Source organism: Micromonospora sp. NPDC003944 (assembly GCF_053605225.1).
This window is the reverse complement of sequence record NZ_JBSGIV010000058.1, coordinates 1-44,779: the sequence shown is the minus strand read 5'-3', so window position 1 is coordinate 44,779 and position 44,779 is coordinate 1. Positions and strand designations below refer to the sequence as shown.

39 protein-coding genes and 3 pseudogenes are annotated in these 44,779 nt (G+C 72.2%); 19 read left to right on the top strand and 23 right to left on the bottom strand.

Annotated elements, in window-relative coordinates; all coding sequences use genetic code 11:
• Nucleotides 1-77 precede the first annotated feature (77 nt).
• From ACWER9_RS24930 to ACWER9_RS24910, 5 genes are all read left to right on the top strand, one after another.
• The gene (locus ACWER9_RS24930; RefSeq protein WP_452304100.1) at nucleotides 78-896 is read left to right on the top strand and encodes an ATP-binding cassette domain-containing protein; all 819 of its coding nucleotides are present in this window, start codon (nucleotides 78-80) and stop codon (nucleotides 894-896) included.
• Nucleotides 893-2,155, top strand: coding sequence for a sugar ABC transporter permease (locus ACWER9_RS24925; RefSeq protein ID WP_452304099.1), 1,263 nt, complete (start codon nucleotides 893-895; stop codon nucleotides 2,153-2,155). The genes ACWER9_RS24930 and ACWER9_RS24925 overlap by 4 nt, the downstream gene beginning before the upstream one ends.
• A gap of 22 nt (nucleotides 2,156-2,177) precedes the next feature.
• Nucleotides 2,178-3,359 (top strand): ROK family protein, encoded by a 1,182-nt coding sequence (locus tag ACWER9_RS24920; RefSeq protein WP_452304098.1) that lies wholly within the window; start codon nucleotides 2,178-2,180, stop codon nucleotides 3,357-3,359.
• 19 nt (nucleotides 3,360-3,378) lie between these two features.
• Nucleotides 3,379-3,675 (top strand): DUF1707 SHOCT-like domain-containing protein, encoded by a 297-nt coding sequence (locus ACWER9_RS24915; RefSeq protein ID WP_452304097.1) that lies wholly within the window; start codon nucleotides 3,379-3,381, stop codon nucleotides 3,673-3,675.
• Nucleotides 3,676-3,802: 127 nt separating this feature from the next.
• Nucleotides 3,803-4,543: a DUF4142 domain-containing protein gene (locus tag ACWER9_RS24910; RefSeq protein ID WP_452304096.1), complete on the top strand. Its 741-nt coding sequence runs from the start codon at nucleotides 3,803-3,805 to the stop codon at nucleotides 4,541-4,543.
• Between the two features lie 33 nt (nucleotides 4,544-4,576).
• Here the strand turns inward: ACWER9_RS24910 and ACWER9_RS24905 are convergent, their stop codons facing one another.
• The 4 genes from ACWER9_RS24905 to tsaB are packed head-to-tail and all read right to left on the bottom strand — an operon-like array spanning nucleotide 4,577 to nucleotide 7,041.
• A complete protein-coding gene (locus ACWER9_RS24905) occupies nucleotides 4,577-4,831 on the bottom strand; it encodes a hypothetical protein (RefSeq protein ID WP_452304101.1) in 255 nt (84 codons plus the stop codon).
• A gap of 14 nt (nucleotides 4,832-4,845) precedes the next feature.
• Nucleotides 4,846-5,892 carry a tRNA (adenosine(37)-N6)-threonylcarbamoyltransferase complex transferase subunit TsaD gene (tsaD, locus tag ACWER9_RS24900; protein WP_091402289.1) on the bottom strand — a complete coding sequence of 349 codons (1,047 nt, stop codon included), beginning with the start codon at nucleotides 5,890-5,892 and terminating at the stop codon, nucleotides 4,846-4,848.
• On the bottom strand, nucleotides 5,885-6,367 hold the full coding sequence (gene rimI / locus ACWER9_RS24895; protein ID WP_452304095.1) for a ribosomal protein S18-alanine N-acetyltransferase: 483 nt from the start codon (nucleotides 6,365-6,367) through the stop codon (nucleotides 5,885-5,887). The genes tsaD and rimI overlap by 8 nt, the downstream gene beginning before the upstream one ends.
• On the bottom strand, nucleotides 6,364-7,041 hold the full coding sequence (tsaB, locus tag ACWER9_RS24890; RefSeq protein WP_452304094.1) for a tRNA (adenosine(37)-N6)-threonylcarbamoyltransferase complex dimerization subunit type 1 TsaB: 678 nt from the start codon (nucleotides 7,039-7,041) through the stop codon (nucleotides 6,364-6,366). The genes rimI and tsaB overlap by 4 nt, the downstream gene beginning before the upstream one ends.
• A gap of 345 nt (nucleotides 7,042-7,386) precedes the next feature.
• Between tsaB and ACWER9_RS24885 the strand changes: the two genes are divergently transcribed.
• Complete coding sequence (locus tag ACWER9_RS24885; protein ID WP_452304093.1) at nucleotides 7,387-8,091, top strand: helix-turn-helix domain-containing protein; 705 nt, start codon at nucleotides 7,387-7,389, stop codon at nucleotides 8,089-8,091.
• 24 nt (nucleotides 8,092-8,115) lie between these two features.
• On the opposite strand, the gene ung is transcribed toward ACWER9_RS24885, so the two are convergent.
• The 5 genes from ung to ACWER9_RS24860 all read right to left on the bottom strand — a co-directional run bounded on the left by ung (nucleotide 8,116) and on the right by ACWER9_RS24860 (nucleotide 13,140).
• The gene (gene ung / locus ACWER9_RS24880; RefSeq protein ID WP_452304092.1) at nucleotides 8,116-8,817 is read right to left on the bottom strand and encodes a uracil-DNA glycosylase; all 702 of its coding nucleotides are present in this window, start codon (nucleotides 8,815-8,817) and stop codon (nucleotides 8,116-8,118) included.
• 65 nt (nucleotides 8,818-8,882) lie between these two features.
• On the bottom strand, nucleotides 8,883-9,365 hold the full coding sequence (gene tsaE, locus ACWER9_RS24875; RefSeq protein ID WP_238659239.1) for a tRNA (adenosine(37)-N6)-threonylcarbamoyltransferase complex ATPase subunit type 1 TsaE: 483 nt from the start codon (nucleotides 9,363-9,365) through the stop codon (nucleotides 8,883-8,885).
• Nucleotides 9,362-10,465, bottom strand: coding sequence for an alpha/beta fold hydrolase (locus tag ACWER9_RS24870; protein ID WP_452304091.1), 1,104 nt, complete (start codon nucleotides 10,463-10,465; stop codon nucleotides 9,362-9,364). Before ACWER9_RS24870 ends, tsaE begins: the two co-directional genes overlap by 4 nt.
• The gene (alr, locus tag ACWER9_RS24865) at nucleotides 10,462-11,580 is read right to left on the bottom strand and encodes an alanine racemase (protein WP_452304090.1); all 1,119 of its coding nucleotides are present in this window, start codon (nucleotides 11,578-11,580) and stop codon (nucleotides 10,462-10,464) included. The genes ACWER9_RS24870 and alr overlap by 4 nt, the downstream gene beginning before the upstream one ends.
• A gap of 90 nt (nucleotides 11,581-11,670) precedes the next feature.
• On the bottom strand, nucleotides 11,671-13,140 hold the full coding sequence (locus ACWER9_RS24860) for an NAD(P)H-hydrate dehydratase (protein ID WP_452304089.1): 1,470 nt from the start codon (nucleotides 13,138-13,140) through the stop codon (nucleotides 11,671-11,673).
• Between the two features lie 284 nt (nucleotides 13,141-13,424).
• Here ACWER9_RS24860 and ACWER9_RS24855 point away from each other — a divergent pair, with 284 nt between their 5' ends.
• Nucleotides 13,425-13,721, top strand: a complete 297-nt coding sequence (locus tag ACWER9_RS24855; protein ID WP_452304088.1) for a hypothetical protein — start codon at nucleotides 13,425-13,427, stop codon at nucleotides 13,719-13,721.
• A complete protein-coding gene (locus tag ACWER9_RS24850; RefSeq protein WP_452304087.1) occupies nucleotides 13,718-15,325 on the top strand; it encodes an alpha/beta hydrolase in 1,608 nt (535 codons plus the stop codon). Before ACWER9_RS24855 ends, ACWER9_RS24850 begins: the two co-directional genes overlap by 4 nt.
• A gap of 58 nt (nucleotides 15,326-15,383) precedes the next feature.
• On the opposite strand, the gene glmS is transcribed toward ACWER9_RS24850, so the two are convergent.
• Nucleotides 15,384-17,297 carry a glutamine--fructose-6-phosphate transaminase (isomerizing) gene (gene glmS, locus ACWER9_RS24845; protein ID WP_452304086.1) on the bottom strand — a complete coding sequence of 638 codons (1,914 nt, stop codon included), beginning with the start codon at nucleotides 17,295-17,297 and terminating at the stop codon, nucleotides 15,384-15,386.
• A gap of 315 nt (nucleotides 17,298-17,612) precedes the next feature.
• On the opposite strand from glmS, the gene ACWER9_RS24840 reads away from it, so the two are divergent.
• Nucleotides 17,613-18,809, top strand: a complete 1,197-nt coding sequence (locus ACWER9_RS24840) for a pyridoxal phosphate-dependent aminotransferase (protein ID WP_452304085.1) — start codon at nucleotides 17,613-17,615, stop codon at nucleotides 18,807-18,809.
• Between the two features lie 102 nt (nucleotides 18,810-18,911).
• Here ACWER9_RS24840 and glmM read toward each other — a convergent pair whose 3' ends face one another.
• From glmM to ACWER9_RS24805, 7 genes are all read right to left on the bottom strand, one after another.
• Nucleotides 18,912-20,267 carry a phosphoglucosamine mutase gene (glmM, locus tag ACWER9_RS24835; protein WP_452304084.1) on the bottom strand — a complete coding sequence of 452 codons (1,356 nt, stop codon included), beginning with the start codon at nucleotides 20,265-20,267 and terminating at the stop codon, nucleotides 18,912-18,914.
• A 117-nt stretch (nucleotides 20,268-20,384) separates the two neighbouring features.
• Entirely contained in the window at nucleotides 20,385-20,858 is a 474-nt protein-coding gene (rpsI, locus tag ACWER9_RS24830; protein WP_112626216.1) for a 30S ribosomal protein S9, read from the bottom strand.
• A gap of 20 nt (nucleotides 20,859-20,878) precedes the next feature.
• The gene (gene rplM, locus ACWER9_RS24825) at nucleotides 20,879-21,322 is read right to left on the bottom strand and encodes a 50S ribosomal protein L13 (RefSeq protein WP_007465158.1); all 444 of its coding nucleotides are present in this window, start codon (nucleotides 21,320-21,322) and stop codon (nucleotides 20,879-20,881) included.
• 209 nt (nucleotides 21,323-21,531) lie between these two features.
• Nucleotides 21,532-22,914: a nitrate/nitrite transporter gene (locus tag ACWER9_RS24820; protein WP_452304083.1), complete on the bottom strand. Its 1,383-nt coding sequence runs from the start codon at nucleotides 22,912-22,914 to the stop codon at nucleotides 21,532-21,534.
• 160 nt (nucleotides 22,915-23,074) lie between these two features.
• The gene (locus tag ACWER9_RS24815) at nucleotides 23,075-23,368 is read right to left on the bottom strand and encodes a type II toxin-antitoxin system PemK/MazF family toxin (protein ID WP_357357058.1); all 294 of its coding nucleotides are present in this window, start codon (nucleotides 23,366-23,368) and stop codon (nucleotides 23,075-23,077) included.
• A complete protein-coding gene (locus ACWER9_RS24810; protein ID WP_452304082.1) occupies nucleotides 23,358-23,615 on the bottom strand; it encodes a DUF6364 family protein in 258 nt (85 codons plus the stop codon). Before ACWER9_RS24810 ends, ACWER9_RS24815 begins: the two co-directional genes overlap by 11 nt.
• A gap of 88 nt (nucleotides 23,616-23,703) precedes the next feature.
• Entirely contained in the window at nucleotides 23,704-24,402 is a 699-nt protein-coding gene (locus ACWER9_RS24805; RefSeq protein WP_452304081.1) for a class I SAM-dependent methyltransferase, read from the bottom strand.
• Between the two features lie 594 nt (nucleotides 24,403-24,996).
• Between ACWER9_RS24805 and ACWER9_RS24800 the strand changes: the two are divergent.
• From ACWER9_RS24800 to ACWER9_RS24780, 5 genes and pseudogenes are all read left to right on the top strand, one after another.
• Nucleotides 24,997-27,159: pseudogene (locus ACWER9_RS24800) on the top strand (molybdopterin oxidoreductase family protein).
• A complete protein-coding gene (locus ACWER9_RS24795) occupies nucleotides 27,156-28,595 on the top strand; it encodes an FAD-dependent oxidoreductase (RefSeq protein ID WP_452304080.1) in 1,440 nt (479 codons plus the stop codon). Before ACWER9_RS24800 ends, ACWER9_RS24795 begins: the two are co-directional and overlap by 4 nt.
• Entirely contained in the window at nucleotides 28,592-31,123 is a 2,532-nt protein-coding gene (gene nirB / locus ACWER9_RS24790) for a nitrite reductase large subunit NirB (protein WP_452304079.1), read from the top strand. Before ACWER9_RS24795 ends, nirB begins: the two co-directional genes overlap by 4 nt.
• On the top strand, nucleotides 31,120-31,467 hold the full coding sequence (gene nirD, locus ACWER9_RS24785) for a nitrite reductase small subunit NirD (protein ID WP_452304078.1): 348 nt from the start codon (nucleotides 31,120-31,122) through the stop codon (nucleotides 31,465-31,467). Before nirB ends, nirD begins: the two co-directional genes overlap by 4 nt.
• Nucleotides 31,467-32,555, top strand: coding sequence for a uroporphyrinogen-III synthase (locus ACWER9_RS24780; protein WP_452304077.1), 1,089 nt, complete (start codon nucleotides 31,467-31,469; stop codon nucleotides 32,553-32,555). The genes nirD and ACWER9_RS24780 overlap by 1 nt, the downstream gene beginning before the upstream one ends.
• A 42-nt stretch (nucleotides 32,556-32,597) precedes the next feature.
• On the opposite strand, the pseudogene ACWER9_RS24775 reads toward ACWER9_RS24780, so the two are convergent.
• From ACWER9_RS24775 to ACWER9_RS24760, 4 genes and pseudogenes are all read right to left on the bottom strand, one after another.
• Nucleotides 32,598-33,222, bottom strand: a pseudogene (locus tag ACWER9_RS24775) (GTP-binding protein).
• A complete protein-coding gene (locus ACWER9_RS24770) occupies nucleotides 33,203-33,568 on the bottom strand; it encodes a DUF742 domain-containing protein (RefSeq protein WP_124778091.1) in 366 nt (121 codons plus the stop codon). Before ACWER9_RS24770 ends, ACWER9_RS24775 begins: the two are co-directional and overlap by 20 nt.
• Before the next feature lie 89 nt (nucleotides 33,569-33,657).
• Complete coding sequence (locus ACWER9_RS24765) at nucleotides 33,658-34,065, bottom strand: roadblock/LC7 domain-containing protein (protein ID WP_007465177.1); 408 nt, start codon at nucleotides 34,063-34,065, stop codon at nucleotides 33,658-33,660.
• A complete protein-coding gene (locus ACWER9_RS24760; protein ID WP_452304076.1) occupies nucleotides 34,062-37,187 on the bottom strand; it encodes a sensor histidine kinase in 3,126 nt (1,041 codons plus the stop codon). The genes ACWER9_RS24765 and ACWER9_RS24760 overlap by 4 nt, the downstream gene beginning before the upstream one ends.
• A gap of 444 nt (nucleotides 37,188-37,631) precedes the next feature.
• On the opposite strand from ACWER9_RS24760, the gene ACWER9_RS24755 reads away from it, so the two are divergent.
• Entirely contained in the window at nucleotides 37,632-38,810 is a 1,179-nt protein-coding gene (locus tag ACWER9_RS24755) for an ABC transporter substrate-binding protein (RefSeq protein ID WP_452304075.1), read from the top strand.
• A gap of 69 nt (nucleotides 38,811-38,879) precedes the next feature.
• On the opposite strand, the gene ACWER9_RS24750 is transcribed toward ACWER9_RS24755, so the two are convergent.
• The gene (locus tag ACWER9_RS24750; protein ID WP_452304074.1) at nucleotides 38,880-39,740 is read right to left on the bottom strand and encodes an ABC transporter permease; all 861 of its coding nucleotides are present in this window, start codon (nucleotides 39,738-39,740) and stop codon (nucleotides 38,880-38,882) included.
• A gap of 103 nt (nucleotides 39,741-39,843) precedes the next feature.
• Nucleotides 39,844-40,875, bottom strand: a complete 1,032-nt coding sequence (locus ACWER9_RS24745) for an ABC transporter substrate-binding protein (protein ID WP_452304073.1) — start codon at nucleotides 40,873-40,875, stop codon at nucleotides 39,844-39,846.
• Between the two features lie 270 nt (nucleotides 40,876-41,145).
• Between ACWER9_RS24745 and ACWER9_RS24740 the strand changes: the two genes are divergently transcribed.
• The 4 genes and pseudogenes from ACWER9_RS24740 to ACWER9_RS24725 form a co-directional block, all read left to right on the top strand.
• The gene (locus ACWER9_RS24740; protein WP_452304072.1) at nucleotides 41,146-41,931 is read left to right on the top strand and encodes an ABC transporter ATP-binding protein; all 786 of its coding nucleotides are present in this window, start codon (nucleotides 41,146-41,148) and stop codon (nucleotides 41,929-41,931) included.
• A gap of 2 nt (nucleotides 41,932-41,933) precedes the next feature.
• Complete coding sequence (locus ACWER9_RS24735; protein ID WP_452304071.1) at nucleotides 41,934-42,884, top strand: LLM class F420-dependent oxidoreductase; 951 nt, start codon at nucleotides 41,934-41,936, stop codon at nucleotides 42,882-42,884.
• Nucleotides 42,881-43,189 (top strand): cupin domain-containing protein, encoded by a 309-nt coding sequence (locus ACWER9_RS24730; RefSeq protein ID WP_030329959.1) that lies wholly within the window; start codon nucleotides 42,881-42,883, stop codon nucleotides 43,187-43,189. The genes ACWER9_RS24735 and ACWER9_RS24730 overlap by 4 nt, the downstream gene beginning before the upstream one ends.
• 76 nt (nucleotides 43,190-43,265) lie before the next feature.
• Nucleotides 43,266-44,779 (top strand): annotated as a pseudogene (locus tag ACWER9_RS24725) (hypothetical protein); the annotation flags it as partial.

Here is a 44,779-nt window from a genome sequence, read left to right as displayed (position 1 = left end):
CGGCACGGGAGAACCCCTCCCGTGCCGGGCGGCGCCTGCCGGACGGGCCCCGACCCTCCCTTAAGAAGGAGACCCCCGTGTCCGCGACCCCCCTGCTGGAACTCCGCGGGATCGACAAGAGCTTCGGTCCCGTCCAGGTGCTCCGCGACGTCGCCCTGACCGTCCACCCAGGCGAAGTGACCGCCCTGGTCGGCGACAACGGCGCCGGCAAGTCGACCCTGGTGAAGTGCATCAGCGGCATCCACCCCACCGACGCCGGAGAGTTCCTGTTCAACGGTGAACCGGTCCACATCGGCAGCCCCCGCGACGCCGCCGGGCTCGGCATCGAGGTCGTCTACCAGGATCTCGCGCTCTGCGACAATCTGGACATCGTGCAGAACATGTTCCTCGGCCGGGAGAAGCGCAGCGGCATCGTCCTGGACGAACCCACCATGGAGCAGCTCGCCGCCGAGACCCTGGCGGGGCTCTCCATCCGCACCGTCACCTCGCTACGCCAGCACGTCTCGAGCCTCTCCGGCGGTCAGCGCCAGACCGTGGCCATCGCCAAGGCGGTGCTCTGGAACAGCAAGCTCGTCATCCTGGACGAGCCGACCGCGGCGCTGGGCGTGGCACAGACCGCCCAGGTGCTCGAACTGGTCCGCCGCCTCGCCGACAACGGCCTCGCCGTGGTGCTCATCTCGCACAACATGAACGACGTCTTCGCCGTCTCCGACCGGATCGCCGCGCTGTACCTCGGCCAGATGGTCGCCCAGGTGAAGACCACCGACATCACCCACGCCCAGGTGGTCGAGCTGATCACCGCCGGGCGCTCGGGCGGGCTCGGCCTCGCCACCGACCCGGGCAGCAACGGCGACGGCCCGCAGCCGGCCGACTCGATCTCAGGAGGCGCCCGATGACCACCACCGCCGTACGGAAGGACGGCCCCGCGGCCGTCACACCGGCGCCGACCGTCGGGAGCCACGCCCGCAACTACTGGAGTCGGGTACGCGGCGGCGACGTCGGCGCGCTACCGGCGGTGCTCGGCCTCATCGTGCTCTGCACCGTCTTCGCGATCATGCAGCCGTCGTCGTTCCTGTCGGCCGGCAACTTCGCCAACCTCTTCACCCAGGGCGCGGCGGTCACGTTGATCGCGATGGGCCTGGTCTTCGTGCTGCTGCTCGGCGAGATCGACCTCTCCGCCGGCTTCGCCAGCGGTGTCTGCGCCGCCGTGCTCGCCAATGTGGTCACCGTGCTCGGCTTCCCCTGGTGGGTCGCCGTGCTCGCCGCGGTCGCCACCGGTGTGGTCATCGGCACCACGCTCGGCATGCTCGTCGCGAAGATCGGTATTCCGTCCTTCGTGGTCACCCTCGCCGGGTTCCTCGCCTTCCAGGGCGTCGTGCTGCTGCTCGTCAAAGAGGGCACCAACATCTCCGTCCGCGACGACGTGCTGGTAGCCATCGCCAACCGCAACCTCGCCCCCACGCTGGGCTGGGCGCTGGCCATCCTCGCTGTCGTCGGCTACGCGGCGGTGCAACTGCTGCGCCACCGCAACCGGGTGGCCCGCGGCCTGATCACCGACCCGATCGCGGTGGTGGCGCTGCGGATCGGCGGGCTCGCCGTCATCCTCGGCACCGCGGTGTACGTCCTCAACCTCGAACGCAGCCGCAACGTCCTGATCAGCTCCCTCAAGGGCGTGCCGATCGTGGTGCCGATCATCGCGGTGCTCCTGATCGTGTGGACCTTCGTGCTCCAACGGACCAGCTACGGCCGGCACATCTACGCCGTCGGCGGCAACCGGGAGGCGGCCCGCCGGGCCGGCATCGAGGTCGACCGGATCCGCATCTCGGTCTTCATGATCTGCTCGTCGATGGCCGCCATCGGCGGCATCGTGGCGGCCAGCCGGGCCAACTCGGTCGACCCGAACACCGGGGGCAGTAACGTACTGCTCTACGCGGTCGGCGCAGCGGTGATCGGCGGCACCAGCCTCTTCGGTGGCAAGGGCCGCGTCCTCGACGCCGTGCTCGGCGGCGCGGTGGTCGCGGTCATCGAAAACGGAATGGGCCTGATGGGGTACAGCGCGGGAGTCAAGTACGTGGTCACCGGCGTCGTGCTGCTGCTCGCCGCGAGCGTCGACGCGCTCTCCCGCCGCCGCGCGGCAGCCACCGGCACCCGCTGACCGCGCGGGAGGTAGCACCAGCATGCGCCCAGGACCGAGCCAGGATGACGTCCGACGGCAGAACCTCGGGGCCCTGCTGCGGCACGTGCACGTCCACGGGGCGACCACGCGTGCCGAACTGACCACCACGCTGGGCCTCAACCGCAGCACCATCGGCGCGCTCACCGCCGACCTGTCCGCGGTGGGGCTGGTCAGCGAGGGAGCACCGAAGGAGACTGGCCGGGCCGGACGACCGTCACTCGTCGTCCGGCCCGAGTCGGCCCGGGTCTACGCGTACGCGTACTCGGTGGAGGTGGACCGGCTGCGTGCCGCACGGATCGGGCTTGGCGGCGCGGTCCTGGACCGCCGGGACCTGGACCGGCCGCGCGGCCTGCTGGCGGCGGAGGCCGCGCCGCTGCTGGCCGGCGCGGTCAAGGAGATGCAGCAGGTGGTGCCGGCGGACGCGATCTGCGTCGGTGCCGGCGTCGCGGTCTGCGGCATGGTCCGTCGGGACGACGGCCTGGTCCGGCTCGGTCCCACCACCGGTTGGGTGGACGAGCCGATCGGCGCGGCCCTCGCCGACGAGCTGGGCATCGACGTACCGATCACCGTGGGCAACGTGGCCGACGTCGCCGCGTTCGCCGAGCACGCACGCGGTGTGGCGGCGGGCTGCGACAACGTGCTCTACCTGTACGGCGACGTCGGCGTGGGCGCCGGCATCATCGCCGGTGGGCGTCGGCTGACCGGGCACGGAGGGTACGGCGGCGAGGTCGGCCACATGAAGGTGGTCCGCGACGGCAGGCCCTGTGAGTGCGGCTCCCGGGGCTGTTGGGAGACCGAGATCGGTGAGCACGGCCTCCTGCGCGCTGCCGGACGCTCCGACGCCAGGGGCCGTGACGCGCTGCTCGAGGTCTTCGACGCGGCCGACCGGGGGGATGCCCTGGCCCAGACGGCGGTCCGCCAGGCCGGCGACTGGCTCGGCTTCGGGGTGGCCAACCTCGTGAACGTCTTCAACCCGGAGATGGTCATCTTCGGCGGCACCATGCGCGACCTCTACCTCGCCGCGGCGGCCCAGATCCGCAGCCGGCTCAACTCGAACGCGCTCGGCGCGTGCCTGGAGCACGTGCGGCTGCGCACCCCGAAACTGGGTACGGACGCACCCCTGATCGGTGCCGCCGAGCTGGCCTTCGAACGGCTCCTCGCCGACCCCCTCGACGTGGGCTGACCCGCGTACGCTGTGCGGCGTGGATGTCGAGCTGCGCGCGTCCGACGACGACCGCAACCGGGTGGTCGCCGCGCTGCACCAGCACACCGCGGCCGGCCGACTGACGCTCGACGAGTTCTCCGATCGGGTCGGTGCGGTGTGGACGGCCCGCACCCTCGGTGACCTGGCCGCGCTGACCCGCGACCTACCGGCCCTGCCCGACCCGGTCGTCGACGCCGGCCCGGTGGGGCACGGGCGGCAGGAGTTGCTGATGGTCTTCGCCGCCGCGGCGCTCACCCTGCTGCTGCTCGGCGGCTTGCTCGCCGTCACCCGCTGACTTGGGTCGCCGAGCGATGAACTGATCGCGCGAGCAGTCCGTACCAGTGGGCGGACGGGCAACCGGCACAGGCAACGGATGCCCGGTCCAGACGCGATCCGGTCCGGACCGAGGAGGCACCACAGACATGGCACCGCTCAGATCCGCCCACCGCCGACTGGGCACCCGGACTCAGCGAGCGGCGATGCTGCTCATCGCGATCATCGCGGGGGTCGGTGTCCTACCCGGTGTGGCCGTCGCCGCCCCCGCCGGCGGGCGACAGCTCAACGCCGCCGACATGACACTGCTCAACGGGGTGCGGTTGGCCGGGCTGTGGGAGATGCCGGCCGGCCAGATGGCCGCCGAGAAGGGCCAGTCGGCGAAGGTACGGGAGATCGGCGCCGGCATCGCCGGCGAGCACCAGCGGCTCGACGAACTCGTCGTGGAGGCGGCCAACAAGCTGGGCGCGACCATCCCGAGCGAGCCTACGGCCCAACAGAAGGGCTGGCTGACGGAGATGAAGGACGCCTCCGGCGCCCGCTTCGACCAGATCTTCGTGACCCGCCTCCGGGTCGCTCATGGGAGCATTCTCCCGGTGATCAGCGCAGTACGGGCCAGCACCCGGGACGCCACCGTCCGCAAGCTCTGCGAGGACGCCACCGAGTTCGTCACGCATCACATGCAGATGCTGGAGTCCACCGGACTGGTTCGGTGGCCCGAACTGCCCCCGGCCGCGCTGCCCGCCCCCGGCCAGGACGGGCTGCTGGCCGCCGCCGGGGCGAACGCCGGCCCGCAGCCCGGAGTCAGCAGCACAGTCGTCTGGCTTGTCTTCCTCGCCGCGCTGGGCACCGGCGGAATCGCCACCTTCCGGATGCTGCGCCGCAGCTGACAGGTCGAGGTGGCCTGGTGTTGGTGGCTCGCGTCAGCGGTCGACCTGGGTGAAGTCCCAGGAGTGCGGGGCGCGGGCCACCAACAGGGCGGGCGGTTCCGGCAGTGCGCGGGGGTTGCTGCGCCACTTGGAGATGACCACCACGCGGTGGTCGGTGGAGGAGAAGACCTCGCTGGAGACGTGCAGCGGGTCGTGCTCCAGTTCGGGAAGGGCGGTGTCGCACACCCAGGTGATCAGGTCGGCGACGCCGTACGCCTCGGCGCGCGCCTCCCACATCCGCACGATCATGTCCGCCGCTCCCGTCACACGCTTACCGTTGTCAACGGCAGCGCCGAGTCGGCCGGCAGATCCAGTCGACTCGGGGCGACCCCGGCGGCGACCAGGTGCGAACCGAGCGCGGCGACCATCGCGCCGTTGTCGGTGCACAGCTTCGGCCGGGGCACACGGACCCGGATGCCGTACTTCTCGGCCCGCTGCTCGGCCATCGCCCGCAGCCGGGAGTTCGCCGCCACTCCCCCGCCGATGACCAGGGTCTCGATGCCCTGCGCCCGGCAGGCGGCAAGCGCCTTGCTGGTCAGCACGTCGCAGACCGCCTCCTGGAAGGACGCGGCGACGTCGGCCACCGGCACCGGCTCGCCAGCACGCTGACGGGCCTCGACCCAGCGGGCCACCGCCGTCTTCAACCCGGAGAACGAGAAGTCGTACCGGTGGGCCGCGAGATCCTTCGCGGCGGTCAGACCGCGCGGAAAGGCGATCGAGGCGGCATCACCGGCGCGGGCCTCCCGGTCGATGGGCGGGCCACCCGGGAAGGGCAGCCCGAGCAGCCGGGCGACCTTGTCGAACGCTTCCCCGGCCGCGTCGTCGATGGTGGCGCCCAGCGGGGTGACACCCCGGGCCAGGTCGTCGACGAGCAGGAGGGACGAGTGGCCGCCGGACACCAGGAGCGCGATTGCGGGTTCGGGCAGCGGGCCGTGCTCCAGGGTGTCCACCGCGACGTGGGCGGCGAGGTGGTTGACGCCGTAGATCGGCTTCTCGGCGGCGACCGCGTACCCCTTGGCGGCGGCGACGCCGACCAGCAGCGCGCCGGCCAGCCCCGGCCCGGAGGTGACCGCGATCGCGTCGATGTCGGCGAGCGTGACGCCGGCCTCGGTCAGGGCGCGGTCCATGGTCGGCACGATGGCCTCCAGGTGCGCCCGGCTGGCCACCTCCGGCACCACGCCCCCGAACCGGGCGTGCTCCTCCACGCTCGAGGCGAGCGCGTCGGCCAGCAGGGTGTGCCCCCGCACGATGCCGACGCCGGTCTCGTCGCAGGAGGTCTCGATACCCAGGATCAGTGGTTCGTCAGCCATGGTCGTGTGGTCCGTCCCCGGTCAGCTCGGCGTCGCGCCGCATGACGAGCGCGTCGGTGTTGCTCGGTTGGTAGTAGCCGCGCCGCACCCCGACCGGCTCGAATCCGTACGTCGCGTAGAGCCGTTGGGCTGCGGCGTTGTCGACGGCGACCTCCAGCAGGGTGCTGCGGGCGTCACGCCGCCCCGCCTCGGCGAGCAGTTCCTCCAGCAGGGTGCGACCCACGCCGCGCCGCTGGGCGTCCCGACGGACGGCGATGTTCTGCACCCACACCTCGTCCGGCGGTACGCCGGCGAGCCCGGCGTAGCCGAGCACCGAACCGTCCGCGTCGACGGCGACCCGGTAGTGGTGTCGATTGGCGAGTTCGCTCCAGAACATGGCGGGCGTCCACTGCTCGGCGCCGAAGAGGTCCGCCTCGATCGGCAGCACGTCGTCGATGTGCCACCAGCGGAACGGTTCGAGCCGTACCGCGCTCACGGCAGGACCGGTTTACGGCCGGTCGCCGCCACCGCGTCGGGGCGGCGCAGGTAGAGCGGGGTGAGCCGCTCACTTGCCGCGCCCGCCCGAATCCGCTCGGCGGCGAGCAGCGCCAGCACTGTCGCGTCCGGGTAGCGCGGCTCGACCCGCACGGGCAGGTCCAGGACCTCGGCGTACCGGTGTGCCCCGTCACCGACCGCGATCGTCGCGCCCAGTTCCCGGGCCCGCGTAGCGGCGACCGACGGCGCGGACACCTCGGGCCCGACGATCCGCTGGCCGGCACCGTCGTAGACGGCCCAGTACAGCTCCTTGCGCCTGGCGTCGCTGGCCGCCAACACCGGCTCGCCGGATGCCGCCGGGTAGCCGATGGCGTCAAGCGAACAGACGCCGTACGTGGGGATGCCGAGCACCTGACCCATGGTCGCGGCGGTGACCAGGCCGACCCGCAGCCCGGTGAACGGCCCCGGGCCGAGCCCGGCGACGACGGCGGTCAGGTCACGCGGGCGCGCGCCCGCGTCGGCGAGGACCGCATCCACCTGGGGCGCGAGCAGCTCACCGTGCGCGCGGGCGTCGACCGTGCAGCGGTGCGCCCGCGACGCCACGCCGTCTGCCGAGACCTCCACAAGCGCCGCGGTGACCGCGGGGGTCGAGCTGTCCACCACGAGTACGAGCACGGTAAGCCAGCCTAGCCGCCCCGCCCCGCGCCCCGGTCACGCCCCGCCCCCGCCACCACCCAGGCCAAGCCCACCCACACGAACCGCCCGCCCGGCCCGGCACGGCACGGCCTGGCCGCGCTGGCCGGGGCACGGCCCACACTTGCCGCGACCGGGCCGCATCCTTCATTGAGCGGTATACCTCTGAGTCATATTTATGACTCAGAGGTATACCGCTCATCAGAGAATGGCCCTGGTCGCCGGTGGCATGTCGCCTGCCGGCACGGGCAGCGGGGGCGAAGAACCCAAGTCGTGAATCCGCCTCAGCGCTTCTCGCCACGGCTCGGCGTGGTCCACCATCCCGGGATGCCATCCACTCGTCTCGCCGGTCTACTCGGCGCTGCCATCCGTCAGCAACGGCAGTCGCGTGAGCTGAGCCAGACCGAGCTGGCCGAGTTGGCCGGGATCAGCCAAGCGTCGGTCGCCCGGATCGAGGGCGGCGATCGAGGGCCCAGCATCGCCATGCTGGAGCTGTTGCTTGCCGCGATGGGCGTGCAGTTGGTCGTTGGGGTCGAACCGTTGGACGCGCACCTCGACGCCCGGATCGACGACCTGGCCGCCCGGCCGATCGCCGAGCGGATCGACGAGCTTGGCCTGGATGATCTGCTGGACGAGCTCGCCGACCTCCCCCAGGCGATCACCGGAGGCACGGCAGCGCTGTTGCAGGGCGCGCCGGTACCTGTCGACGCGCTGGAGATCGCGCTGCGCTGGCAGGACTCCAAGCCGTTCACCCGCTGGCTGGAGGCGAACTACGGGCAGCGGTGGAACGCCCGCTGGGGTGAGTTCGGTGGGGTGTGGTTGGAGCCCGAGGAGCCGGGCGACCATCGGTGGTCGACCCGGTACGGGGAGATCAGGGCCACGATGTGCGACGAGCTGCCCGAGACGATCGAGGTACGCCACGGCGAGCGGATGTATCAGGTGGTGCCGCTTGTCGAGCTGGAGCTGAGCGAACCACGCGCCGCCGAACTGCTACGCCGTTACCGGGACCGGCAGCTCGCCAGCGACGGCTGAGCCAACTGCCGGTCGAGAGCCAGCTCAGCCCGCGGTGCGCTCCCAGTCGATGGTGGGCAGACCGGCGTCGGCGAGTGCCTTGTTGGCGGCGCTGAACGGGCGGCTGCCGAGGAAGCCGCGCGGGTTCATCGGGCTGGGGTGGCCCGCCTCCAGCACCACGTGCTGCGGGTTGGTGACAAGCGCGGCCTTCTTACGGGCGTAGCCGCCCCAGAGCAGGAAGACCACCCGGCCCGGTGCCGCGTCCAGCGCCCGGATGGTCGCGTCGGTGAACTCTTCCCAGCCGGCGTTGGCGTGCGAGCCCGGGGTGGCCTGCCGGACGGTCAGCACCGAGTTGAGCAGCAACACACCCTGCGCGGCCCAACCGTCGAGGTTGCCGCTGCGCGGCTTGGGGACGCCCACGTCCTCGCCAAGCTCCTTGAAGACGTTGCGCAACGACGGCGGCGCCGTCACCCCGTCACGGACACTGAAGCTCAACCCGTGCGCCTGCCCGGCCCGGTGGTAGGGATCCTGCCCGAGGATCAGCACGCGGGTGCCCTGCGGTGAGCAGAGCCGGTAGGCCGAGAACAGGTCCTCAAGCGGCGGGAAGACGGTCTGTGTCGCGTATTCCCTGGCGACGAACTCGCCAAGCGCGGCCGTGCGGGCCGGGTCGAGGTGCGGGGTGAGCACGGCACGCCACTGCTCCGGCAGCAGGGCCAGCAGATCCAGGGCGGGAGCGTCGTCGGCCATCAAGAACCTCTCACAGCGCGGGTCGGTCCCCCGCACTCTAGGCATCGGGTACGACACCCGCCGACCTAGCCCAGGTCGGCGAGCCGCCGGGCCCAGTCGCCACCGACCGGGTCCAACTCGACGATGCGGGTGTCGTCGTCGCGGCGGTCGATGCGAACCCGCAGGTGCGCGTCGACCAACTGCTCCACCAGACCCTCGCCCCACTCCACTACCGTCACCGAGTCGTCCACCGACGCGTCGAGGTCCAGGTCGTCGATCTCGGCGCGCGGGTCGGTGGCGTCGCCCAACCGGTACGCGTCGGCGTGCACAAGTGCCACCCGGCCGCCCCGGGCCGGATCGGGTCGGTGCACCCGGGCGATCACGAAGGTCGGCGAGGTGATGTCCCCGAGGACACCGAGCCCGGCACCGATGCCCTGGGTGAGCGCGGTCTTGCCGGCACCCAGCGGGCCGGTCAACAGCACCAGGTCGCCGGCGCGCAGCAGCCCGGCCAGCCGCCGGCCGAAGTCCCGAGTGTCCTCGACGGTCGGCAGCTTGACGACGTGACTCACCGTTCCTCCACGCTCTGCAGTGACTCCAGGAACCGCGCCAGGGCGGCGTTGACCTCGTCCGCGTGCTCCAACATCACCACGTGACCGCTGTCCTTGATCTTCACGAACTCGGCGTGCGGCAACCGGCGGACGATCTCCTCCGAGTGTGTCACCGGAGTGATCATGTCCTTGTCTCCGACCACCACCAACACCGGAGTCGACGCCAGCGCCGCCAGCGCCGGGAAGCGCGAGTGGGTGGCCAGGGTCCGCAGGTAGCGGGTGACCGTGTCGGCCGACGTCCGGGAGTTCATCGTCTCCACGTAGGACACCAGCGACGGGCTGGGCTTACGGGTGCCGAAGCCGTACTTGCGGGTCAGCAGCCAGGCCACGTTCGACGTCGACTTGCGGGCCTTGTCGATCACCGGCCCGCCGTACCGGGTGGCGTTGCTGACCATGTAGAGCACCGGGCCGCCGACCCGGCCGAGCAGCGCGGGAGCCACCAACTTGGTCTCCGCGACGAGCCCGCCCGACGTGGCCATCAGAACGGTGCCCACCACCCGGTCACCGAACAGCTCCGGGAACAGCTCGGCGAACGCCATGATGGTCATGCCGCCCATCGAGTGGCCGACAAGCACCAGCGGCCCGTCCGGGGCGGTTCGGTCGATCACCTGGCGCAGCGTCCGGCCGAGCACCGTGAGGTCGTACTCGCCGGTCTCCAGCCGGCCGGACCGGCCGTGACCGGGCTGGTCGTACGCCACGATCCGGTGGTCACCGCGAGCGGCGAGCATCTGGCGCTGGAAGTGGAAGGTCCCCATGTCCAGGCAGAAGCCGTGCACCAGCACCACCGTCGGGTGCCCCGGCACCGGCCGGGTCGGCTCGACCACCTCGACCTGGATGTCGGTGCCGTCCGGCAACTCGAGGCGGAACGCCTCGTCGTACCGCTGCTCGTCGAACATCTCGTGCGCGTAGCGGTCGGCCGGGTCGGCCTTGAGCCGGCGGACCAGGGTCCGTTCGGTCGCGACGCCGGCCGCCAGGCCTGCCGCCGCCACCCCGACCGCCGCGCCGACGATCCCCGCGACCCGGCCGGCGGCCGTCCGCGGACGCGGTATGCGGTAGTTCATGGTTTCTCGCCGTCGTAGACGCGGGGCACCCGCGTGCCGCCGAACCGGGTGACGATCTCGTAGTTGATCGTGCCGACCGCCTCGGCCCAGTCGTCAGCCGTCGGCTCGCCGTCGGCGCCGCTGCCGAAGAGGGTCGCCACGTCGCCGTCGGCCACCGGGTCGTCGCCGCAGTCGAGCACGAACTGGTCCATGCAGACCCGTCCCGAGATCGTCCGGCGTACGCCGCCGAGCTGGACCGGGCCGGTGTTCGACGCGTGGCGCGGAACCCCGTCGGCGTACCCGAGTGGCACCACGGCCAGGTTCGCGTCGTTCTCCGTCGTGTAGGCGTGCCCGTAGGAGATGCCGGTGCCGGCGGGCACCCGCTTGGTGAGCATCACCCGGGCGCGGGCGGTCATGGCCGGCCGCAGCCCGTACGTCTCGCCGGCCACCGGGGAGAGCCCGTAGACGGCCAGGCCGGGGCGGACCAGGTCGAAGTGGGTGTCCGGGCGGGTGAGGGTGGCCGCCGAGTTGGCGAGGTGCCGCCAGCGCGGTCGCAGCCCGGCCCGCTCGGCCATGGCCAGCCCTTCGTTGAAGACGGCCAGTTGATGGTCGGTGGTGGGGTGACCGGGCGAGTCCGCGTAGACGAAGTGGCTCCACACGCCGACCACCTCGATCAGGCCGTCGGCCTGCGCCTTCGCGGCGGCGTCGAGCAGCGCGGGCCAGTCGGCGACCGTCGCTCCGCCCCGGGACAACCCCGTGTCGATCTTGAGGTGCAGGCGGGCGGGACGCCCAGCGAGGCGACTCGCCGCGCTCATCTCGTCCAGCTGCGCCAGGCTGGCCGCGCCCAGGTCCACCCCGGCGCGGACCCCCTCGTGCAGCGGCAGGCCGGGCGCGAGCAGCCAGGCCAGCACCGGCACGGTCACCCCGCCCCGGCGCAGGGTGAGCGCCTCGTCGAGGGTGCAGACGCCGAGCCAGTCCGCGCCGGCGTCGAGCGCCGCGCGGGCGGCCGGAAGCATGCCGTGGCCGTACCCGTCGGCCTTCACCACCGCCATCACCTCGGCGGTGGTGCCGGAGCGGAGCCTGCTCACGTTCTCGCGGATGGCATCAAGATCGACGCGTACCTCGGCCTGCCACATGCTCCCAGCCTACTTTCCGCCGTGATCACCGCGGGCGGCGACGCACGTGCCCGCGCGGTGATCCGGTCACCGTGCCCGGAACCGGCCGGTTCAGCCCAGCCGGGCCACCACCGGACGCAACGCGGTCGCCACGTCGGGCGCGGTCACCGGCCCGCTCCGGGCCGCCTCCCGGCCGGCGAGCCCATGGAGGTACGCGGCCGAGGCCGCCGCCCGATCGGCGGGCACCCCGGCCGCCAGCAGCGAGCCGAGCAGCCCGGCCAGCACGTCGCCGGTGCCCCCGGTGGCAAGCGCCGGGGTGCCGGTCGGGTTGACGTACGCCCGACCGTCCGGCGTGCCGATCACCGTGCGGTCACCCTTGAGCAGCACCACCGCGTTCATCCAGGCGGCCAGCCGCAGCGCGGCGCCGACCCGGTCGGCCCCCGGCTCCTCCCCGCAGAGGCGGGTGAACTCCCGATCGTGCGGGGTGACCACGATGGGGGCGTCCCGACCTCGCAGCCGGTCGGCGAGCGAGCCGTCCACGAGCAGGGTCAGGGCGTCGGCGTCGAGCACCACCGGCACCGGGGCGGCCAGTACGGCACGCAGCTCGGCCGCCGCCTCCGGCCCGGTGCCCAGCCCGGAGCCGCAGACCCAGGCCTGCACCCGGCCCGCGTCGGCGACCCGCGAACTGGCGATCACCGACGGGTGCTGGTGCAGCACCTCGGCGCGGGCGCCGCCGGCGTAGCGGACCAGGCCGGTCGGCCCGGCCAGCGCGCCGCCCACGGAGAGCACCGCCGCACCGGGGTAGGTCTCCGACCCGGTCGCCACCCCCACCACGCCCCGGGTGTACTTCTCCGACGCCGGGCCCAACCGGGGCCACCAGTCGACCAGGTCGGACCACTCGGTGACCCGCAGCGCCGGGGCGCCGCGCAGCCACTGCCGCAACCCGATGTCGACAAGCTCGACCTGCCCGGCGAGCGCGGCGGCCGGGCCGACCACCAGGGCGGGCTTCAGCGCGCCGAAGGCAACCGTCACGTCGGCGCGGATCGCGGTGGGCCGGCCGGACGCGGAGAGCGGCACGTGGCCGGTGTCGACGGCGACCCCGCTTGGCACGTCGACCGCAAGCACGGTGGCCCGCTCACCGTCGCGGCCACGCAGGTCGCCGAGGCGTTGGACCAGCTCGTCCGCGTTGGCCCGGAGGCCGCCGGTGCCGCCGATGCCGACGATGCCGTCGACGACCAGATCGACCGGGCCGGCCGGACCCGGCACCAGACGACCGCCAGCGGCGCGCAGCGCGGCCAAGCCGGCGGCGTGCGCCCGCCCGGGGGTGAGCAGCAGGGCGGACACCTGGACACCTCGGCGGGCCAACCGCTCACCGGCGTACAGCGCGTCGCCGCCGTTGTCGCCGGAGCCGACGAGCAGCAGCACCCGGCCGCCGTAGACCCCACCCCGCTCGTCGAGCAGCAGCGCGGCTCGACGGGCCAGGCCGGCGGCGGCCCGCTGCATCAGCGTCCCCTCGGGCAGCGTGCCCATCAGCCCCGCCTCGGCCGCCCGTACGTCGGCCACCCGCCACACCGATCTCATGCCACCGTGTCCCATTCCGTTCGCGGGCGGACCTGCTCGGCCCTCCCGGCCGACGTCATCGTTCCGCGACCACCATCGCCGACGCGATCGATGCCGACAGCGACGATCACCACCTCACCCTACCGGCGGCCGGGGCCGCAGATTAGCCGTCGGGCTCGCGCTGGGCAACGCCTGTGGACACCCCGGCGTACGCCTCGACGCCGGCTGTCCACAGGGCACCTCGCGGCCTTCGGATCGCGCCTAGCGTCGGCGCGTCGATACCGATCGTCCACGGGGGTGTGGTCATGACCGACGAGCCGTTCGCTGTCCGGCCGGAGGAGTTGCGGGCGGTCGCCGTCCTGCTCGACGACGAGGCGCGGAGGTTGGCGTTGGGCCTGGCGGGCCGTCCCGGGCTGGTGGTGGCGGCACCCGGTTGGCGAGCTGGCGTGGCCCTGGCCGGGTTGGAGGCCGCCGGGCACGCCTGGTTCTGCCGGCTCGGTGCCCGGGTCGCGGCGACCTCCGGCGGGGTCCGGGTGGCGGCCGAGTCGTACGAGACGGTGGACGACCGGGCCGCCGACCGGTTCGCCGGGCTGCCCCGGTGAGCAGCGTCGGCTACCGGCAGCTGTGGGCTGTCGATCCGGGCGGGTGGCGGGCCGCCGGGGCGGCGTGGGCGGGGTTGGCCGGGCCCCTCGACCGGCGCGTCGACGGGCTGCGCACCAGCGGTGGGCGGTTGCGGGGCGGTTGGTCGGGCCCGGCGGCCACGGCGGCCGACGCCCAGCTCGCCGGTCTCCGGGACGAGCTGGCCTCGGTCGCACCCGCGCTGATCGAGGTCGACCAGGTGCTGGCCGAGTTGGCGGGTCGGTTGACGGTGGCGAAGGTTCGGCTCGTCGAGGCGGTCGCCCGGGCCGATGCGGCCGGCCTGCTCGTGGACCGCTCGGGCGGGGTGCGGGTCGATCCCACCCGGGTCCAGCCCAGCGACCGGGCCGACCCGACGGCGGCAGGGTCGGCCGTGGCGGGGGTGGCCGCGGCCCTGCGGGCCGCGCTCGACGGGGCAACCGCCGCGGACCGGGTCGCCGCCGACCGCTTGGACGAGCTGGCCCGCGCCGCCGGCACCGGGTGGGCGTCCCCGCCTCCACCGGGTCGACCAGCCGTCGGTGCCGCGCCCGCGCTTGTCGGCGCCTGGTGGTCCGGGCTGACTCCGGCGCAGCGACGGTGGTTGATTGGGCGCGAGTCGGCCCTGGTCGGTCGGCTGGACGGGGTGCCGGTGGCCGCCCGTGACCAGGCCAACCGCCTACAGCTCGACATCTGGCGTACGCAGTTGCTTGCCGAGCGGCGACGGCTGCTGTCCCGGGTGCCGCCGGGGCCACTCGCGTCGATCCGGTTGCGTGGGGTGGCCGGGCGGTTGGCCGGCCTGGAGGCGCTGGCCGGGCGGCTGACGGGTGACGGGGCGCCGCGGGCGTACCTGCTCGGGTTGGATCCGGCGGGTGAGGGGCGGGCGGTGGTGGCGCTCGGCGACCCGGACCACGCCGACCGGGTGCTGACCTACGTGCCGGGGATGACGGCCGGCCTGGACGACGCCCCCGGTGAGTTGGGCCGGGCAGCCCGCGTGCTGGAGCGGTGCGCCGCGCTCGCACCGGGTGAGCGCAGCGCGGCGGTGCTCTGGTTGGACTACGACGCTCCGGACCTGCTGACCGAGGCCGCCTCGGCAGGTCAGGCCCGGGACGCCGGCCCGGCGCTGCACCGCTTTCAGGAGGGGCTGCGCGTCAGCCACGACGGGCCGCCAGCGCGGCAGACCGTTCTCGGGCACAGTTACGGGTCGCTTGTGGTGGGGGTGGCGGCCCGGGAGCATGGGCTCGCCGCCGACGCGCTCGTCTTCGTCGGCTCGCCGGGTGTCGGCGCGTCGCACGCCGCCGAGCTTGGCGTGCCACCCGGGCAGGTCTGGGCGAGCAGCGCCCCGGACGACGTGATCCGGGCCGCTCGGCCACCGGAGGAGTTGGGCCGGCGGGCCCTGCTCGGCGCGGCACCGCTCGCCGGCGTGCTGGGCTGGCCCGACCGGACGGGGCACGAGCTGTGGTTCGGTCACGACCCGGCCGACCCTGGCTTCGGTGGACGGGTGTTCCCCAGCGGCCGTGGCGGGCACACCGGCTACTGGGAAGCGGGCAACCCGGCGCTGGACGGGATGGCTCGTGTGGTGCTGGGCCGGTGACGACGGAACCCCGACCGCCGCGGGCTGCGGCGACCGGGGTCCCGGACATGCACGGTGGTTACTCGACGGTGACCGACTTGGCCAGGTTGCGGGGCTGGTCCACGTCGTGCCCCCGGGCGTTGGCGATCTCGGCGGCGAGCACCTGCAACGGCACCGTGGTGACGAGCGGGGCCAGCAGGGTGGGCGTGCGCGGCACGTAGATCAGGTGGTCGGCGTACCTGACGACGGCCTCGTCACCCTCCTCGGCGATGACGATGGTCCGTGCGCCCCGGGCCCGGACCTCCTGGATGTTGGAGACGACCTTGTCGTGCAGCATGCCCCGGCCCACCGGCGAGGGCACCACGCAGATCACCGGGGTGCCCTTGTCGATCAGGGCGATCGGGCCATGCTTCAGCTCACCCGCGGCGAAGCCCTCGGCGTGCATGTACGCCAACTCCTTGAGCTTCAGCGCGCCCTCCAGGGCCACCGGGTAGCCGACGTGCCGGCCGATGAACAGCACCGTCGGCTCGGACTTCAGCTCCCGGGCCAGCTCACGGACGGGCTCGATCCGGTCGAGCAGCTCCCGCAGCTTGCCGGGGATCTCCTGCAACTGCGCGACCACCGCGCCCACCTCGTCGGCGAACTTGATCCCGCGCACCTGGGCGAGGTGCAGGCCGATCAGGTAGCAGGCGACGACCTGGGTCAGGAACGCCTTGGTGGAGGCGACGGCGATCTCCGGCCCGCCGTGGGTGTAGAGCACGGCGTCGGACTCGCGCGGGATGGTCGAGCCGTTGGTGTTGCAGATCGCCAGCACCCGGGCCTTCTGCTCCTTGGCGTGGCGCAGCGCCATCAGGGTGTCCATCGTCTCGCCGGACTGCGAGATGACCACGATCAGCGTGGACCTGTCGAGCACCGGGTCGCGGTAGCGGAACTCGCTTGCCAGCTCCACCTCGCACGGGATCCGGGTCCAGTGTTCGATGGCGTACTTGGCGACCATGCCGGCGTGGTAGGCCGTGCCGCAGGCCACGATGAAGATCTTGTCGACGTCGCGCAGATCCTGGTCGCTGAGACGGACCTCGTCGAGGGCGATCTCACCGCTCTCGGTGAGCCGGCCGAGCAGCGTGTCGGCGATGGCCTGCGGCTGCTCCTCGATCTCCTTGAGCATGAACCAGTCGTAGCCGCCCTTCTCCGCGGCCGAGGAGTCCCAGTCGATGTGGAAGTCCTTGCCGGTGGCGGGCTGGCCCTCGAAGTCGGTGATCTCGATGCTGTCGCCGGTGATCAGCACGATCTGGTCCTGGCCCAGCTCGACCGCTTCCCGGGTGTGCTCGATGAACGCGGCCACGTCGCTGGCCAGGTAGTTTTCCCCGTCGCCCCGGCCGACGACAAGCGGCGAGTTGCGCCGGGCGCCGACCACCGCGCCGGGCACCGCGGCGTCCACCGCGAGCAGGGTGAACGCGCCCTCCAGCCGCTGGCAGACCACCCGCATGCCGGCCGCGAGCAGCTGCGGGCTGTCGGGTTGGCCGGCGGCGCGCAGGTCGGCCAGCGCGGCGGCGAGCAGGTGCGCGGCGCACTCGGTGTCGGTGTCGCTTGCGAACTGGACGCCGTCGGCCTCCAGCTCGGCGCGGAGCTTGGCGAAGTTCTCGATGATGCCGTTGTGGATCACCGCGACCCGCCCGTCGGGGGCGACGTGTGGGTGGGCGTTGCGGTCGGTCGGGCCGCCGTGGGTGGCCCACCGGGTGTGCCCGATGCCGGTGGTGCCGTCACCGATGCCGATCGGGCTCGCCGCGCAGGAGGTCGGGGCGTCGGCGGCCCGCTCGGACAGCACCTTCTCCAGGTTGGCCAGCTTGCCGGCCTTCTTCTCGGTCAGCAGCCGGTCGTCACAGACGATCGCGACGCCTGCCGAGTCGTAGCCGCGGTATTCCAACCGCCGCAGCCCGTCGAGGACGATGCCGAGTGCGGGGCGCGCGCCCGCGTATCCCACGATTCCACACATGGCCCGCAGCCTAACGTAGTTTCACTCACGATGGGTGCTCGAAAGTCGGGTTATCAATCACGGAACTTGAGCGATCGGGGGCTGCGGGGTCGCAACCGGGACGACCTTCACCCCGTCACTCCTGGCCCGCCCGCAACGACGGGGTTGCGGCACGCCTTCGGGTACGACAGTCTCTCGGCGGGTTCGGCGCGCCCCCTCGGCTCGTTCGTCCCATACCCACTCCCGCCCGGAGCAGCCATGTCCGACGCGCCCCCGCCCGATCTGTCCCCCTCTCCCGCACCGGACCCGCCAGCAGGTGGCCGTAGGCTGGCTCAGGTGACGACGAGCACCGATGTCGACCCGCTGGTGGCCCGGATGCGGCCGTTCGGCACGACGATCTTCGCCGAGATGTCCGCCCTCGCCGTACGCACCGGCGCGGTAAACCTCGGCCAGGGGTTTCCCGACACCGACGGCCCACCGGAGATGCTTGCCGCCGCCGCCGAGGCGCTGCGCGGCGGGCAGAACCAGTACCCGCCCGGCCCGGGGATACCCACCCTGCGTGCGGCCGTCGCGGCCCATCAGCGGCGGTTCCACGACCTGGCGTACGACCCGGACGGCGAGATCGTGATCACGGCGGGCGCGACCGAGGCGGTCGCGGCGAGCATCCTCGCTCTCTGCGAACCGGGCGACGAGGTGGTGTGCTTCGAGCCGTACTACGACTCGTACGCCGCCTCGATCGCGCTTGCCGGCGCGGTCCGCCGGCCGGTGACGCTGCGTCCCGCGGCCGACGGTCGGTACGCCTTCGACCCGGCGGCGCTGCGCGCGGCGTTCGGCCCGCGCACCCGGGTGGTGCTGCTGAACTCACCGCACAACCCGACCGGCAAGGTCTTCACCCCGGCCGAGTTGGCGCAGGTCGCCGAGTTGTGTCAGGAGTTCGACGCGTACGCGGTCACCGACGAGGTGTACGAGCATCTGGTCTTCACCGACGCGGCGAGCCCACATGTGCCGCTGGCCACCCTGCCGGGGATGCGGGAGCGGACGCTGCGCATCTCGTCGGCCGGCAAGACGTTCTCCTGCACGGGGTGGAAGGTCGGCTGGGCGAGCGGCCCGGCGGCGCTGGTCTCGGCGGTGGTACGGGTGAAGCAGTTCCTCACCTACGTCAACGCCGCGCCGCTGCAACCGGCGGTGGCCGTGGCGCTGGCCCTGCCGGACGACTACTACACCGGCTTCCGGGACAGCCTCCAGCAGCAGCGTGACCAGCTCGTCGGTGGGTTGACCGACGCCGGGTTCGAGGTGCTCGACTCGGAGGGGACGTACTTCGTCACCGCCGACATCACCGCCCTCGGCGGCCGGGACGGGATGGAGTTCTGCCGCTCGTTGCCGGAGCGCTGCGGTGTGGTGGCGGTGCCCACCCAGGTCTTCTACGACGACGCCGACGCGGGCCGGCGGCTGGTCCGGTTCGCCTTCTGCAAGCGCCCCGAGGTGCTGACCGAGGCGGTCACCCGGCTGCGCGCCCTGACCCCGACCGGCTGACCCCCGACCGGCTGACCCCCGACCGGCTGACCTCGACCCGGGACGCCCGACGGCTGTGGAGCTGATGCCGTAAACGATTCAGCTCCACAGCGTCCAACCGGCCTAGGCGACCGGGCTCGCGGTGCGCACCAGCTCGGCGATCCGCTCGGCGACCTCACGCGCGGTCGCCTCGGTGGCCGCCTCCACCATCACCCGGACCAGCGGTTCGGTGCCCGACGGGCGCAGCAGCACCCGGCCGGTCTCGCCCAGCTCGGCCTCGGCCCGCTCGACCTCGGCGCGCACGGCGGGGGCGGCGGCACCGACGGTCCGGTCGCCGACCGGCACGTTGATCAGCACCTGGGGCAGCTTGGTGACCACCGAGGCCAGCTCGGCGAGGGACTTGCCGGTGGCCGCCATCCGGGCCATCAGGTGCAGGCCGGTGAGGACCCCGTCGCCGGTGGTGGCGTGCGCGGGCATGACGATGTGGCCGCTCTGCTCACCGCCGAGCGCCAGCCCGGAGGCGCGCAGCTCCTCGAGCACGTACCGGTCGCCGACCTTGGTCTCGACCAGCCGGATGCCCTGCGCGGACATCGCGAGTCGCAGCCCGAGGTTGCTCATCACGGTGGCCACCAGGGTGTCCTGGGTGAGCGTGCCGGCGTCCCGCATGGCAAGCGCGAGGATCGCCATGACCTGGTCGCCGTCCACCTCGTCGCCGTCGGCGGTGACCGCCAGGCAGCGGTCGGCGTCGCCGTCGTGGGCGATGCCCAGGTGGGCGCCGTGCTCGACCACAGCGGCGCGCAGCCCTTCGATGTGGTTGGAGCCACAGTCGTCGTTGATGTTCAGACCATCGGGCTCCGCGTGGATGGCGATGACCTCCGCGCCGGCCTCCCGGTAGGCGACGGGGGCGACCTCGGCCGCCGCGCCGTTGGCGCAGTCGACCACGACCTTGATCCCGTCGAGCCGGTGCGGAACGGTGCCCACCAGGTGCTGAACGTAGTGGTCGGCACCGTCGAGCAGGTCGTGCACCCGCCCGACACCCGCGCCGATCGGCCGGTCCCAGGCCGTGGTGGCGTTCGTCTCGACGGCCGCCTCGATCTGCATCTCGATCTCGTCGGGCAGCTTGTGACCACCGGCGGCGAAGAGCTTGATGCCGTTGTCCGGCATCGGGTTGTGTGACGCGGAGAGCATCACACCCAGGTCGGCCTTGGCCTCGGCGGTGAGGAACGCCACCGCGGGGGTGGGCAGCACGCCGACCCGCACCACGTTGGCGCCGGCGCTGGTCAGACCGGCGACAACGGCGGCCTCGAGCATCTCGCCGCTGGCCCGGGTGTCCCGCCCGACGACGGCGAGCGGCGGATGGCTGCGGTCCGTCTCGGCGAGTGTGTGCGCGGCGGCCACCGCGAGCGCCAGCGCCAACTCCGGGGTGAGATCCGCGTTCGCCCGCCCGCGTACGCCGTCCGTGCCGAACAACCGACCCATACCCGCCAACCTCCGAATGAGCACTGCAAGTGAGGAGAAAGCGGAACGGCCGACCCACCTCCCCGCAGAGGGGAGGCGGACCGGCCGTCCGTCAGAAGTACAACGCGCTGGGAAAGATCAGCGCTTCGAGTACTGAGGAGCCTTACGGGCCTTCTTGAGGCCGTACTTCTTGCTCTCCTTGACCCGGGCGTCCCGGGTGAGGAAGCCGGCCTTCTTCAGGGCCGGGCGGTCGTCCGGCTCGTTGATGATCAGCGCGCGGGCGATGCCCAGCCGCAGCGCACCGGCCTGGCCGGTGGTGCCGCCGCCACGCAGGTTGGCGATCACGTCGAACTGCTCGAGCTTCTCGGCGGTGACCAGCGGGTCCTTGATGAGCTGCTGGTGCACCTTGCTCGGGAAGTACGCCTCGAGGTCCTGACCGTTGCAGGTGATCTTGCCGGTGCCCGGGACGATGCGGACCCGGACGATGGCCTCCTTGCGGCGGCCCACGGTCTGGATCGGCCGGTCACCACGAGGCGCGCGGGCGACGGGCGCCGGCGCCTCGGTGGCCTCAGGGGCTTCCGGGGCGACCTCGGTCTCGATGATGTCGGTCATGCTGCTTCCTTCGCCCGCGCTCACTGCGCGATCTGCTTGATCTCGAACGGCACCGGCTGCTGCGCGAGGTGCGGGTGCTCAGCACCGGCGTAGACCTTCAGCTTCTTGATCAGCTGACGGCCGAGCTTGTTGTGCGGGAGCATCCCCTTCACAGCCAGCTCGATGGCCCGCTCGGGACGCTTGGTCAGCAGCTCGTCGTAGCCGACCTGCTTCAGACCACCCGGGTAACCGGAGTGGCGGTAAGCGACCTTGGTCTGGCGCTTGTTGCCGGTCAGCGCAACCTTGCCCGCGTTCACGATGACGACGAAGTCGCCCGTGTCGACGTGCGGCGCGAAAGTCGGCTTGTGCTTACCACGCAGCAACGTGGCGGCGTGGGTGGCCAGGCGGCCCAGCACGACATCAGAGGCGTCGATGACGTGCCACTGACGCTCGATCTCACCCGGCTTCGGGCTGTACGTACGCACAGGTCTACCTTGTCTCGTCGTCGGTCTGGGGTCGCGCGCCGAGGTGACCAGATCTTGCAGGCCGGACCAGCGCGCACGAACGACCAAGCGTACCTGATGGGGCACGCCTCTGGATGTCGTACAACAGCAGGCAACGATACCCGGCGCCCCGTGCGCAGGTCAAAACGGGGGTGCGGTGGCGTGCGGCGACGCGCCGACGGTGGTTCAGCTCACACGTTGGCCAGTCGACCTGCCCTCGGACGACGGTAGACGACCCAGGTGATCGCGAAACACAACGCGTACCAGCCGATGAAGGCCAGGTAGGCGGCGTCGGCGTTGCCCGAGCTGAGGAACGACTGACGGAACGCGATGTTGACCAAGACCCCGCCGAAGGCGCCGATCGCACCCGCGATGCCGATCAGCGCGCCGGTCATCCTGCGCGCCCACCGCGCGGCAGCCTCCGGATCGCGCTGACCCGTGGCCACCGCGTCCGCCGCCCGGGCCCGGAAGATCGCCGGGATCATCTTGTACGTGGACCCGTTGCCGACGCCGGAGAAGACGAACAGCGCGAGGAACCCGGCCAGGTAGAGCCCGAACGAACGCTCCCGGGCCGCGTACAGCACGGTGCTCGCGCCGACCGCCATCGCCACGAAGTTCCAGAAGGTCACCCGGGCCCCGCCCAACCGGTCGGCGAGGTGCCCGCCCAGCGGCCGGATCAGCGAGCCGATCAGCGGGCCCAGGAAGGTCAGCCAGGCGGCGTCGACCGGGGTGGGGAACCGCTCGGCGAACTGGAGCTGGAGCACCTGCCCGAAGGCGAAACCGAAGCCGATGAACGAGCCGAAGGTGCCGATGTAGAGCAGCGACATAACCCAGGTGTGCGGGTCGCGGGCCGCGTCACGCAACGCGCCGGGCTCGTTGCGGGCCCCGGGCACGGTGTCCAACCAGCGGGCCGCCGCCAGCGCGGCCAGCACGATCAGCGGCAGGTAGACCGCCGGCACCAACCGGGGGTACGCGGCACCGGCGGTGGCGAGGACCGCCAGGCCGACCAACTGCACGGCGGGTACGCCCAGGTTGCCGCCGCCGGCGTTGAGCCCGAGGGCCCGGCCCTTGAGGTGCTGGGGGTAGAACAGGTTGATGTTCGCCATCGAGGAGGCGAAGTTGCCGCCGCCGACCCCGGTGAGGCAGGCGAGCACCATCAGGGTGGAGTAGGACACCCCGGGTTCCAGCAGCACCGTCATCGGCACCGCGGGCACCAGCAGCAGCAGTGCGCTGATGATCGTCCAGCGTCGGCCGCCGAAGCGGGCCACCGCGAGCGTGTACGGCAGCCGCAGCACCGCGCCAAGCGCGGCCGGCACGGCGGTGAGCAGGAACTTCCCGGCCGGGTCGATGCCGTACGCGGGGCCGAGGAAGAGCACGGTGACCGACCAGAGACTCCACACCGAGAAGCCGACGTGCTCCGCGAAGATCGAGACCCAGAGGTTGCGCCGGGCGATCGGCGCTCCGGTGGCCTGCCAGAAGTCCGGGTCCTCGGGGCGCCAGTCGTGCAGCGGTTGCCGGCGGCCGGTGACGGCGGGCGGCTCGGCGGCGACTGCGGTGCTGGTGAGCGTGCTCACGGCGGCTCCTCCTCGTCGATGTGACGAGGGGAAACGCTAGGAACGCCCGGTTACCTGGCAGTGCCCGTCGCGGGTCGGGCCGGAAACGGGGATCGCACCACGGGCCAGCGACGATGGTGAGCACGCCACCGGAGCTGCGCGGTCGGAGCGGCTGTCGCGGTCAGAGCTGCTGGAGGATGCGCAACGCACGGCCGACCCGGAGCATGGTGTCGGTGTCGGCGACGTCCACGCACTCGGTGAACCACTTCTTCATGGGTGAGGAGATCCGATCGGGCATCACCACGTACCGGCCCATCGAGACGGCGAGCGGCGAATCCCGCAGGAGCGACTCCTCGACCACCTCGACGACGATCACGATGGGCACGCCTGTGGAGTTGTAGACGTCCGAGCTGATCACGAGGCCGAGGCGTTCCCGGGCGCCCTCGATGCGCCAGATCTCACCCCTACGCAGCACGCGGCCGTCCGCCGGAGAACAGGTCGTTGACCATGCCCACCTCGCGGGCGTCGGCGAGGGCGGCGGACTCCAGATCGAGGCTGGCGCGGCCCACGGCGTCGGCGTGCGCGGTGAAGACCTCGCGCAACGCCTTCTCCCGGGCGGCCTGGTCCATCCACGCGGAGAGCGACAGCCCTTCGCGCTTGGCGAACCGCCGCGCCTCCTCGATCGTCTCGTCGGTGAACGAGAGAGTCACCTTGGCAGTCATGCCGAGCAGATTACCCACGGGTGTGACCGACAGTCATCCCCGCGGGCACCGCTCCCCCACCGGCGGCGAAACGCACATTACGCCGGGCTCACCCGGCCGCCCGGCCGCCGAACACCGCGAAACGCCACTCCTTGAAGTAGCAGTCGACGTCGACGAGGCCCGCCTCGGTGAGCCACCGGCACTGCTCGGCCACCGTCGCCGGGCGGTCGTGACGCATCCGCTCCTGGGAGGCCGCGATCTCGTCGGGGGACGCACCCAGCTCGGCGATCCGTTCCAGCCACACCTCGTCGTAGCGCCGGTCCAGCTCCGCGGTCGGCCCGGCGACCTGCTCGGCGTTGACGAACACCCCGCCCGGCACCAGCGCGGCGGCGGCCCGCCGGTAGAGCGCACGCTTGCCGGCATCGTCCAGGTGGTGGATCGCCAGGGCGCTGACCACAGCGTCGTACCGGCCGGGCGGCAGCTCGTCGGCCAGGTCGGCCCGCACCGTCCGGTGCGGCACGGACCGCGCGTCCAACTGGTGGGTGGCGCGGGCGAGCATCGCCGGGGCACCGTCCACCAGGGTCAGCCGGGCTCCGGGCACCGCGGCGGACAGCAACAACGAGAGCAGGCCGGTGCCCGCGCCCAGATCCAACACCTCCGGGGTACGCCCAGCGGCGAGCGCGGCCCGCAGTGGCGGCGCTGCCACGTCGACGGCCGTGCCGTAGAAGGCGTCGAAGCACGGAATCAGCCGCCTGCGCGACTCGTCGTACGTGCCGGCCACCGCGTCGAAGACGTCCGTCACGCCCATCGCAGCCTCCCATTATTCGAGACAACTTTCCCACATCATAGACGCCCCGGGGGCCTCTGTGCTGCGCCGGTCAGCCGACGGACGTGTTCGCGCCCTGGGACGCCTGCGCCCTGCGGAGATCTTGGACAGTTTCCGTTCTCAGCTAACGGAAACTGTCCAAGATCTCGGTCGGCTGGCGCAGACGGGCACGCCCCGACCACCGGGGACGCCGGCGCACCCCGGCCGGTGAACCGAGTCGGCCGCGTCGCCGGCCATTGCCGGGTGAGCCCCCGGCCAGGTCCGCGCGGATGCCGCGCCCGGGTGACGTCCTGCACCTGACCCGCGCCGCGCGACGTGCGCTGACCGCCCCGCGAGGTGCCGCGCTGACGCTGTGGAGCTGATGTCGCAAACGATTCATCCACCGACGTCGCAAACGATTCATCCACTGATGTCGCAAACGATTCATCTGCCGATGTCGTCGACGACTCAGCTCCACAGGCTCCGGCTCGCACCCTCCGACGCGATCGCTGCCCACGTGCGGTGTGAGCCCCACTTGACAGGACCGAAACAGAAGGGACCCGGACCGGAAACCGCCCGGCGGCACGCTTTCCCGACATGACAGACGGTGCACGGTCGGCAACTGCACCGGGGCGGGCGCCCCGGGAAGTGGCGACGCACTGCCCGTACTGCGCACTGCAGTGCGGAATGACGCTGCGCGCGGACGACGCCGGGGTGACGGTCCACCCGCGCGAGTTCCCCACCAACCGGGGCGGGCTCTGCCAGAAGGGGTGGACCGCCGCCGAGTTGCTCGACCACCCGGAGCGGCTGACCACCCCGCTGGTGCGTGACCCGGCCACCGGCGCACTACAGCCGGCGAGTTGGGACGCCGCGCTCGACCGGGTGGTCGCCGGCATCCGCGCCGTCCAGGACGACGCGGGCCGGGACGCGGTCGCCGTCTTCGGCGGTGGCGGTCTGACCAACGAGAAGGCGTACGCGTTGGGGAAGTTCGCCCGGATCGGGCTGCGCACACGACACATCGACTACAACGGCCGGTTCTGCATGTCCTCGGCGGCGGCCGCCGGGATGCGCGCCTTCGGCATCGACCGTGGGCTGCCGTTCCCGCTCTCCGACCTGGGCCGGGCCGACACCCTGCTGCTGGTCGGGGCGAACCCGGCGGAGACCATGCCGCCGCTGGTGCGCTGGCTCACCGAGCAGCGCCGCAACGGCGGCAGACTGATCGTCGTCGACCCCCGGGTCACCGCCACCGCCCGTCAGGCCGACCTGCACCTGCAACCGCTGCCCGGCACCGACCTCGCGGTGGCCAACGCGCTGCTGCACATCGCACTCACCGAGGGTTGGGTCGACCGGGCGTACGTGGCCGATCGCACCACCGGGTTCGACGAGGTCCGCCGGGGTGTCGTCGCCTGGTGGCCGGCCCGCGCGGAACAGCTCTCCGGGGTGCCGGTGGCCGACCTGGAGGCGACCGCCCGCGCGCTTGGTACCGGCGGCCGCGTGATCATCCTGACCGCACGCGGCGCCGAGCAGCACGCCAAGGGGGTGGACACCGTCACCGCGTACGTCAATCTGGCTCTTGCCCTCGGTCTGCCCGGCCGGGCCGGCTCGGGGTACGGCTGCCTCACCGGCCAGGGCAACGGCCAGGGTGGCCGGGAGCACGGGCAGAAGGCCGACCAGCTCCCCGGCTACCGGAAGATCGACGACCCGGCGGCCCGGGAGCACGTGGCCCGGGTCTGGGGCGTGCGACCCGACGAGCTGCCCGGCCCGGGGGTGCCCGCGTACCAACTGCTCGACTCACTCGGCACCCCGGGCGGCCCACGCGCGTTGCTGGTGTTCGGGTCGAACCCGGTGGTCTCGGCGCCCCGGGCGGCCCGGATCGAGGGCCGGCTGCGCGATCTCGACCTGCTTGTCGTCGCCGACCTGCTGCTCTCCGAGACGGCCGCGCTTGCGGACGTGGTGCTGCCCACCGCGCAGTGGGCCGAGGAGGACGGCACGATGACCAACCTCGAAGGTCGGGTGCTGCGTCGGCGCGCGCTACGGCCACCCCCGCCGGGTGTCCGCACCGACCTCGCCATCATCTCCGACCTGGCGGCGCGGCTCGCGACCACCGAAGTGACCACCGAAGCGGCCACCGAAGCGGCGTGGCTCGCCACCATCGAGGCGGCCCGGTTCCCGGCCGACCCGGCCGCCGTCTTCGCCGAGCTGCGCCGCGCCTCCGCCGGTGGGGCCGCCGACTACGCCGGCATCAGCTGGGACCGGATCGACACCGACGACGGCGTCTACTGGCCCTGCCCGACCGAGGACGGGCCGGACACGCCACGACTCTTCGCCGACAGGTTCGCCACCCCGGACGGCCGGGCCCGTTTCCACAGCGTCGACCACCGGCCGGCCGCCGAGGAGGTCTGTGCCACGTACCCGCTGCACTTCACCACCGGCCGGGTGCTGGCGCAGTACCAGTCCGGCACCCAGACCCGCCGGGTGGCCGCGCTGCGGCGCGCCGCCCCGGAGGCGTTCGTCGAACTGCACCCCGACCTGGCCGCCCGGCTGGACATCGACGACGGCGACCCGGTGCGGGTCACCTCGCGGCGAGGAGAATTCTGCGCTCCGGCCCGGCTCAGCGCCGGGATCCGGCCCGACACCGTGTTCGCCCCGTTCCACTACGCCGGGTCCGGACGCGCCAACTCGGTGACGAACGACGCGGTGGACCCGATCTCCGGGATGCCCGAGTTCAAGATCTGCGCGGTCCGGGTGGAGAAGGCATGACCGCCCGGGTGGTCATTGTCGGCAACGGGATGGCTGGCGCGCGTCTCGCCGGTGAGCTGCACGCCCGGGAGGGCGACCGGAAGGTCACCGTGCTCGGGGCCGAGCCGCACCGCGCGTACAACCGGATTCTGCTCTCCACCCTGCTGGCCGGACGGATCGGCGAGCCGGACCTGGAACTGACCGAAGCCGCCGGGCACGGCGTCGACCTGCGCAGCGGCCTGTCGGTGGTCGCCGTCGACAGGGCCACCCGCGAGGTCCGCACCCACGACGGGGAACGCATCGGGTACGACCACCTGGTGTTGGCCACCGGCGCCCGCGCGGTGGTGCCGCCACTGCCCGGCCTCGATCCGGCAGCCCTGCCGGAGCGGGTGGTCCCCTTCCGGACCCTTGACGACTGTCGGCGGATCCTCGCCGCCGCCGACGGTGCGCGCAGCGCGCTGGTGCTCGGCGGTGGGCTGCTCGGCCTGGAGGCCGCCCGAGGGCTCGCCATCCGGGGGCTGGCCACCACCGTCGTGCACCCGAGAGCGCACCTGATGGAACGTCAACTGGACCCGGCCGCCGGCGCCGTGCTCACCGGCACACTCGCCGGTTTCGGGGTCACCGTCCAACTGGGGGTGTCGGCGGCCGGCGTGGTCGCCGACGCGGGCGGCGTCCGCCTCGACCTGGCCGACGGCCGATCCTTGCGCGCCGACCTGCTGGTGCTCTCCTGCGGGGTACGCCCGGACACCGCCCTCGCGCAGGCCGCCGGTCTGACCGTGCGGCGTGGCGTGGTGGTGGACGACCGGCTGCGCACCAGCGACCGGTCCATCTCGGCGATCGGTGACTGCGCCGAGCACGACGGCGTGCTCACCGGGCTGGTCGCGCCCGCCTGGGCTCAGGCCCAGGTGCTCGCGGACGTGCTGAGCGGTACGGACCCACTGGCCCGGTACCGACCCCGGCCGGTGGTGACCCGGCTGAAAGCCGCCGGGATCGACCTGGCCTCGATGGGTGACGCGGCAGGTGGCGGGCCCGGCGAGGAGTTGACCTTCGCCGACCCGACCCGGGGCACGTACGCCCGGTTGCGGATCCGGGACGAACGGCTGATCGGCGCGATCCTGCTCGGCGACAACCCGGCGGTCGGCACGGTGATCCAACTCTTCGACCGTGGTCAGCCGGTGCCGAGTGACAGGCGGGCGCTGCTGCTCGGCCGGGCACTCGGCGCGGTCGGCGCGACCCCGGCCGCCTCACCGGCGCTGATGCCGGACGCGGCCACGGTCTGTCAGTGCAACACGGTGAGCAAGGGCGCACTGGTCAGAAGCTGGCGCTCCGGCGCCCGGACCGTCGATGCGGTGGTGGCCGCGACCCGGGCCGGCACCGGATGCGGCGGATGCCGGGACGCGGTGAGCGGCATCGTCGACTGGCTCAGCCAGGCGGAATCGGTGGAGGTGACGCGATGAGCGGCGGTGAACTGGTCGTCATCGGCAACGGCATGGTCGGGCAGCGTTTCGTGGACGCGCTGCGCGCCCGCGACCCGCAGGGGAGCTGGCGGGTGACCGTGCTGGCCGAGGAGGGGCGCCCGGCGTACGACCGGGTGCGGCTCTCGGCGTACTTCGACGGGGTGAGCGAGAGCGACCTCAACCTGCACACCCCGCACGACGGGGTGCGGCTGCTGCTCGGCGAGCCGGCGACCGCCGTCGACCGGGACCGGCAGGTGGTGACCACCGCCGTCGGCGAGTACCGCTACGACGCGTTGGTGCTGGCGACCGGGTCGTACGCGTTCGTGCCACCGGTCGCCGGCACGGAGCTGCCGGGGGTCTTCGTCTACCGCACCCTGGACGACCTGGCGGCCATCCGGGAGTACGCCCAGGGCCGGCGGGCCGGCGCGGTGATCGGCGGCGGTCTGCTCGGTCTGGAGGCCGCGAACGCCCTGCGCCTGCTCGGCCTGAGCACCGACGTGGTCGAGTTCGCGCCCCGGTTGATGCCGGTGCAGGTGGACCAGGCCGGTGGCGCGATGCTCCGCCGTTACGTCGACGAGTTGGGCGTACGGACCCACCTCGGGGTGGCGACCACCGCGATCCGGCCCGGTCCGGACGGTGGTGTCGCGGCTCTGGAACTCTCCGACGGCACCGCGATCGACGCCGAGCTGGTGGTGGTGGCCGCCGGCATCCGGCCCCGGGACCAGTTGGCCCGGGACGCCGGTCTGCCGCTCGGCCCACGCGGCGGGGTGCTCGTCGACGCGACCTGCCGCACCGCCGACGAACGGATCTGGGCCGTCGGAGAGTGCGCGGCCGTCGACGGCACCTGCCACGGTCTGGTCGCACCCGGGTACGCGACGGCCGAGGTGGTGGCCGATCGACTTGTCGGCGGGGCGGCGACCTTCCCGGGCGCGGACACGGCCACCAAACTCAAGCTGCTCGGCGTCGACGTGGCCTCGTTCGGTGACGCCCACGGCGCGACCGACGGGTGCCTGGACGTCACGTTCACCGACCCGGCCACCCGGGTCTACGCGAAGCTGGTCCTCTCCGACGACGCGCACACCCTGCTCGGCGGGGTGCTTGTCGGTGACGCCAGCGCGTACCCGACGCTGCGCGCGAGTGTGGGCGGCCCGCTCCCGGCCGCGCCGCTGGCGCTGCTCGCCCCCGACGGCGGCGGCGCGGACGCCGGGGCGTTGCCGGGCACCGCACAGGTCTGCTCCTGCAACGCGGTGACCCGGGGCGACGTGGACGCCGCCATCGCCGACGGGTGCGCGGACGTGCCGGCGTTGAAGGCGTGCACCCGGGCCGGCACCAGCTGTGGCTCGTGCGTGCCGATGCTGAAGCAACTCCTGGACGCGGCCGGGGTGGCACAGTCCCGCGCGCTCTGCGAACACTTCGACGTCAGCCGTCAAGAGCTGTTCGAGATCGTCCGCGTACGAGGCATCCGCACCTTCTCCCGGCTGGTCGCCGAGCACGGTCGGGGCCGTGGCTGCGACATCTGCAAGCCGGTGGTGGCGTCGATCCTCGCCTCGCTGGGCAGCGGGCACGTGCTCGACGGCGAACAGGCGTCCCTGCAGGACACCAACGACCACTTCCTGGCCAACCTGCAACGCGACGGCAGCTACTCGGTGGTGCCCCGGATCCCCGGCGGTGAGATCACCCCGGAGAAGCTGATCGTGATCGGCGAGGTCGCCAGGGACTTCCAGCTCTACACGAAGATCACCGGCGGGCAGCGGATCGACCTGTTCGGGGCGCGGGTGGAGCAACTGCCGCAGATCTGGCGACGGCTGGTGAACGCCGGCTTCGAATCCGGTCACGCGTACGGCAAGGCGCTGCGCACGGTGAAGTCGTGCGTGGGCGAGACCTGGTGCCGGTACGGCGTACAGGACTCGGTCGGGCTGGCCGTCGCCCTGGAGCTGCGGTATCGCGGGCTGCGCGCCCCACACAAGCTCAAGTCGGCGGTCTCCGGCTGCGCCCGGGAGTGCGCGGAGGCGCGCAGCAAGGACTTCGGCATCATCGCCACCGAGACCGGGTGGAACCTCTACGTCGGCGGCAACGGAGGCTTCCGGCCCCGGCATGCCGACCTGTTCGCCACTGATCTGTCCACCGACGCGCTGATCACCCTGATCGACAGGTTCCTCATCTATTACATCCGCACGGCCGACCGGCTGCAACGCACCGCCGGCTGGATCGAGGCGATGGACGGCGGCCTGGACCACCTGCGCTCGGTGATCGTGGACGACTCGCTCGGGCTCTGCGCGGACCTCGACGCGGCGATGGCCCGACACGTGTCGTCGTACTCCGACGAGTGGCGTGACGTCCTGGACGACCCGGACCGGTTGCGCCGCTACACCTCCTTCGTCAACGCCCCCGACGTACCGGACCCGTCGATCACCTTCACCCGGGAACGCGGCCAGCCGGTACCCGTACGCGACCATCCCCCGACCGGAACCGAGCCGACCAGCCGTCGGCAACCGGTCACCCTCGGCCTACCGGAGGTACGGCGATGACCCAGACCCTGACGCTGACCTGGACCCCCGTCTGCCTGGTCGACCAGTTGGAACCGGACCGGGGCGTCGCCGCCCTGGTCGACGGGGTGCAGATCGCCCTCTTCCGAACCGTCGACGGGCTGTTCGCCATCGACAACCGCGACCCGGTCTCCGGGGCGTACGTGCTGTCCCGGGGCATCGTCGGCAGCCGCGGCGGGGTGCCGACCGTCGCCTCACCGCTGCACAAGCAGGTGTACGACCTGCGCACCGGGCACTGCCTCGACCTGCCCGGGGTCGCCGTCGCCCGACACGACGCGCGGTGTCGTAACGGGCTGGTCGAGGTGCGGCTGCGACAGGAGGCTTGATGCGGGAAGAACTGGCGGGCTTCACCATCGGGGTGACCGCCGACCGGCGGCGCGACGAGTTGGCCGCGCTGCTCGAACGCCGGGGCGCCCGGGTGGTGCTCGCCCCGGCGTTGCGGATCGTGCCGCTCTCCGACGACACCGAGCTGCGCGAGGCGACCCGCGCCTGCCTCGACCTGCCGCCGGACATCCTGATGGCCAACACCGGCATCGGCATGCGCGGCTGGCTGGAGGCGGCCGAGGGCTGGGGGCTGGCCGAGCCGCTGCGCTCCGTGCTGGCCAGCTCGTACGTGGTGGCCCGCGGCCCCAAGGCACGCGGCGCGATCCGGGCGGCCGGGCTGCACGACCAGTGGTCGCCGGCCTCGGAGAGCTGCGACGAGGTGGTCGACCACCTGCGTCGGCGCGGCGTGGCCGGGCAGGTGATCGCCATGCAGCTGCACGGCGAGCGGCAGCCCGAATGCACGCTCGCGTTGGAGGCCGCCGGTGCCACAGTCATCGAGGTGCCGGTCTACCGTTGGGCGCCACCGACCGACCCGGCACCGCTGCACCGGTTGATCGACCTGATCGCCGGCCGGCTTGTGGACGCGGTGACGTTCACCTCGGCGCCGGCGGCCGAGGCGTTGCTGCGGGCCGCCGGTGACCGCACCGACGCGGTGCTGGCCGCGTTACGCCGTGACGTGTTGGCCAGCTGCGTCGGCGCGGTGACCGCCGAGCCGCTGCTGCGGCGCGGGGTGCCGGTGAGCGCGCCCGGTCGGGCCCGGTTGGGCGCGCTGGTGCGGACCATCGTCGACGAACTGCCCCGCCGGACCGTGACGTTCAAGGCCGGTGGGCACCTGCTCACGTTGCGCGGACACGCCGCGGTGATCGACGGCGAGCTGCGGCCACTCGCGCCGGCACCGATGGCGGTGCTGCGGGCGCTGGCCCAAGCGCCGGGCCACGTGCTCTCCCGTACGGCCTTGCTGCGGACGCTGCCCAGGGGCGCCGACGAGCACGCCGTGGAGATGGCCGTCGCCCGTCTACGGGCCGGCCTGCGCGCGCCCCGCGTGGTGCAGACCGTGGTGAAGCGCGGCTACCGGCTCCGGGTCGACTGAGCGCGTCACGACCGGCTCGTGTGCCGGCCGTGACGCGACGGTTCAGCCGACCGGCGTCGGGAAGCCCCGCCCGTGCTCGGACTGGAGCCGGAGCATGGCGTGCTCGACCACCGTCACCAGCACCTGCTTGACCGAGTCCCGCTGCCGGGCGTCGGTCATCACCAGCGGCACCTGCGGCGAGATGGCGAGCGCCTCGCGAACCTCCTCCGCCTCGTACTGCGGAGCGCCGTCGAACTTGTTCAGCGCCACCACGTACGGCAGGTTGCGGTTCTCGAAGTAGTCGAGCGGGGCGAACGCATCGGTGATCCGGCGGGTGTCCACCAGCACGGCGGCACCCACCGCCCCCCGGATGATCTCGTCCCACATGAACCAGAACCGGGTCTGACCGGGCGTACCGAAGAGGTACAGGATCAGGTCCTGGGCCATGGTGATACGGCCGAAGTCCATGGCGACCGTGGTGGTCTCCTTGCCCGGCACCTTGGACGGGTCGTCGATGCCGACGCCCGCCGCGGTCATCAACGCCTCGGTGGTCAGCGGTGTGATCTCGGAGATCGCCCCGACCAGTGTCGTCTTACCGACGCCGAAGCCGCCCGCGACGACGATCTTCGCGGATACGATTCCCCGGCCCGGCCGCCCCCCCTGCGGGGTCATAGCCTGCGAAGTCCACTTAGCACCCTTCCAAGCAGTTCCATCCGCTCCTCGAACCCCTCGGCGGGAGCAGCAGTGTGTAACGTCAGCAGGCTCTCGGCCACCATGTCGGCGACCAGCACCCGGGCAACGCCGAGCGGCATCCGGGTGTACGCGGCGATCTCCGCCAACGACTGTGCGCGGCCCTCACAGACCGTGGCGATGCGGTGCTTGTCATGCCCGGCGAAGCGGGACTCGGCGACCTGGGTGAGAGAGGCGGTGAGGACGGCCTCGAGGGCGATGTCCTGCCGGGGCTCGGTACGACCACGGGTGACCGCGTACGGACGTACCAGCGCGCCACGCGGGTCAGCGCGTCGTTGGTCCATCCCCGATCACCTCCTCGTCCCCTGCGGAGTCGGCCTGCGCCGCCTCTCGTCCCTGGTCCGGCGCTCGGAACGAGCGCCGGCCTGCGGTGCTAAGAGCGCACCGCGTCGCGCGGCAGTGGCACCAGCGCGGCACCCACCCGCTCGACCAGCAGCGCCATCTCGTAACCCACCTGACCCACGTCGCAGCTGCGCGCGGCCAGCACGGCCATCGATGAACCATCGCTGATCGACATCAGGAAGAGGTACCCGCTGTCCATTTCGATAACTGTCTGCAACACCCCGCCCGCGCTGAACATCCGGGCCGCGCCCTCGGTCAGGCTCACCACCCCGGAGGTGATCGCGGCGAGCTGGTCGGCCCGGTCCCCCGGCAGATCCCGGGAGGACGCGAGCAGCAGCCCGTCGGCGGACACCGCCACCACGTGGGCGATGCCCGCCACGCTGTCGGCGAAGTTGGTGAGCAGCCAACCCATGTCCTGCATGGCAGCTGGCCTGTTCATCGGCTCTCCTTGGTCGAGGTGCTGTTCAGGTCCGTTCCGGCCGTCCGGCCGCGCTGCACGCCGCGGTGGTAGGCCGACAGCAGACCACGTACTTCGTCCGGGGTCCGCCGGCTGCGGTCCCGGCCGCTCTTCGGTTCGATGCCACCCGGCACGAGCTGCGCCTGCGGTACCCGCTTGGGCAACCCGGAGCGGGTGGTACCGGCCGGGGCCGGCTCGGCCGCCCGGCTGGCCCGGGACCAGCCCTCGTCCGCAGCCGTACGCCATGCCTCCGGGTCGGGTGCGGGCGCGGCCGGAGGCGTCCGGTCGACCGGGGGCGGGGTGTACGACGGCGGCGCCGACGACCGCGGCGTGAACCCGTCGGTGGTGGTGCCGAGGCCCCCGGCAGCCGGTGTGGTCGTGCCGTCGGCGCCGGCGTTGCCCGGGGTGCGGGTCGGCAGTTTGGGTCGGGCCGGCGCGGCGGCCGGCACCGCACCGGCACCCGGCTGGCCGCCGTTGCCGGTGCGCAGTCCGTTGTCGGCCGGCGCGGCGGTGGCGGGCGCGGGGGGCTCGTCGAAGTTGGGCCGGGTGAAGATCGCGGTGGCGTCGTCGCCGTGCGACCGGAACCAGACCGCCTCCATCTCCCGGAAGATCGGCGCCTCGGCGGGGAAGTCGGGCCGGGTGCTGACCGGCGCGGCGGGCACCGATGGTGCGGCCGCCGGAGCCACCGCGCCCGGCCCGGCGACCGGGCCGACCGGGAGGCCCTGGACACCGTGCCCATCCGGGGCGTCCCCGGCGGAACCGCGCCGAGGCAGCGGGTCGACGGTCGGGTAGGCCACGGTCGGGCTGCCTATCGACGCACCGCTGCCGAAGTCCGTCCGGGCCGGCGGAAGCGGGGCTGCCGGCGCCGGGGCGGCCGGCGCGGGTACGGGTGGCGCGGTCGAGCGCGGGCCGGTGTAGCCACCCGCCTGGACGGCCGGCGTGGTGTCGCGCGAGTCCAACGGCGACTGCCACTGGGCGGGAGCCGGAGTGCTGGTGCGCCACTGGTCGGGAAGCGTCGCCGCCGTCGTGGCGGCACCTGCGAACTGCTCGGCGTGACCGACCGGGGTGAGCGGGTTCTGCTCCACCGCCATCGGCTGACGCGGCCGGGTGAGCACCTGCTCGCGGCCCCGGTTGCTGGGCAGCAGCACGGTGGCGGCGGGCAGCGTCACCTGGGCGACGGTGCCGCCCTCGACGTTGCGGCGCAGCTCCACCCGAATGCCGTAGCGGGAGGCGAGCCGGCTCACCACGGCCAGACCCATCAGCCGGAACGCGGCCACGTCGACGCTCGGCGGGGCGGCCAACCGCCGGTTGAGCGAGTCGAGCTGCTCGTCGGTGAGGCCGAGCCCACGGTCCTCGATCTGGATCAGGACGTAGTCGCGGATCCGGCGACCGTCGGCGACGACCGTGGTGTTCGGCGGGGAGAACCGGGTGGCGTTGTCGAGGAGTTCGGCGACGAGACGTACCACGTCGTTGACGGCGTGTGCGGCCACCGAGATGTCGGTGTCGACGGTCCCGAACTCGATGCGGTTGTACAGCTCCACCTCGGACTGGGCGGCGCGCAGGACGTCCACCACCAACGCGTCGTCGCGGCGCGGTACGGCGGAGTCGGCACCGGCGAGCACCAGCAGGTTCTCGTCGTTGCGGCGCATTCGAGTGGCCAGGTGGTCCAGCTCGAAGAGCTGCGCCAGCCGCTTCGGGTCCTCCTCGCCGCGCTCGATCGCGTCCAGTTCGCCGATCATCCGGTCGACGAGGGTCTGACTACGACGGGCCAGGTTGAGGAACATCGCCGAGACGCTCGTGCGCAGGGCCGCCTGTTCGGCGGCGACCCGCACCGCCTCCCGGTGTACGACGTTGAAGGCCAGCGCCACCTGACCGACCTCGTCGCGGCTGTTGAGCTGGATGGGGTCGCGCACCTGGCGGACGATCTCGTCCACCCCACCGTCACCCACGCTGCCCATGTTCTGCAGCCGCTGCACCGCGTCCGGCAGGTCGTGGTTGGCCACCGAGAGGGCGCCCTCACGCAGCCTGCGCAGCGAGTGGTTGAGCGAACGGGCCAGCACCACGGCCAGCGACACGGCGATGATCAGGGTCAGCAGCACCAGCACCGACTCGACCACCGCCTGCCGGATGACGTCCGAGCGGGCCTCGTCGGCCTGCTGGAACAGTCGGTCCTGCAGTTGGATCTCGGCCCAGCGCATCAGGTCGTTCACCGCACCGATGGCCGCGGTGGCGTCCTGCGCTGTGACCAGGGGGCGCTGCCCGACCGAACGGGTGATGTCGGTGGCCACCCGGTCGGCGAGGCCGACCGCGTCACCGGAGACGGTGCTGTCGACGAGGGCGCGCTGCACCGGGTCGGCGGCCAGGGAGAAGGCGACCAGGGCCTCCTGCTGACTCGTCAACGTCGCCACGAAGGAGGAGAACTGCTCCGAGTCGAGCTGACCAGCCGACAGCGCGGTGAAGGCGACGGCCTCTTCCTCGGCGACGGAAGCCTTGGCGCGGGCGAAGGCGGAGACCGCGCGGCGGCTGTCCGCCAGGCTCTCGTCGCCGGGGAGTTGGGCCAGACCGTCGCCGTACGACACCAGGTCGGTGAGGATGACGCCGTAGCGGAGCACCGCCTCGGCCACCGCCATCTGTCGACGGTCCAGCACCTCCTGACGGGTGCCGTCCAGAGTGGCCAGGTGGCCGTCGATGGCGCCGAGCCGGTCCCGCAGGGCAGCCGGCACCTCGCCGACCCGGTTCCGCTCGGCGCGGTACTCGTCCACCTTCTGCTGCGTCTGGCGGACCCGCAGGTTGTACGCGTCGGCGGGCTGCTGCGGGTTGGCCAGGTAGGCGGCTGCGGCCATCCGTTCGGCCTGGAGGTCCTGGGTGAGGGCGCTGACGTCGATGGAGAGAGCGGTGAGTGCCCGGGCCTGGGTGGCGTCGAAGGCGCCCTCACCGACGGAGATCAGTCGGACCGTGGCCAGCGCGATCACCGCCGCCACCGGGACGACCAGAATCAGTGCCAACTTGGACCGGATCCGGGCGTCACGCAGCCTCGGCATCCGTCGGCGCGTACGCCGTCCGCTGTCGCCGAGTGCGGGCAGAGTCGTCGGTCCGGTGCTCACGACATCGCCTCCGTCGTTTCTTCCCCGCCTGAGCCGCCGAGCCATGCCGTAAGCGGAGGGGACCACGCGCGGCACGGCCGCGATTTCATCAGAGATGATCCTGTTTGGGAAGCCGCAGTGAGGTAGGAAACGGTCGGACGGAGCGCATCCCGTGATCCGGGCAACTGATACCTTCATTTCTGCAAGCCCCTGATCAGGGCATGTAACTCCAGAGTGGTCACGCGTGCATGCAAAGTGAGCTTTTGCAAACATTGCGTTACCCCAGCATGTGGGATGGCCGTCCCGAAAATGCTGCCGGGGTCCGCGCTTGACCACAGCGCCGGCCATTGGCAAGGTTTTGCAGGCTTCGCGCACACCGTACGGCAGAGGAGACCCCGTCCTCCACTGAGGACGGATTAGCGGCGGTGACCGGGCAGCGCCCGCGCCCGCACCTGGAGGACTGAGTTGAGCCCCATCCGCTCCGCGACCATCGCGGCGCTCGCATCGGCCGTAGTGGCCACCACGCTCACCGGCTGCCAGTTTGGTGAGGCGGAGCAAGACACGAGTCCGATCGTGATCGCCGCCGATCTCGAACTCTCCGGCGCCGCGGCCACGGTCGGCCAGACATACCAGCGGGCCCTGAAACTCAAGGTCGAGCAGTTGAACTCCTCCGGAGCACTGAACGGCCGGAAGATCGATCTCAAGGTCAAGGACAACCGTTCCGACGCCGCCGAGTCGCTTCGCAACATCGCCGACTTCAGCAGCGATTCTCAGGTCAGTGCCATCATCATGGGCGGCTGCAACGAATGCGCGCTCGGTGCCGTGGGGACCATCAACGAGAAGCGGATTCCCACCATTGCGCTCGCCGCTTCCGGCGCGATCGCCAGCCCGGCCGCTGAACGGCGCTACGTGTTCAAGCTGGGCCCCAACGCCCAGGACAGCGCCGCCGCACTCACCACCGAACTGCGCCGCAACAACATCCGCAAGGTGGGAATGCTTGTCAGCGACGACGCCTACGGCCAGGAGGGCGTGACCGCGCTCAAGAACGAACTGGACAAGGCCAACATCTCGCTCCGGCAGCAGCGGACCAAGACCACCAGCACCGACGTCAGCCAGCAGGTCCAGCAGCTCGCATCCGGCAAACCCGACGCGATGCTCTTCTGGACCCCGCCGGAGCAGGCGACTCTTGCCGCCACCAGCGCCCAGCAGACCAGTTTTCGTGGGGCGATCTACTTCGACGCGGGGGCGGCTGGGGACCTCTTCCTCGGCTCGGCGGCAAAGGCGACCGAGAAGGCCACGCTGATCTTCACGCAGACCATGGTCATCGACGACGTCATCGCGACCACGCCGGCCAAGGCGGCGCGGCGGCAGTGGTTCCAGGACTACACGGCCCGCTTCGGCGGCTACAACGGTTCGTCGTCCTTCGCCGCGGACGCCGTCCAACTGATCGCCGACGCCAAGCTGCGCGCCGGTGGTGAGAGCGGGAAGGTGAACCGCGACGGCATCCGGGACGTGCTGGAGACGTCCCAGATGGACGGCCTGTCCGGCCCGATCCGCATGACGCCGGACAACCACAGCGGTCTGATGCCGCAGGCGCTCACCACGCTCGTCGCCCGCAACGGCCGCTGGCGGTTGGCGGGGTAGACGCGCGGCTTCGACGGGAAGGGCCGGCCTCCATGTGGAGGCCGGCCCTTCGCGTTTCCTGGCAGCGTGTCAGTGGCTGCTCGTGGTTTCGCGGACCCAGGGAAGGGCGATCCGCTCGACGAGCAGGAGCGCCGAGTAGAGCAGGATGCTCACCAGCGCCACCAGCATGATCGCCGCCCAGGCGGTGGCGGCGTCGCCGACGCCGGCGTACTGGAGGATGACGTACCCGAGGCCCTTCTCACCGGCCTGGAACTCACCGATCACCGCGCCGATCGCGGCCAGTGGCATGGCCACCTTGAGCCCGACGAAGATCTGCGGCAGCGCGGCCGGGAAGCGAACCTTGCGGAACGCCTGCCAGCGGGACGCGTTCCAGGAACGCACCAGCTCGGCCAGGTCCGCCGGAGTGGTGGTCAGGCCGGTCGCGGTGGACAGCACGATCGGGAAGAAGCAGAGCAGGAACACCATGGTCAGGATCGGCTTCTGACCCCAGCCGAGCGCCACCACCAACAGCGGGCCCAGCGTGATCTTCGGCACCGCGTTCACCGCGACCAGCAGCGGGGTGAACATCCGCTCGACCGTGCGGGAGGTCGCCAGGGAGAGTCCGATCAGGACGCCGGCGGCAGCCGAGAGGGCGAAGCCGTACACGATCTCCAGCAGGGTGGCCCAGGTGTGCTCCAGCATCTGGGCGGGCTTGTCGACGAACGCGGTGAACACGTCGCCGGGCGGCGGCAGGGCAAACGGGTGGATCAGCTCCAGCCGGGCGACCAACCACCACACCGCCAGGGCGACCAGGAGACCCGCAGCGGGCAGCAGCGCCGCCCCGGCCCCGGCCCGGAGACCGGCACCTCGACCCGCGCGCCCCGCCTTGGTGCCGGCACTCGGGGGTGGGGGTTCCGCCACCGCCGGGTCCGCCGACCGGACGTCGGTCATCTCTGTCCTCCTCGAAATCCCACGGCCCGCCGGGGGCCGACGAGCGACGGGGGTACGCCCCACCGGAATCGGCGGGACGTACCCCCTGGTGACGACCGGACGATCAGGCCTTCGGCGCGAGGCTGAAGTCGATGATCTGCTCGGGGGTGATGTTCTGCTTCAGCGCGCCGGCGCCCTGCAGGATCGCGATGCTCTTGGCGACCCGACCGCTGTCCAGGGTGCCGATCGCGGTGCCGGTGTTGCCGGAACGGACGTACGCGGCCATCAGCTCCAGCTCGGCGGCGGCGGAGACCGGGTTGGTGGCGTCGACGTTCTTCTTCAGGATGTCGGCGGCCTCCTTCGAGTTCGCCAGGCTGTACTCGAGGCCCTTGAGCAGCGCCGCGGTGAACTTCTTCACCATCTCGGGCTTCTCCTTGGCGGTCTTGGAGGAGGTGATCAGCACGTTGCCGTAGAGGTCCTGCATCACGTTGCTGTACGGCAGCATGATGGCCTTCTTCTTGGCCACACCCTCGATCGTCGGCTGACCGACGACGAACTGGCCGATGCCGTCCACCGACCCGTTGGCCAGGGTGCCGATCAGGTTCTGCGCCTCACCGTTGACCCAGGTCACCTTGGTCGCGTCCACCCCGGCGAGCCGGGCGTACGTCGGGAAGAGGTTGCGGACCACGGAACCGGGAGTGTCGGCGAGCTTCTTGCCCTCCAGGTCCTTCGGCGAGCTGATGTTCTTGCCCTCGACGGTGGCGATGCCCGCCATGGTGCGCTGCTGGATCGCGGCGACGGCGGTGAAGTCCTTCGCCTGGCCGTTGCCGAGCTGGAGCAGGCCGCCGGTGAGGTCGATCGGGCCGAAGTCGGCCTGACCGCCGACGATGGTCTGGATCACGCCTCCGGTGCCCTGACCGGCTTTGATGTCGACCTCGAAACCGGCCTCCTTGAAGAAGCCCTTGTCCTTCGCCACCCAGGCGTAGGAGTCACGGCCGAAGTTGCCGAACGAGGTGAGGTAGGTCACCTTCTCCAACTTGCCGCCGTCGCCGCCCTTGGCATCGTCGGCCGAATCCGACCCGCTGCTGCAGGCGGAGACAAGGGCGAGGGCGGTGGCCAGCGCGGCCGTCGCGACCGTACGGGTCAGCCTTCTCATCAGTGCACCATGTCCTTTCCGACCGGGGCCGGCAGGCCACCGGAGGGGGTTGTTATGACGGGCCGGCGGGAGGGGTGGAAGCCGGGCGCCGCCGTCGTGGGGGGATTCTTCGCGGGCACAGCGTACGAGAAACCCACAGTCCCGACGCCAGGCGCATCGGGTTGCGGAACGGAAACAACCTGACGACCACCCCAGCCGGTGTCATACCTCGACAGGGCGGCTAGCCTTTGTCGGATTCCTGACCGTCGACTCAGCGGAGGTACGCCGGAGATGATCCGACTGTCCGGGGTGTCCCGTACCTTCGAGGGCCGGTACGGCCGGGTCGAGGCGCTGCGCGGCATCGACCTCGACGTCGCCGAGGGCGAGTTCGTGGCCGTGCTCGGCCGCTCCGGCTGCGGCAAGTCCACCCTGCTGCGGCTGATCGCCGGGCTGCTGCCACTGAGCGCCGGTGAGATCACCGTCGCCGGTACGCCGATCACCCGACCGCGCCAGGACATCGCCATGCTGTTCCAGAAGCCGGCGCTGCTGCCCTGGCGCACCGTGCTGGACAACGTCCTGCTGCCGGTGGAGATCTTCGGCTGGAGCCGCGGCAAGCACCGTGAGCGGGCTCGGCAACTGCTCGACGTGGCCGGGTTGGCCGGCTTCGAGAAGCGGCTGCCGCACGAACTCTCCGGCGGCATGCAGCAGCGGGTGTCGCTGTGCCGGTCGTTGATCGGTGAGCCCCGGGTGATGCTGATGGACGAGCCGTTCTCCGCGCTTGACGCGCTCACCCGCGAGGAACTCTCCGGCGAACTCCAGCGGGTGCACATGGAGAACAAGCCGACGATCGTCTTCGTCACCCACTCGATCGACGAGGCGGTGCTGCTCGCCGACCGGGTGGTCGTGCTGAGTCCGCGGCCCGGACGGATCCGCAAGGTCGTCGACGTGGCCATCCCCCGGCCCCGCACCCTGGGCCGCAACGCCCACCTGGCCGACGTCGCCCAGGTCAGCGCAGATCTGCACGAACTGCTGATGGAACGCGAGCAGCCGGCCACCGCCGGCGCGGAAGGACACTGACCATGCGGGTTTCGGTCTTCACCGAGCCGCACCGTGGCGCCAACTACGACACCCAGCTCCGGTTCGCCCGGCTGGTCGAGGCCTGCGGTTACGAGGGCTTCCTCCGGGCCGACCACTACCAGGCGATGGGCGCCGACCCGGGCCTGCCCGGCCCGACGGACGCCTGGCTGACCCTCGCCGCGCTGGCCCGGGAGACCGAACGGATCCGCCTCGGTACCCTGGTGACGTCCGCCACGTTCCGCCTGCCCGGCCCCCTCGCGGTGATGGTCGCGCAGGTCGACCAGATGAGCGGTGGCCGGATCGACCTGGGCATCGGCGCCGGCTGGTACGAGCGCGAGCACACCTCGTACGGCATCCCGTTCCCGGCGGTCGGCGAGCGCTTCGACCGGCTGGCCGAGCAGCTCGAGGTGATCACCGGGTTGTGGGCGACCCCACCGGGGCAGACCTACACCTTCACCGGCGACCACTACCAACTGGCGGACGCCCCGGCCCTGCCCAAGCCGGTGCAGGTGCCCGGGCCACCGATCATCGTGGGTGGGCGCGGCCCCAAGCGCACACCCGAACTGGCCGCCCGCTACGCCGACGAGTTCAACATGCCGTTCAAATCCGTGGCCGTCACCGCCGCGGCGTACGACCGGGTGCGTGAGGCGTGCGAGCGCACCGGACGGACGGAGTCCGGGCGGGGCCCGTTGGTGCTCTCCGCCGGGATCGTCGTCGCCATCGGCCGGACCGACGCGGAGGCCCAGCGTCGGGCCGCGCCCCTGCACGAGAAGAGCGCGCTGCCACCGGAGGACCCGGTGGTCGGCTCCCCCGCGCAGCTCGCGCAGCGGATCGGTGAGTTCGCCGCGATCGGCGCCACCCGGGTCCACCTACGCCTGATCGACTTCGATGATCTCGACCACCTTGAGCTGATCGCCGCCGAGGTGCTGCCGCAACTGGACGGAGCACGATGACCGACGTGATCGACGGAACCGAACTCGGACCTGTGGGTCAGGAGATCGTGTACGAGAACGACCGGGTCCGGGTCTGGCACATCCGCCTCGAGCCGGGCGAGCGGCAGCCGCTGCACCGGCACGACCACCCCTATCTGGTGGTGGCGATCGAGGGTGCCAAGAACGTCGTCCAGACCGTCGACGGCACCCGGATCGACGCCGACGAGCCCACCGGCGGGGTGGTCTACCGGGACCCGGGCGCCGTACACATGCTGACCAATGTCGGGGATACGACTTACCTGGCCCGGCTGGTCGAACTCAAGTAGACCCGCCGATGGCCACCGGCGTGCCGCGCGGCGCGCCGGTGGCGATCGGGTGTACCGGATGCGTAACGTGCCGGACATGGCCTTTCGGACCTGGGGCAGACTGCTGCTCACGGCGCTCGGGGTGAGCGTGCTGGCCGGAGCCGGCCAGCTCGGCGTCGCGTACGGTTTCGGCATCGTCCGCCTGACCGGCGCATTCACCGGCACGACCGTCAACCAGTGGCCGGCCCAGCTGGTCTGGGTGGGCTGGTTCGCCGCCAACGCCGCCGTCGCCGGTGCCGTCCTGACCGGCCGCCTCGCCCGCCGTGACGCCCCGGCCGCGAGCACCGGCCGGCAGTTGGCGGTCGGTGGCGCGGCAGCGCTCGGCGCGACAGTCATCGCCCCGCTCTGCATGCAGCCGGCTCGCGCCGCGGAGCTGATCTCCGTGGACCCGGTCTGGGCGGTGGGCATCTGCGCCGTGGTCGGTGCGGTCATCGGGGCGGGCGCGGCGATCGCCGTCCTGTTCCGACCCGAACTCGGCTGGAACATGGCGGCCGTGTCCGGCGCGGTCTGGCTGCTGGCGCTGATCTCCGTCCTGCCGTCGCTCGGCACGACGGGCCCACTGCCGACCGTCCGACTCGGCGTACTGGAACCGAGCTGGCTCGACGACGCCGCCGCCCAGCGGCTGGCGCTGCTCCTGCTGCCCATCGTGGCGCTGCTGGCCGGGGCGGCGACCGCCGGGCTGGCCCGCTGGCGGGGCCAGGCCCCACTCGTCAGCGGCGCCACCGGGGTTGCCGGTCCGGTGCTTGTGGCGTTCGCCTACCTGACCGCCGGTCCGGGCGACGCGGTGGACCGCTACCAGGCCACCCCGTACTACGGTTCGCTTATCGCGATCCTCGCCGGTGCACTCGGTGCGGCCGCCGCCGCACTGCTGCGCCTGCCGACGGGCACCCGCACCCCCGACCCGGAGGCGATCGAGCCCTCCGCGATCCTGCGCCCGCTGCCCGCCGGCCCGGCGCTGCCCGGCGCCGCGTCGGCGAACGACAAGGACGCCGACGAACGCACCGACACCGAGACGACGAACGCCGAGCTGGCCACCACGCAGCCCGGCGGTGTCGTTGCGGGTCCGTGGGCCACAGGCGACAACGATGGCGTACGCACCGTCCCGGCCCACTGGGACTGGCCTTCGACCACGGCGAGCGGCCAGCACGGTCCGACTCCCGCCGCTCCGTCGTCTCCCGCCGGTTCGACTCAACGCGCGGCCTGGCTGACCGCACCGACAGGTGAGTTCACCGCCGCGGGGCAGACGCCGTCGGCGGATGGTGGTGCCTCCGCGCCGACCGAGCCCTCGGTGAGCACCGACACCACCCCGACCAGCGCCGACGCCGCGACCCCGACGAGCGGGCCAGCGGTCGACGAGCCGACCGGCAGCACGGCGACGGGCAGGAGCGGCAAGCCGACAGGTGGGCGCACCACCCGCAAGGCAGCCGCCCCCACCGCCACCGCCACCGCCACCCCGACCGGCCCGACTGACCCGGACGCGCCCGCCGCAGGCCCGGCCGCCGCAGGCCCGACCGCCGCAGGCCCGACCGCCGCAGGCCCGACCGCCGCAGG

Coding starts and splice junctions, on each gene's coding strand:
- ACWER9_RS24885 (WP_452304093.1), top strand. CDS start 7,387: ATGCCATCCACTCGTCTCGCCGGTCTACTCGGCGCTGCCATCCGTCAG.
- rpsI (WP_112626216.1), bottom strand. CDS start 20,858: ATGACCGACATCATCGAGACCGAGGTCGCCCCGGAAGCCCCTGAGGCC.
- ACWER9_RS24905 (WP_452304101.1), bottom strand. CDS start 4,831: ATGATCGTGCGGATGTGGGAGGCGCGCGCCGAGGCGTACGGCGTCGCC.
- glmM (WP_452304084.1), bottom strand. CDS start 20,267: ATGGGTCGGTTGTTCGGCACGGACGGCGTACGCGGGCGGGCGAACGCG.
- ACWER9_RS24770 (WP_124778091.1), bottom strand. CDS start 33,568: ATGGACCAACGACGCGCTGACCCGCGTGGCGCGCTGGTACGTCCGTAC.
- alr (WP_452304090.1), bottom strand. CDS start 11,580: ATGTGGCAGGCCGAGGTACGCGTCGATCTTGATGCCATCCGCGAGAAC.
- ung (WP_452304092.1), bottom strand. CDS start 8,817: ATGGCCGACGACGCTCCCGCCCTGGATCTGCTGGCCCTGCTGCCGGAG.
- ACWER9_RS24780 (WP_452304077.1), top strand. CDS start 31,467: ATGCGGGAAGAACTGGCGGGCTTCACCATCGGGGTGACCGCCGACCGG.
- nirD (WP_452304078.1), top strand. CDS start 31,120: ATGACCCAGACCCTGACGCTGACCTGGACCCCCGTCTGCCTGGTCGAC.
- ACWER9_RS24810 (WP_452304082.1), bottom strand. CDS start 23,615: ATGACTGCCAAGGTGACTCTCTCGTTCACCGACGAGACGATCGAGGAG.
- ACWER9_RS24855 (WP_452304088.1), top strand. CDS start 13,425: ATGACCGACGAGCCGTTCGCTGTCCGGCCGGAGGAGTTGCGGGCGGTC.
- ACWER9_RS24860 (WP_452304089.1), bottom strand. CDS start 13,140: ATGAGATCGGTGTGGCGGGTGGCCGACGTACGGGCGGCCGAGGCGGGG.
- ACWER9_RS24920 (WP_452304098.1), top strand. CDS start 2,178: ATGCGCCCAGGACCGAGCCAGGATGACGTCCGACGGCAGAACCTCGGG.
- ACWER9_RS24745 (WP_452304073.1), bottom strand. CDS start 40,875: ATGAGAAGGCTGACCCGTACGGTCGCGACGGCCGCGCTGGCCACCGCC.
- ACWER9_RS24870 (WP_452304091.1), bottom strand. CDS start 10,465: ATGAACTACCGCATACCGCGTCCGCGGACGGCCGCCGGCCGGGTCGCG.
- ACWER9_RS24735 (WP_452304071.1), top strand. CDS start 41,934: ATGCGGGTTTCGGTCTTCACCGAGCCGCACCGTGGCGCCAACTACGAC.
- nirB (WP_452304079.1), top strand. CDS start 28,592: ATGAGCGGCGGTGAACTGGTCGTCATCGGCAACGGCATGGTCGGGCAG.
- ACWER9_RS24740 (WP_452304072.1), top strand. CDS start 41,146: ATGATCCGACTGTCCGGGGTGTCCCGTACCTTCGAGGGCCGGTACGGC.
- ACWER9_RS24730 (WP_030329959.1), top strand. CDS start 42,881: ATGACCGACGTGATCGACGGAACCGAACTCGGACCTGTGGGTCAGGAG.
- ACWER9_RS24805 (WP_452304081.1), bottom strand. CDS start 24,402: ATGGGCGTGACGGACGTCTTCGACGCGGTGGCCGGCACGTACGACGAG.
- ACWER9_RS24910 (WP_452304096.1), top strand. CDS start 3,803: ATGGCACCGCTCAGATCCGCCCACCGCCGACTGGGCACCCGGACTCAG.
- ACWER9_RS24925 (WP_452304099.1), top strand. CDS start 893: ATGACCACCACCGCCGTACGGAAGGACGGCCCCGCGGCCGTCACACCG.
- glmS (WP_452304086.1), bottom strand. CDS start 17,297: ATGTGTGGAATCGTGGGATACGCGGGCGCGCGCCCCGCACTCGGCATC.
- ACWER9_RS24750 (WP_452304074.1), bottom strand. CDS start 39,740: ATGACCGACGTCCGGTCGGCGGACCCGGCGGTGGCGGAACCCCCACCC.
- tsaD (WP_091402289.1), bottom strand. CDS start 5,892: ATGGCTGACGAACCACTGATCCTGGGTATCGAGACCTCCTGCGACGAG.
- ACWER9_RS24795 (WP_452304080.1), top strand. CDS start 27,156: ATGACCGCCCGGGTGGTCATTGTCGGCAACGGGATGGCTGGCGCGCGT.
- ACWER9_RS24765 (WP_007465177.1), bottom strand. CDS start 34,065: ATGAACAGGCCAGCTGCCATGCAGGACATGGGTTGGCTGCTCACCAAC.